General features: G+C 49.2%; 33 protein-coding genes and 1 tRNA gene. 20 read left to right on the plus strand and 14 right to left on the minus strand.

Annotated features, from left to right (window positions below):
* Positions 1 to 682: 682 nt before the first annotated feature.
* From JW881_13345 to JW881_13360, 4 genes are all read right to left on the minus strand, one after another.
* Entirely contained in the window at positions 683 to 2,005 is a 1,323-nt protein-coding gene (locus JW881_13345; protein ID MBN1698494.1) for a hypothetical protein, read from the minus strand.
* A 145-nt stretch (positions 2,006 to 2,150) separates the two neighbouring features.
* The gene (locus tag JW881_13350) at positions 2,151 to 2,606 is read right to left on the minus strand and encodes a DUF3788 family protein (protein MBN1698495.1); all 456 of its coding nucleotides are present in this window, start codon (positions 2,604 to 2,606) and stop codon (positions 2,151 to 2,153) included.
* A 547-nt stretch (positions 2,607 to 3,153) separates the two neighbouring features.
* Positions 3,154 to 3,870 (minus strand): 1-acyl-sn-glycerol-3-phosphate acyltransferase, encoded by a 717-nt coding sequence (locus JW881_13355; protein ID MBN1698496.1) that lies wholly within the window; start codon positions 3,868 to 3,870, stop codon positions 3,154 to 3,156.
* Between the two features lie 407 nt (positions 3,871 to 4,277).
* Positions 4,278 to 5,492, minus strand: a complete 1,215-nt coding sequence (locus tag JW881_13360) for a hypothetical protein (GenBank protein ID MBN1698497.1) — start codon at positions 5,490 to 5,492, stop codon at positions 4,278 to 4,280.
* A gap of 1,348 nt (positions 5,493 to 6,840) precedes the next feature.
* On the opposite strand from JW881_13360, the gene JW881_13365 reads away from it, so the two are divergent.
* Positions 6,841 to 7,983, plus strand: coding sequence for a CPBP family intramembrane metalloprotease (locus JW881_13365; protein MBN1698498.1), 1,143 nt, complete (start codon positions 6,841 to 6,843; stop codon positions 7,981 to 7,983).
* A 91-nt stretch (positions 7,984 to 8,074) separates the two neighbouring features.
* Here JW881_13365 and JW881_13370 read toward each other — a convergent pair whose 3' ends face one another.
* Both JW881_13370 and JW881_13375 read right to left on the minus strand, forming a co-directional pair.
* Complete coding sequence (locus JW881_13370; GenBank protein MBN1698499.1) at positions 8,075 to 9,574, minus strand: trypsin-like peptidase domain-containing protein; 1,500 nt, start codon at positions 9,572 to 9,574, stop codon at positions 8,075 to 8,077.
* 1 nt (position 9,575) lies between these two features.
* Complete coding sequence (locus JW881_13375; protein MBN1698500.1) at positions 9,576 to 10,931, minus strand: PrsW family intramembrane metalloprotease; 1,356 nt, start codon at positions 10,929 to 10,931, stop codon at positions 9,576 to 9,578.
* Between the two features lie 300 nt (positions 10,932 to 11,231).
* On the opposite strand from JW881_13375, the gene mtnP reads away from it, so the two are divergent.
* Positions 11,232 to 11,978 carry an S-methyl-5'-thioadenosine phosphorylase gene (gene mtnP / locus JW881_13380; GenBank protein ID MBN1698501.1) on the plus strand — a complete coding sequence of 249 codons (747 nt, stop codon included), beginning with the start codon at positions 11,232 to 11,234 and terminating at the stop codon, positions 11,976 to 11,978.
* Between the two features lie 8 nt (positions 11,979 to 11,986).
* Here the strand turns inward: mtnP and JW881_13385 are convergent, their stop codons facing one another.
* Both JW881_13385 and JW881_13390 read right to left on the minus strand, forming a co-directional pair.
* Positions 11,987 to 12,955: a hypothetical protein gene (locus JW881_13385; GenBank protein MBN1698502.1), complete on the minus strand. Its 969-nt coding sequence runs from the start codon at positions 12,953 to 12,955 to the stop codon at positions 11,987 to 11,989.
* A gap of 52 nt (positions 12,956 to 13,007) precedes the next feature.
* Positions 13,008 to 13,895 (minus strand): hypothetical protein, encoded by an 888-nt coding sequence (locus JW881_13390; GenBank protein MBN1698503.1) that lies wholly within the window; start codon positions 13,893 to 13,895, stop codon positions 13,008 to 13,010.
* A gap of 193 nt (positions 13,896 to 14,088) precedes the next feature.
* On the opposite strand from JW881_13390, the gene JW881_13395 reads away from it, so the two are divergent.
* The 3 genes from JW881_13395 (at position 14,089) to JW881_13405 (ending at position 16,302) form a co-directional block, all read left to right on the plus strand.
* Positions 14,089 to 14,910, plus strand: a complete 822-nt coding sequence (locus tag JW881_13395; protein ID MBN1698504.1) for an SDR family NAD(P)-dependent oxidoreductase — start codon at positions 14,089 to 14,091, stop codon at positions 14,908 to 14,910.
* 231 nt (positions 14,911 to 15,141) lie between these two features.
* A complete protein-coding gene (locus JW881_13400; GenBank protein MBN1698505.1) occupies positions 15,142 to 15,528 on the plus strand; it encodes an STAS/SEC14 domain-containing protein in 387 nt (128 codons plus the stop codon).
* 174 nt (positions 15,529 to 15,702) lie between these two features.
* Entirely contained in the window at positions 15,703 to 16,302 is a 600-nt protein-coding gene (locus JW881_13405) for a hypothetical protein (GenBank protein ID MBN1698506.1), read from the plus strand.
* 118 nt (positions 16,303 to 16,420) lie between these two features.
* Here JW881_13405 and JW881_13410 read toward each other — a convergent pair whose 3' ends face one another.
* Positions 16,421 to 16,954 (minus strand): hotdog fold thioesterase, encoded by a 534-nt coding sequence (locus JW881_13410; protein MBN1698507.1) that lies wholly within the window; start codon positions 16,952 to 16,954, stop codon positions 16,421 to 16,423.
* Positions 16,955 to 17,139: 185 nt separating this feature from the next.
* On the opposite strand from JW881_13410, the gene JW881_13415 reads away from it, so the two are divergent.
* From JW881_13415 to JW881_13480, 14 genes are all read left to right on the plus strand, one after another.
* On the plus strand, positions 17,140 to 17,436 hold the full coding sequence (locus tag JW881_13415) for a hypothetical protein (GenBank protein ID MBN1698508.1): 297 nt from the start codon (positions 17,140 to 17,142) through the stop codon (positions 17,434 to 17,436).
* A 228-nt stretch (positions 17,437 to 17,664) separates the two neighbouring features.
* Complete coding sequence (yajC, locus tag JW881_13420; GenBank protein MBN1698509.1) at positions 17,665 to 18,015, plus strand: preprotein translocase subunit YajC; 351 nt, start codon at positions 17,665 to 17,667, stop codon at positions 18,013 to 18,015.
* A gap of 118 nt (positions 18,016 to 18,133) precedes the next feature.
* Positions 18,134 to 20,227, plus strand: a complete 2,094-nt coding sequence (gene secD / locus JW881_13425; GenBank protein MBN1698510.1) for a protein translocase subunit SecD — start codon at positions 18,134 to 18,136, stop codon at positions 20,225 to 20,227.
* Positions 20,224 to 21,780, plus strand: coding sequence for a protein translocase subunit SecF (gene secF / locus JW881_13430; GenBank protein ID MBN1698511.1), 1,557 nt, complete (start codon positions 20,224 to 20,226; stop codon positions 21,778 to 21,780). The genes secD and secF overlap by 4 nt, the downstream gene beginning before the upstream one ends.
* 50 nt (positions 21,781 to 21,830) lie before the next feature.
* Positions 21,831 to 22,460 (plus strand): metallophosphoesterase, encoded by a 630-nt coding sequence (locus JW881_13435; GenBank protein ID MBN1698512.1) that lies wholly within the window; start codon positions 21,831 to 21,833, stop codon positions 22,458 to 22,460.
* A 26-nt stretch (positions 22,461 to 22,486) separates the two neighbouring features.
* Positions 22,487 to 24,469, plus strand: a complete 1,983-nt coding sequence (gene tkt / locus JW881_13440) for a transketolase (GenBank protein MBN1698513.1) — start codon at positions 22,487 to 22,489, stop codon at positions 24,467 to 24,469.
* 54 nt (positions 24,470 to 24,523) lie between these two features.
* The gene (locus JW881_13445) at positions 24,524 to 25,411 is read left to right on the plus strand and encodes a radical SAM protein (protein ID MBN1698514.1); all 888 of its coding nucleotides are present in this window, start codon (positions 24,524 to 24,526) and stop codon (positions 25,409 to 25,411) included.
* A gap of 51 nt (positions 25,412 to 25,462) precedes the next feature.
* Complete coding sequence (locus tag JW881_13450; GenBank protein MBN1698515.1) at positions 25,463 to 26,818, plus strand: 3-deoxy-7-phosphoheptulonate synthase; 1,356 nt, start codon at positions 25,463 to 25,465, stop codon at positions 26,816 to 26,818.
* A 19-nt stretch (positions 26,819 to 26,837) separates the two neighbouring features.
* Positions 26,838 to 27,368, plus strand: a complete 531-nt coding sequence (locus JW881_13455; protein ID MBN1698516.1) for a nitroreductase family protein — start codon at positions 26,838 to 26,840, stop codon at positions 27,366 to 27,368.
* An 18-nt stretch (positions 27,369 to 27,386) separates the two neighbouring features.
* Positions 27,387 to 28,505: a peptidylprolyl isomerase gene (locus tag JW881_13460; GenBank protein MBN1698517.1), complete on the plus strand. Its 1,119-nt coding sequence runs from the start codon at positions 27,387 to 27,389 to the stop codon at positions 28,503 to 28,505.
* A gap of 15 nt (positions 28,506 to 28,520) precedes the next feature.
* Positions 28,521 to 29,201 (plus strand): hypothetical protein, encoded by a 681-nt coding sequence (locus JW881_13465; protein MBN1698518.1) that lies wholly within the window; start codon positions 28,521 to 28,523, stop codon positions 29,199 to 29,201.
* 218 nt (positions 29,202 to 29,419) lie between these two features.
* Positions 29,420 to 30,769 carry an alpha/beta fold hydrolase gene (locus tag JW881_13470; GenBank protein MBN1698519.1) on the plus strand — a complete coding sequence of 450 codons (1,350 nt, stop codon included), beginning with the start codon at positions 29,420 to 29,422 and terminating at the stop codon, positions 30,767 to 30,769.
* Between the two features lie 52 nt (positions 30,770 to 30,821).
* A complete protein-coding gene (locus JW881_13475) occupies positions 30,822 to 31,160 on the plus strand; it encodes a PilZ domain-containing protein (GenBank protein ID MBN1698520.1) in 339 nt (112 codons plus the stop codon).
* Positions 31,161 to 31,501: 341 nt separating this feature from the next.
* Positions 31,502 to 32,623: an Ldh family oxidoreductase gene (locus JW881_13480; protein MBN1698521.1), complete on the plus strand. Its 1,122-nt coding sequence runs from the start codon at positions 31,502 to 31,504 to the stop codon at positions 32,621 to 32,623.
* Here the strand turns inward: JW881_13480 and JW881_13485 are convergent.
* From JW881_13485 to polX, 3 genes are all read right to left on the minus strand, one after another.
* A complete protein-coding gene (locus JW881_13485) occupies positions 32,615 to 33,658 on the minus strand; it encodes a histone deacetylase (protein MBN1698522.1) in 1,044 nt (347 codons plus the stop codon). The genes JW881_13480 and JW881_13485 overlap by 9 nt on opposite strands.
* A 79-nt stretch (positions 33,659 to 33,737) precedes the next feature.
* On the minus strand, positions 33,738 to 34,388 hold the full coding sequence (nth, locus tag JW881_13490) for an endonuclease III (GenBank protein MBN1698523.1): 651 nt from the start codon (positions 34,386 to 34,388) through the stop codon (positions 33,738 to 33,740).
* Positions 34,348 to 36,084: a DNA polymerase/3'-5' exonuclease PolX gene (gene polX, locus JW881_13495; GenBank protein ID MBN1698524.1), complete on the minus strand. Its 1,737-nt coding sequence runs from the start codon at positions 36,082 to 36,084 to the stop codon at positions 34,348 to 34,350. Before polX ends, nth begins: the two co-directional genes overlap by 41 nt.
* Before the next feature lie 102 nt (positions 36,085 to 36,186).
* Here polX and JW881_13500 point away from each other — a divergent pair.
* Positions 36,187 to 36,259, plus strand: a tRNA-Asn gene (locus tag JW881_13500).
* On the opposite strand, the gene JW881_13505 is transcribed toward JW881_13500, so the two are convergent.
* Positions 36,221 to 37,555: a recombinase family protein gene (locus JW881_13505; protein MBN1698525.1), complete on the minus strand. Its 1,335-nt coding sequence runs from the start codon at positions 37,553 to 37,555 to the stop codon at positions 36,221 to 36,223. The genes JW881_13500 and JW881_13505 overlap by 39 nt on opposite strands.
* Before the next feature lie 983 nt (positions 37,556 to 38,538).
* Positions 38,539 to 40,785, minus strand: coding sequence for an Ig-like domain-containing protein (locus JW881_13510; protein MBN1698526.1), 2,247 nt, complete (start codon positions 40,783 to 40,785; stop codon positions 38,539 to 38,541).
* Positions 40,786 to 41,338: the final 553 nt, after the last annotated feature.

The raw sequence follows: 41,338 nt of genomic DNA on the forward strand, positions 1-41,338 counted from the left end.
CCGGCTTAAATATGTAAGTCACTTTATAATAAACAGATAACAAACATTTCAATATGAACTCTTGTAATTGTGAGATATCCGGGTTAATCTATCGGGGCTGGTCATCTGAATCAATGTGCGTAAGCGCACCGGGTTCGAATGTTGATTCTGGAGTGGTAAACGAAGCAGGATAAGGTTCCCTGTCGCTCTAAACGTATAGTTGTCGCAGGAAGGGTGCGAAAGGCTTTTATATTTGTATACGACAATCCTTTTTTGCTTCCAACGAAGCAAGAATACTATTAATCCTCCTAATTTATTCTCGATTTCTATGCCGTATTTTTTTTCCATATTCGGTAAAAGTAATCTGTCACCATCTATCTCAATATAATCGTCACCCCACCAGAGCATTACAGTATTAAAACCGGCTTCCTAAATTAATTTTAATCTTAATTCATTTTTAATTTGATACCCGAACCAATAATATATTCCAGTATTCAAAGAATTATCCCTTTTTGCTTTGTTATTTATGGAATCACCTAATTAAGAATAATTATTTACTGAACAGTTATATGCAGTTGTGTGTGTAACCAAACAATAAATTTACTATGTTTCTCTTGATTCCATTCATTACAACGAGTCTAACGATTGTTATTACCGGTTTCTAGAGCCTTTAAATATGGTTCTATATGATCGACATTAATTATTACCGCTGCATGCCGGAAATATTCACCAATTCCCGGGGACAGGATACTTCATTGTATACTATTGAGGGATTGTCGGCGGCTTCAAACCAGTCGATAAACCAATCAAGACCTTCGGCCATACGGGTCAATCCTCTGCTGCGGAACAGTTCATCATTTTTGGACCTCAAACAATTCTTCAGTGCCGCATGGTCCTGATGTCCGTATATATCCTGACACGCGGTCAATAATCCTCCGTATTGGGCCCCCAACTGATCGTTCGGTATGCCCCATTGAGCTGAACAGCCGTTATAGGCGCCGACTCCGCCGCCGGGAACCATGATATCGACCTGGCCGCCTTCGACATCATGACCGATATTGATTGCCTGAATAATCATTCTCTTTCCGGCTATGGCCGCGGCACCGGGATTGGCCCCATAATACCCTTCACCGGTAAACTGCAATTCATAGCATCTGCCGCACACATCACCATGGCTGGTTGCGCCGAAACCATAGGAAAGTGTGGAATTCACGGCCCAGGGGATATATTTATAACACATATACGAACTGCCGTCGGTGCATCCGCTTTGATCATAGGGATCCGAACTCAAGGTGACACCGTCAATGTTGCAGGTGATTAATGGAGACATACCCGCCGGAACATTCGAGTCCCAGGCGCAATGGGGCTTGCAGCAATCCCAAAACCTGGTGGTATAACCCTTCGTTCCCTGTATGTACGCGGTGGGTCTTGGCGTTAAGTTGGGATCGCATGATCCTATCAGTGTCCAGACTTCACCCTCGTCTGAATTCTGCTCCGGATTTGCGCCCTGTGAGTACCAGTTGTTTTCATATGCGTTGCCGTTATAGGACACTCTCATTCCTTCGGTTTCGTAAACCGTATTGGCATTCCATTCAGCCAGACTGGAACAATCGATGCTCCCCGCCGGAGGATTTGTCACGGACGGAGGATCCGTAATAGACGGAGTATCCGTAATAGACGGAGGATCCGTAATAGACGGAGGATTTGTAACAGACGGGGGATCGGTAGGAACCGCTGTCTGGGTGCCGCAGTTGAGTGAAGAAGTAAGACCGACGTAATATTGTGCGATCAAGAGCGCGTCCACAATGTCGATGCCGCCGCTCGCATTCACGTCCGCTACCGAGGAATCATAATTCGCGGGATTTAATCCCACATAAGCCTGGGCGACAATGAGCGCATCGACGATATCGATACCTCCGCTTGCATTGACATCTCCGCATTGCTGCGGGAAAACCTGTCCCGCGAAAAAGACAAGCGAAATGAACATAATAGATGCTGTCTTTACCTTAAAATTTAACCTTTTCATGCTTTCTATCCTTTCTTTTTTATATTTATATTAATTTATATATATACGATTACATACAAGTATATCATAAAAATAGATTGTGTTGCAAATCCCGGAACACTGTATAATTTTAATAATTATTTTTTAATTCTCATTTCCAGTTTATTTAAGTTAATAATTTCTCTTGTATTTGATTAATTGGTTTCTTTTTAGTCGTAATAAGTTTAATTACATCATCTAATTCTTCTTTTTTAAGAATTCTATAGTACATCCATCCACCGTCACCACATGGATATCTATTCTTCCAGACTTCCTTGGTTCTTGGTAAAAATGTTTCGAAAATATCATTAATTTTATTTAATTCATTTTTACCAATTTGAATACATATTGTAAATGCCTTTCCTTCAAAAAACAAGTAACACGAATGCTTATTTTTATGAGAGTATTTATAACTCCATCCATATTTATTTCCAAAAGGGAACTTCAATTCAGTAATTAAATCATAATTATCATTTAAAAAAGATTCAAATAAATCCATATATTCAGCATGAATTTTTCCTATTTCTTTCTTGATTTCTTCTTTTGAAGGTCGTTGAGATTTATCAAGCATTCGTTCGTACATTGTATTAATCCCATGTTAAAATCGGGAAATATAGTATGAAATCAATAAATCCTGAATGGCCGAATAGGGGAAGGGGTATAAAAAGTTTTTTCGAATTTTTCCATGGACGTCCACGTTTGTCGTCTAATCCATATACATCAGCTGAAGCTTGTTTATAAAATCTTCTATGATAAATCTTGAATTAATTGACTGATAAACCCGTATCAATGGTCTTCCACTTTCAAACCGATATGATGTATCTTCATTAAAAATCGGCGCTTCACGATATACATAACGACCACAATTTTCCTCTAATACGACACCGACAGCCGGTGAATCCCCCAAAGACCAACTTTCTCCTGCCGTCCACCCGGCATATTCCGATTGATTACAGCTCACTAAATTTTCAAATAAATGTCGTCCTATTTTACCTATAAATGATGAATACTTTTAATATGCTACTGTCAGTATACGTTCCAGTGGCATCCATCTTGACATATAAGGAACGTCGCTGCGTAAACTTTTAATTTTGCGTCGTATTTTAAAGCTTTTCTGTACCGATTCCAATTTATTTCAACATATCTTTTATCTGTTGCCTGGCTTCCTGGGACATTTTATATTTCTCCGATTTTGTATATTTTTTTGATGAAATCGGAGTCCCGAAATGAATATCGACACTTCCGGATTGAAAAAAATATGAACCTTTCGGCATAATTTCCCTTGTTCCTGCAATAGCAATTGGTACGACATCAATATCAGCCTGTATGGCCATACTAAATATTCCGAGTTTGAATTCTCCAATCTCCCCGGTTCTGCTTCTTGTTCCTTCAGGAAAGGCAAAAACGGATTTGTTTTCCCGCTTGATGGATTCGATTGCCCTGTCGATAGATTTTTTGGCTTTTTTGGGTTCGGATCGATTGATTGAAATATGTCCCATGGCGGCAATACCCCAGCCAAAAAAAGGAATATAAAAAAGACTTTGTTTTGCAATAAATACGGAATAAAACGGAAGAAAACCAAATAAAACAGGGATGTCCGCAAAACTCTGATGATTTGACGTGAAAATGTAATTCTTTTTCCTATCAATCTTTTCGATACCCTTTAGGTGTATTTTACATCCTCCGACGAAAGCCATATGTTTGCACCAGTAAACACCAATAATATGAGATATCCTCCGGGCAAACAGTCCAAAAATAATACAAAAAACCGAATAGACAATGCAACTGGAAATAACCCACATCCAGAATACAACAGCATGAATTATTTTTATTAGTTTTTTGAACATCAAATCGAATACCTTTCTTTCGGTGATATTGAAAATATTATTACATATAACGCTTTGCGTCAACGACGTCCGGTGTCAAAACGTCTGCGTGTCGATGCATACGCTTGATTCTCAATTTATCATTTTTCCTAAATAGATACAAGTTGCTTTATCAGGGCTTTGAAGCTTCTTCAATAAACCACACATTAAATAGTATCTTCAAATAACCGTCTACACAATACGGATCATAATGTATTGCCAATAATTGATTAACATAAACAAACCACCTCCTTTGAAGGTGGTCTATGAGACTGTTAACTATATTATGATAAAGGCTATGCTTTTAAAATTTCCGGCATGTTTTAGTAAAATGCCACCAACGTTCGGCGAACGTCCTTTGCCGGCGGCATTTTCACTATTTCCATAATTTAATTTCGGGCACATAGAAAGTAAAAAAGAGGCTCGACCATAATCTCTACGGTTTTGTTCGTTCCCTCTATTTCAGTGTGTTCGACGCCGTATTGCCTGACATTTTTTACGCAATTGTTCAGCTTGTTGTTAAAATAGTATTGTCCGGTAAAACTGTAACCTTCAAACCCGTCAAAAAGACCGGAACCCCGTTGATACGTATTCCATATTCTCAGTTGTGTAAATTTCTGCCTGTCGTCTCCATTGGGATATATTATGTTATCGGCCCATTTCTGCCATAATGTCAAATTGTAGTAATCCCCGTCTGCTTTCAACTCTTTGTTGAAATGGACGTAATCATACCATTGCCCGCTGTTTCCCTCGTCACCAGGGGCGAAGGGCTCGTGAGCATCGACAAGAACGACGCCGACTTTGTAAAATTGCGTTCCCCCGAAATATTTCGATTTGCCGTAATAAATTCTGTATAACGATCTATATATCGCCGCCGCTCCGACACTCTTGCCGATTAACAACAAACAGTACTGGTTTGTATTTTTCAATCCCGAATACTCTTTAACGATCTCGAGTCGATTGTATATGCCTTCTTCCAGATCTATCGGTTCAGGACTTGTTTCCCCGTGCAGGAATACCAGGTGATAATAATGATCCCTTTTGAACATCCAGAACATCGGTTTACTCGGTTCGTAATCCAGATGCGCTTCCTTGGCCTTATTCCATGATTTGAGAATCAACTCCGAGCATCCTGCTCCGTCCCTCATCCCGATTATGATGTTTTTCGGCCCTGCGGCGTAGAATTGTTTGACGGAGTTCTCTTTAACGTCGTTAATTATTGCCTGCATCATAGCCTGGAGCATTGCGGCTATCTGCTCCGGGGTAAGATTCAGCCATCTGGTGTTTGATCTGTTTTTTACGGAATTGTAATATTCCTTCAATTCTTTATTTGGGCATATAATCCGGTCGTAAATAAAATTTGCAGAAACGCTGTTGCGTATGCCGTTCTCGATGTCCTCATCCGTCAACGCTCCTATCTTTACTTTCTCACCATGCATGTCGAGTACGATACCGTCGAGCAAACGGTAATCATCGATTTGAGCATATTTGTCTTCACTAACGTTTTCATTCTCATCGTCAATCAGATTGATATTCGAGCACCCGAACATTAAGAAAAGACCCGCCGTCACAAAGAGAACCTTTAGGAAAATGCTTTGTTTCATGTTTCTCCTCCGTAAAAAAAATGATATGTAACAATACAATAATCGATGAGAAGTGTATTTCCTTCGCGGCGTGCATTCAATTATCAATTCGGGTAGTTTCAAGTAATGATTTCGGGTACCTGGAATTAATTTTAAGTGCTTTTTGCCTGCTCGCGGGGAAAGGACTTCACTTTCTTTTTTGTAAGTTATTCTAAGCGTCTAGTGTTCCCTCTTTTTCAAGTGTTTTAATGTAACATTCAAGATTACTGGAAATCTTTTCAAATACCTGCGGTATATACATTGAAATCTCTTCTATTCCAGGATTATCCTGGCAAGGTCCGCCATGATAGTAGCGCATATGCGAAAGAATATCACCTCAAAGTGTACTTCGTTTACCCCCTGTCTACGCCCTCCGTGTCCCCCGTGTGCTCTGTGTGAAACAATATTCATTTCTTTAATGTTTCACACAAAGCCCACGGAGAACACAGAGGAAGAATTATTCTTCTCTTCCTCCGTGTCCCCTGTGTCTCCAAAAAGCGCAAACCTCCCCTTGCCCCAATTGCATTATTTTTTAAAAGGGATTACATCGTGCGTCCCCGTCCCCTGCATCCCTCCCGGAAATGCCCACGGCGCCGCCGAAACAGGCTGCCGGAAGCCCTGTCAGCAAAAAAAGTTTAAAAAAAACCTTTTTACCATTATAACATGTTTTAGAAAAAGTGCAATACCCGGGCCGTCGAAATGATGATATCATCCGTATACGGACATGATAACGGCAACGCGGCGTCATAAACCATTCTTTGAAATGGTGAAAACGGCATGGACACTATCTCATTTATAAAGGAAAAAAAAGAAAAACAACGGATGAACGCTGGATAGCGAATGATGGGAGTGGTGGATAAAAACGGAGAAGTGCAGGCTGGAAAATATACGGCGGTGAGAATATTTTTTTTCTGAAATGAGAAAGCAAACGGTTATCTGACAATAAAAAACCATAAAAATAAAGTGAACTTTTTAAATAATTAATAACTTAGTATTAAACTTTATTACTATATATTCATTAAAATTTATTTCTCCGTGCGCTCCGTGATCTCCGTGAGAAATTTTCTTTATGAATTAATGGAACGCTGCCCCGGACTTCTCACAATGACAGGAGTCAAAATGAAATGAGAACGTCATGAAGCGTCACTTTTAAACGTTTCAAAGTGACCGGTAAAATATGGCACTATCTGCGGAGATCCGTCGTTCATCCGTCGTTTTATATACATCCAAACATAAACAGTCCCGCGTGAAATATACTTTTTATTGCAGACAAAATCACGGAAACGTTCTATTATGTGGTTATCCCGATTCCGGAAGAAAAGGAGTTCACATGAAAAAGCCCGTATTGGTTCTTGTCGTCATTTGGGCCGTCCTGTCCCCGTTGTTTTCGGAGAACGGTGAGGTGACTGACGAACCGTCTCAGGCGGAGACATCCGGGCAATTGAGACGGACTGAAGTGGTGATCGCCCCGGCGGTGTCGGCCGCCCTTGTTTTTCTCACCTTTGTCGAGGACGTCCTTTTTTATTACAATGATTTCGGGTACGCCGAATACCTGATTAATGAGGCGACATTGTATAGCGTTCATCTGCCCGTCTATTCCGTTAACGCGCTGAAAGGACTCGCCTTCAGCGCGGCAACCGCCGTCCTGTCCGTCTCATACGAACTTCTCCGGGATCATGACGCGGAGCTTTTCCGCAGTTTCATGTATACGGGAATATATCAGGCGGGTCTTTATTCCACCTATGCCGCGTACAGGGACAACAGGAAGCGGGCGAAGGCGGACGCCTATGACGATGAGTGGAGAAGTCACACCTTTGTCGCCTCCCTCTCTGAAGTACTCGGTGATTTCGGCGAATACGAGACCGAATGGCGGCCGTATGATTTTTTCGATCTCGTTCTTTCACCATTCCGCCCTGAAAATTTCCTGGATCCCGCCGTGTATATCCTTCCGATTTCGGGAATCGTCAATCCCCTTATAACACGGTCCCATGAGCATGCCCCGTGGAATACGGGCAGGATGTATCTCGGCACATGGGAGATGTCGCCGTTCGCGGCAATACCCCTTATGATCGGTTTTTTTCTGCTTGAATCGAGTATTATCGGTATCGCCGAAGAATCGCACTTCCGCGGATTTATTTACGAAGAGGTGGGGAGTACCTTCGGACACGTTCCGGCGAAAATCGTCGACTGTCTCTATTTTCCGGCCATTCATGTCCCCCAGGAGATAATCATCGGCGGTTTCGATACGCAGACGCTGCTTCTCAATTTCGCGGTCCGGTCGCTTCTCACCTTTTACCTCGACAATATATACGACAGGGGCGGGCTTCCCCGTTCGATCGCCGCGCATATGTGGATGGATTTCTCCCTCCTGTTCATGTACTGGCTTATGGAAAGCGGCGTACCGCAGTCGGATATCGATAGTATTCTGGCGATAAAGCCGCAGTTCACCATCCGCATACCGCTTTCCTATTGAGACTGATAAAAAGCCGGCTTCCCCTTGTAAAGGAGAAGCCGGCTGCTCGAACGATCAACGGTATCCGTTATTGATGCGCGTGTATGGTTCATTACTGCATCGGCATTTTCAGGTCGAAGGGACCCTGGATAAGGGCGGCCGTCGAATTGTAATCGAAGACCTGGTCCTTGTAGCCGTTCGAGGTGACATATACCTTGAGTTTTGTCTGCGGCGAAACGGCCGCGAGTACCTGGCCGAATTGATCGATATTCCAGTAACTCGCGTAGAATTTGCCGCTTTTCATCACATCGAGAAATCCCCTGCTCGCCTGGTCGAGTGAATTGAGGAGTTCCTGTTCGTTCATATTGATCATGGCGCGGACCTCCTTGAGATCCATCTGGAGGTAGGGGGCGATCACTTCCGCCGTATACCCCTGGTTGGCGAGATACCGGACCAGATAGTAGTACTGCATGTAATCCTTGAAGTTGATATAGTTGAAGGCCGTGTCCACGGAAATATCCGCCTTGTAGGCGATAAGGTAACCGCTTTTGACCGCGACATTCTGGTTTGCCTGCGAACGGACATTGAATCCGATATACACCTCGTTTTTGTAGGGATCGTTCGACGGGTCGGCATCGATCCATTCTTTCGGGATGTCGGGGAGGTCTTTTACGTTGTACCAGAGGTAGACGTATGCGGCCGCCTCGGCGTAATAGGTGACCGGCTGTGCGATCGAAAGATGGCGGCCGTGCGGGTCGGAGCGGTCCCAGGTGTTGATCCCGATCAGGTTGTTCTTGTAGTAAAGCCCGCCGCCCGAGTTTCCGCCCGAAATGAAGGCGTGGTGAAGGATGTACGAACGTTCATCGCTGTCGTAATTGGCGAAATTACCTTCGGTAATCGAATGGAATGTCTGCGAACCGCTTCCCGGAAACCCGATCGCCCAGACCTTCGGCGTGAGTTCGGGGAGGTAGAAGGGATTACCGAGTGAGGAGACGGGGACGGTGTCGGTCGCCGTCCATTCGGCGGTCACTTCGGGGAGTTCGGTCGACGGGTTCATCTGCGCGTGGGCGATGATCTTGCAGATCGCCCTGTCCCTGTCGTAGTTGTTGTAGTCCGAATCATAGTACATGGTCTGGCAGAGATATTTGAGCGTGACGCGCCGTCTGAAATTTTTGACGTCGTCTTCCGTGGCGACCGTCACCCACATGTATCCGGGTTCCGCGGGTATCAGGACCTGGTCGTAGGTCGCGCCGGTATTGTCCTTGAAAGGCTGGACGATGACGCTGTTCGCGGTCCAGTCGTCCGCCACGTGCGCGTTGGTAAAAAGCCAGCCGTTTTTCGTCACGATGACCCCGGAGCCGAGGTCCCAGAAATAACGTTTCGGCGGTTGTACGGTCTTTCCCCCGCCGAAATTGGGAATTCCGTATTCGACCGTGGGCTGAAAATTCGCCGGCATTCCCTTAACGACATAGAGGTCCATCAGTTTGCCCAGCCGCACCACGGATGCGACCGTTCGGGGAGAAACCTCATTCGCATCCTGAGCGGCCGCCTGCAGCGTTGCCGTGATCAATAGCGCGATAATTAGTGCTAAAGTTTTTCCCGTTTTCTTCATCTTACGACTCCTTCCTGAAACTCCGGAGTATTTTCCCGGCTAATTCAAGATGTCCGGGGTAGGTGGCGCCCGGAACCTCGATGCTGACAATCAATTTTTCACCCTCCTTCTGTGCCGTGTATTCATACACCCTCGCGAGGAAGGAGGTCTTCCCCGTGACCTGTTCGAGGGTCACCGTTTTTTCATACGCCCTCATGTCGATTGCGTAATCGCCGATGGTCATGGGTGCTTCATCGGTCTGAATTTTGATGAGGCTCAGGACGCTCGTCGGCTGATAGTCGTCGAACACGACGACGCGGAGGGTCGCCGGGTAAGTATAGTTTTCGAGATGTTTGGTAAAGGTGTAGATATTGTCCTTCTGCCCGCCGAAAGAAAAAGCCGCGGGGACGGTAAAGGAGATGTCGTTTTCACGGGAAGTAAAGGTTTTATCGCCTTCGATGACGAACCGGACGATCAGTCCTGCGGCAAGAAGGATGACGATCGCCGCGATCGAGACGATATCGAAAAAGAACTTCGTCCCTTCGAGTTCCTTCGCTTCGCCCTTTTTGATGCTTTTCTGGATGAGGAAGAATACGATACCGAGGAGGACGACGGTAAATCCAAGGACCAGGACGATCGAAACGAAATCCGAACTGGTCGTGATATTCATCTGAAGCTTCGTGCTCAGCCAGGCGTAGAGGGAAAACACACAGACGGCGATCACGAGTGCGATGAGGAAATCTCTCTGTTTATGCCGCTCGTCGAAACGGGCCGCGCCGAATGAATACCCGACGAGGGCGCCGAGTGAGGAGAAAAGCGCCAGGTTCACGAGAAGTGAAAAGACGAGAAAGTAAAGTGAGACGGCGCCGGCCGAAAAAACCCCCTTCATGGCAAGGGAGAGCGCGTACCCGATCCCGATAAACGCGCCGTACATCATGCCGTCGACGGGTTCGTTGAAATGTTTCGAGGGATAGAACATATACCGGAGAACGATATAGATCGTGATCGCGGGTATAAAGCCCCGGCTGAAGAGGAGGTGGGCGAGGGGCATGGCGTTCGCGTTGAGCGTCCACGCGGGCAGATCGAAGACGATATTGCCGAAAAACGCCGACAACGAGGCCTCGCCGATAATTCCCGCGAAAAACGCCGATGCGACCATGATGACGGGTTCCGGATCCTTTCTGTCGAGAAAATAATAGAAGGAGATCCAGAGAAATGCGGGAATCAGACCGATAACGATCGTGAGCAATGTGCCCGAGAGGGTCGCCGTGTTCAATTCGATTCCTTTCAGAAGGAAAAAGGCGATGAGGAAGAGGAGGACCATGCCGATGAGATTCATGATTCCCGTATTCAATATATTACGCTTGACATCTTCCATAATATTGTACCCTTTCTTGATAGTTTTTTGACATCATCGTTTGCGTAACGATAAACGTAAACCCGGCGTATTTCCGGCGTCACGGCGTCGTGCCGGGCATATGGTATAAGCATAGTTGCTGGGGAAAAATAAATCAAGATTTTTTTCAGGGACGGAGGCGCGCTTATGCCTTCGCGGGCGTACCGGATATAAAGCTGATATCGGCCGCGGCGCGAACGGTGTCGGCTCCCGTGTCCTTTTTTTCATCCGCTTCTTGACATGATTCTTTTATATGGTTTATACCGGGAAAAAGGAGTAACTATGGCAAAGATTGGTATTATCGGCGGGTCCGGACTCGATAATCCGGCTATCCTGGAAAATGAAAAAAATAAAAAGGTATCGACGCCGTACGGAAAACCGACGTCGGATCTGAAATGCGGGACGATCAAGGGGGTCGATATCGTTTTACTGGCGCGTCACGGCCGCGAGCATACGGTGCCGCCGACGCAGGTCAACTTTCGGGCGAATATCGCCGCGCTCAAAGAAGAAGGATGCACCCATATCATCGCGACGACCGCCGTGGGGAGTCTGCGGGAAGAAATCGGCCGCGGACATCTCGTGATCCTCGATCAGTTTATCGATTTTACGCGCCTCAGAAATTTGAGCTTTTTCGACGAGTTCGAACCCCACAAGCCGAAGCATACGCCCATGGCCGAACCTTTTTCAAAAGAACTCCGGAAGCTTCTTGTCGCCGGATGCAGGGAACTCGCGGTCCCCTTTCATGAAAAGGGAACGGTCGTGACGATCGAGGGGCCGCGGTTTTCGACAAAGGCGGAGAGTCATATGTTCAGATCGTGGGGCGCGGATGTCATCAACATGAGTATCGCCCCCGAAGCCGCGCTCGCGAACGAGGCCGGAATCCCGTATGCCGCGGTCGCGATGAGTACGGATTATGACTGCTGGAAAGAGGATGAAGAACCGGTGACCTGGGAGCAGATTCTCGAGATTTTCGGCCGGAACGTGGATAAAGTGACCCGGCTGCTCGTCGAGGTCATACCCAGGATTTGAGGGAACCGTTACTTATTGTCGATAATAGCCGCGATAATTTTTTTCGTTTTCTCGTCTTTTTCGCTTTTCAATAGTCCGGAAAGCCATTCCCCATCGCCGGGTCCGCCGAATTCCTTGTAAAGCTCGAGGAGGCGTATGCGGTGTCCGGTCTTTCTTTTTTCTATTGCGTCTTTAATAGAAGCCGCTGCGCGCTCCGGGTCGTGTTTGAGGATGCGGATCGCTGTGGTTCTGGTTTTTTTCGGTGAGGAGAGCGCGCATGCGAGGATGTCCTCCATGAATATGTCTGCGGGAAGCTTTAGGGCCGCGATGTTCCTCAATGCGTGGCAGCGGATTGTCCGGCTTTGATGATGAAGCGCCTCGATCACGAGATCTTTGTGCCCGGGAATCGTCTGGGAAAAGCCGGTGAGTGAAAAAAAGGTTTTTACTATGTCGAGGTGCGTATAGTCTTTCGGGTCGGTGATGAAAATATGCCGTACCATATTGTCGATTCCCTTTTCCGCCGCGACGAGGATCTGCTCGATAATTTTCAGCTGGAGATAGGTTCTGAGGTCGCCGGAATACTCAGACGACGAAAAGAGGAGAAGCGCTTCCAGCCATGACGGTGACTTGAAGCGCCGGGGCATGAGGAAATTGGGATTCAGGGGATTCATGAGCGCGTGGTATACCTTTCCGAGGCGTTTTAAAAACTTCTCGCCTTCTTCGTTCCTTTTCTCGAAAAGTTCAGCCCTGTTCTCTGCGGAGCAGAGGCGGGGGGCGAAATGGTCCGCCTTGAAAAAAATCTCGAGCATTTCGAGGTCGGAAAGAATGCGCCTCCTTTTCCCGTCGAGTAAATAGAAAAGAATGCGTTTTGTGTAATTTTTTTTGAGCAGGTCGAGATCCTTGAAATCCTCGATAAGCAGTTCGATTCCTTTTTTTGAAATCCCCGCCTTGTTTTGTATCTCTTTTCCACTGCCAATATCGTTCAACAAATCGTGCATGTGCGGTTCCTTATCGGATGAACTAACAATCTTTAGGGTTCACCTTCATTCGTTACAACCAGAGTTTCAACGAGGCAAAAGGCCCCTGGAAGATGAGACCGTCCCCGCTCGAATAATCATACCCGTACAGATTCAGGTTATATCCCGCCCCGACGGACACAAAGCCGATGCAATAATTGAGGGTGAATGAAAATATATGAAATCCCAGGTCCCTGTAATGGGCATTGAGGTTGAAGATATCGCAATATATATTATGGAAGAAAAAGATATGCAGGCTGCCGCCGTAAGAGAATAGAGGTTCGGGAAGACTCGCGCCCGCTTCGGAAGCGGTAAATGACAACCCCCCGATATAACCGGTAACCATGACATTGAACACGGGGATCGAGATGCCGCCGTTTACCGAAAAAAAGGTGAACCAGTACGGGGATTCGTATGTGTATTGGAAAAAGAGGTTCGCGTGGATGAGGGTAAGGTTGGTCTCGATGAGGCCCGTAAACGAGACCCGTTCGTCCATGAGGTATGCCGCCGAAGCCGAAAGCTTCAAAAACCCGATTTGACCGTCGCTTTTCGCGGTTTCATCCCGCACAAAGCTGAACTCATGGCCGGATTCGGGAGAATACGGATAATCGCTGTATCTGACGGAAAACATATAGGTAAAAAAAATTTCAAAAAAAACAGGCCCCATTTCATCGAGACAGCCAGAAATGCACCCCCCGAGCGCCTTCCCGAGGCATCCTCCCGTGCCCCCATCGTCATCCTTATACGTTTTTCCGCCTTCCGAATCATCCTCTTCTTCGTCTTTCTCTTTCTCTTTCTCGATTTTATCGAATAGCTCCCCGGTTTTGTTGTCGTCCTCCTCCTCATTCTCCTCGTCGGCAAAGGAATGAAGGCAGATTGCGGTTGTCATGATGATGAGGAGAAGACATAGCGTCTTTCTCATTTCGTTCCTCCCTCTCTTCTTCTAATATAGTAAGGCTATTATCCGGCGATTTCCATAAAAAAAACCGGTGGTAGAAGGTTTTTTTGAAGCGTATGGAAATTTGGGGATTGATCGGACATGCGGGTTATGGCATACTGATCATCATCGCGTGACGTATCGCCCGTCAAGCGGGCGGCGATAAAGGGGGCCGGCCATGGATACCAGCAGGGACCTAGTCATCATTACCGGAACCGATTCCGGCATCGGGATGCATCTTGCCGGCGTGTTCCGGGAGCACGGGTACCCGGTATGTGCGACGTATCTCGAAAAACCGGGAACGACCGCATCCGTCAATATAAATCTCGACCTCACGGATGAGGCCTCCTGTTCCGGTTTCATCCAAAAAGTGGCATCCCTTCTCGGCGAGGGCTACCGTTGCGCGTGCCTTGTCAATAACGCCGGTATTGCCCTTGGCGGCCCCATCGAAAATCTTCCCATTTCGGTTTACAGAGCGAATCTCGAAGTCAATCTCCTGGGCCTGATACGTATTACCCGCGATCTCATTCCGTTCCTCGCCGAAAGCAGGGGAGTGATCCTCCTCAACGGTTCCGCCGCCGGCCGTGTCGCCGCGCCGTTTCTCTCACCGTATGTCATCACCAAATTCGCCCTGGAGGGATTTGCCGACTGCCTCCGCAGGGAACTCCTTCCCTACGGCATAAGAACCGTGCTTCTTCAAACAGGGGGTGTCGATACACCGATCTGGAAAAAGGCCGAAACACAGGATATGTCGTTTGTTGCCGATAAATACCGGCACACCATGGATCGTTTCAGGGATACCTTTATACGGGGAAGCAAGGGGCTTTCCGCCGGGGAGGCCGCAGAAAAGATATTCCGTGTATTCAGAAGAAAAAAATACAGGCCCCGCTATATTATCGCGCGCAGTGTCGCGAGGGAAATAGCGATACGGTTGATTTCCGGGCGTCCGCTCGATTTTATTTTCAAACGGATGTTCGGAATGGATTACGGCGGGCGGTGACGCGTCCCGGCAGGCGGCCGCGACCAGCGGGCAATCAATACGCCGCATGCCGGCCGCCCTTTCCCGAATCTGTATCGATTAATAACACGAATATAAAAGACAGGGCCGTAAAATCGGGGACCGAATTGGGTAGGGCTAGGGGAAACCCTTAAGCAAAAAACTGTCTATTTCCTATGGCAATATCCGGTCCCATGCATATACTTATTATGTGCAGGAGGGCTGTGTATTAATATGGAGTCCAAAACATTTATGTGTAACGGGAATATGATATGGCTCGGCGATGACGGTATTTTGCGGTCGGTTGTCGTCGATGAAAAGAAAGAAGGCGTTCTTCCCCCGGGAAACGGGCATAGCGGCGGTATCAGGGAGTTGACAAACGGAAAGCGGCTGCCGATACTGGCCGATCTGAGAACAATCAAAGGATTCGACAGAAAAACACACAATTGTTCGCGGTTTTCATTCGATAACCGGGCGGTCAGCGCGATGGCGGTGATCGTCACCTCGCCGCAGAGCAGGAAGATGAATGTTTTCTTTCTGGGTCCCAAACGGCCTGGTTATCCGGTGCGTCCGTTCACGGATGAAGCGGAAGCCACGGTGTGGCTCAAAAAGTTCCTCTAAAAACGCAGGCTTTTATGTCAAAATGCGGTTTTTCCCATATGTTAAGGCAAGTGACAACCGGGAACGGAAATATTTCTTCATTCTGCGGTAAATATATTTGAAAATTCCTGAAATAGTGATATTATTTGATATGAGTACACAAGGTGTATCATTTTTCCAAAGAGGAGGTATGAAATGATAAAACGAATAGGATGTATTGTCCTGATCATGCTGACATGCGGCTTTTATCTCGCTGCAGAGGAAAATGCCGGATTGGATCCCTATAATGTAAGCATTGCTATTAATCCGTTTTCGCTGATATGGGGTATGTACGGGATCGAAGTGGGTATTCCCGTCTTGAATATACTCGAACCGACCGCGTATATCACCTTCGTCGATATGTTCGGTATGGTGAGAATAATCAGTCCGGACGTTGAAATACCGGAAGGCAGTTCCGCCTGGTTCGTCAACGCGGGTGTCAGTATCCGGTTTTTCCCCAGCCAGCAGTACGATTCGTTTTTCGCCGGATTCCGCTTGACGTATATCTATTTGAATCTCGAGCTGGAAGGCTCGGATGTCATCGATACGCAGCTCGAAGGATCGAACAGCGATATCGCCGTCGGTTTCGATCTCGGCTGGCGCTGGCGGTGGTCGTTCGGAGGAAGTATGGGAATGTTCGTTCAAACCTGGATCGGGATGGAGCGGTATATTCTCCAGGAAGGGCTGACCGAATCGTTATTTGTAGGTCTGCCTATTGTTCCCATTTCAGCATTGCAGATCGGTTTTACTTTCTGAGGACATATATTTCCTAAGACGATAACGGGCCGCCCTGTCCCGACGGACAGCGGGCGGCCCGTTTTTTTTGTACCGTACCGATTATTGCCCTTTTTATATAATGACGTGCGGCGGAACATCACCCGATCGCGTCTTTTTTCCTGTACGCCATACCCTGGAAGAGGGCGACGAGTCCGCCGCCGGAATCCTTTACCTCGATCGTATACGAGGAGAGTTTTCTCGAGAGAGAAACCTCCCGCGCGGTTGCCGAGAGTGTTCCTTCCGTGACGGCTTTAAAGTATGAAATGGAGGCGTGCACGGCGACGGCGACGGTTCCGTAGGAATTACAGGCAACGGCAAAGACGAAATCGGCAAGGGTAAAGAGTACTCCGCCGTGTACGGTTCCGGCGCTGTTCAAGTGATCTTTCGTGATGTCCATCGATGCCTTTGCATAGCCCTCATCCGCTTCGATGAGGCGTATACCCGTGCGGGCCGCGAAGTTGTCGGCGGACGCGAACCGGTTTATATCCATGAAGGCACCCCCTTTCCCGGAAACCGGGTGGTTGTGCGGTTGGGGGAGGAAGACGGCGCTTTGTATGAAATCATTACGGTCCCTTTCGGTTTGGCGATAGTCGATAATCGAGGTCGTGAGACGACCTCGATTATCCTCCATATCGATTGTACATGAATCGGCGGTCGCGTGCAATCCCACATTGTTCGCGCTGCCGGTGCGGCGAGGTTTTTTTCACGGAATATGTACCTTCTTTCGTGTTCTTTTACCGGAGACTCTTTACAGGCCGTAAAAAATCTGTACAATTGTATGCATCTCATACGCTGCTGAACGAGGAGGTGCCGGTAATGATAAGCAGAGAGAATTTTATGTTTACCGTCGGTTATCAGGGGAACAGCGCGATCGTCGACGGATCCTCGAAAAGACGGTATGGGAACCTGGATACGGAGGAACTCATGGAAAAGGGGCTTTTCAAGCCCGCACTCTGCGCCGCCATTTACAGCGGGGATGACGAAGAAATACGACTCGTTTTGAAATCATATAATAAGCATGTCGACGGGCATGAAGTTTCCCTTGAGGATCTTAAGCGAATTCTCGGTGTCAACATGGTCCCCGGTGATATCGACAAAGTCATAGTGGTGTAGATCCGGACGGCCCGCCGCCGGTTATGCTTTTATACCTCTGCCGCCTCGCGATGATACCTTTTAACGTCTGCGTTTTCGGGGTGATAAAAGAAAAATTCCGGCAACACGGCGGAAGATCGAACAAAATAACCATTTATTCCTTGACTCTCATTTATTATTCGTGTTACTCTTGCTCACATCTGTTATTTCAATAACTGACAATATTAAAACGAAAAAGGAAGAGATATCATGAGTCAAATGTTTTCAACACTTCCATTATTACAGGCAGGCCAGGGCCAGGACGGACTGATGGGTATGGTCCCCACGATTGTGATGATGGTCGCCATTTTTGCCGTATTTTACTTTCTTCTTATCAGACCGCAGAGGAAAAAACAGAAAGAACTCAAGGAAATGCTCGACGCATTGAAAAAGGGTGATAAGGTTCAAACCATCGGCGGGATTCGCGGAACAATCGTCGGCGTCAAGGAAAAAACCGTTGTCATAAAAGTCGATGATAATACAAAACTGGAGTTTGCGCGGGATGCCGTACAAACGGTCGTGAAAAAAAGCGATGAAGGGGAAGAAGAAACGGATTCTTGAGGCTTCTCGAGCGTTTCTTGAACGTACCGGGTCCTCCGGTAATTTCCCGACCGGATACTATTGATACAACGGAAACGAAATAGTACAATAATCAAATATTATTCATGGAGCGAAACAGATGAGTAAGCGTTTCAGATTTGTCATTATTCTTGTTCTCCTCGGGGTGGCCGCTTTCTTTCTTTACCCGACCTTCAAGTGGTATGTCCAGCTTGACGAGACCAAAAGAGAATTGTCGTCGAGCTCGAATGCACAGGTAAAAGTGTATGCCCAGAACAGAGCCCGTGAAGCAATCGACGAATTGAGAGAACTTCTCCTTAAGCCCTATACGGTTTCCAATCTGAAAAATCCCGAAATGCTCCTTACGAAGCTGAAAAAGGGGGAAGAGCCGCTTTATGCCTTCCTGAAAGAAAAGCTATCGGATCAGGGGCGGGCACTTGTCTCCGGCTATGAGGCGGAAAAGAAAGTGACCGAAGGGATGAAAGAGGACTTTGTGTCGGAACTGAACCGGATTATACGGGACGGGCTTTTCTACGATGAGGAGGCGTTCGAGGATTTCGAGTTGACCAAACGGGTGAGGGACAAGGCGGAAGAATATGCCTCTTCGGAAAAAGAATACCCCGACGGGTATTTCATAATCATCAACCGGTCGATTTTTGAAGAGGTTTTCCAGCGTGAAATCGTGGATATTCCATTACCCAAAGAGTATGGATTTCTCAAAAAAAATATCGATCTCTACTACAAAAGCATAAAAAAATCCGGCCCCCCGGTTGCAACCGTCACCTCCGCTTTCAAATGCTTTTTACGCAGGGCGGATATGATGACGGCGATCGAGGATCATTATCATAACGAAATTACCGCCCTCAAGGAAACGAGAAGGGGAACGGTTCAACTTGGCCTCGATCTGATGGGCGGGATGAAAATAACGATCCGCGCTAATTTCGAGGAAATGGCGAAAGACAGGGGTGAACCGATCAGCACCGAACAGCGGGAAGACGCGATGAAACGCGTACTCGAAATCCTCAACAACAGGATCGACCAGTTCGGGGTAACGGAACCCCAGATCAGGAGACAGGGGGAGGAACGGATCATTATCGAACTTCCCGGCGTCGCCGACCCCGAACGAATCAGGGGCGTCATCCGGGGAAAGGGGCGGCTCAACTTTCATATCGTCGACAAGGAAGCGACGGACAAACTCCGGGAATACATCGAAAAATCGGGCGGGAACTTCAGACTGGACACGGAAAGCCTCCGCGCCCAGGGAATTATCCCCGCCGGCACCGTCGCCCGAGAGGTGGTGAAAAAGGACAAGTACGGGAACGACGAGACGGAAGGATACGCCGTTATCCAGGAGGCGATCGGACTTTCGGGTAATTATATCGAGGACGCCCAGGTTCAGCGCGATCCGACGATGTTGAGACCGATCGTCACCTTCAACCTGAGTTCGGAAGGCGGTGAACGCTTTTACAAGCTGACCTCGGATAACGAAAAGGAAACCCTCGCCATTCTTCTCGACGACAAGATCAAGTTCCAGGCCACGATCGAGGAACCGATTCGGGACAGGGTCCAGGTAAGGGGCCAGGGAATCACGGTCGAGGAAGCACAGGACCTCGCCCTCGTCCTTCGTACCGGGGCGCTTCCCGTTCCCCTCGAAATCATCGCGCAGGAGGCGGTCGGGGCGTCACTCGGGGAAGATTCGATCAATCAGGGACTCAATGCCATTTTACTCGGGGTAATACTCGTGATCGGTTTTATGCTGGTCTATTACAAGGGCGGCGGGATCGTCGCGGATGTCGCGCTTTGCCTCAATTTCTTTCTGATGGCCGCGGCCCTCTCCGTGCTGAATTTTACCCTTACCCTTCCGAGTATCGCCGGGTTTATCCTCACCATCGGTATGTCGGTGGATGCGAATGTCATTATTTTCGAACGTATCAAGGAAGAGTATAAAATAGGGAAGTCGAGGAAGGCGGCTGTTTCCACCGGATTTTCAAAGGCCTTTCTCACTATTGTCGACGCGAACATAACGACCTTTATTGCCGCGGTCGTTCTGGCGTATTTCGGGAAAGGACCGATACAGGGTTTCGCATGGGTGCTTGCCATCGGCATCGTCTGCTCGATGATAACGGCACTCTTTGTTGCACGACTGATGTTTGATTTTATTACCGATGTGTTCAAGGCCAAGCGCTTAAGCCTCGGCTGGAGGGTCTCGAAATGAAAAAAGTGATTAAATTTACCAGAATACGGGTTGTCATGTTCATCATCTCGCTGCTTCTCATCATCGGATTGGGCGTCGGAACACTTTTTTGGGGACAGTTCAATCTGGGAATCGATTTTACCGGCGGGCTCAATATGCAGGTTCAGATCGCACCGGTGGCCTTTTCAATCGATTACGAAGGCGAGGGATTTGTCGAGGTACGGCTTATGGGCGGTGTCCTTACGATGAAACTCGACATGGGAGAAGAAGAAAACCGCTACGAATTCAGACTTCAAAATTATGAAACCGTCGGTCAGCTTGCAGCCGACCTGAAGCGTATCGAAGGAATGGATGTCTCGATCAGGGCATACGAAAACGCTTCACCGGAAAAGATCATCTCGCAGGACGAGCCCAAACTCCTTTCCAAAGGATCGGGGCTCCTCTTTCATATACCGGTACAGAGCCGGGACGAAATATTCGCCTCGCTTGATACAGTCCGTTCGGCGCTTCAACCGCTCGGTGATATTTCCGTACAGCAGATCGGTGACGAATTGAGTCAGGAGTTTATGCTCAAAATAAGCATCGGCAATTATGTCGAAACGGAAGGTGCGAACGGCGAAGATGAAACAGCGCCGGATAAAGGAAGTATGGCGGCGCCGGATAAAGGATCGGATGCGGGAGAACAGGGAGATGAAGGGACCGCCGCTGAGGCCCCGGAAGATGCCGGAACACCGGAAGATGCCGGAATACCGGAAGATGCCGGAACTCCCGAAGATACGGAACTTCTCGATATCACGGAAGCCCGTGTCAAGGAACTCCTTGCGAGCCAATTCCCGCGGGAATCGATATTGCTTCCGAAAAGCGACTTTGTCGGACCGAGTTTGTCCCAGGAGCTTCTGTCGGGCGCATTGTGGAGTGTTCTGCTCGCCATGATCCTGATCCTCATTTATGTCGCGGTCAGGTTCAAGATTGGATATGCAATCGGCGCGATCGTCGCCCTTATTCATGATGTTCTGATCATGCTCGGATTTATCGGAGTGTTCCAGATCGAGGTAACGGCGTCGACCATCGCGGCGGTCCTGACGATTATCGGTTATTCATTGAACGATACGATCGTCGTCTTCGACCGGATTCGTGAAAACGTCCAGCTGCTTCGCGATATGGACAGGGAATCGATCATCGATACGAGTATCACCCAGTCGTTGAGCAGAACGATCATCACCTCGCTCACCACATTGATAGCGGTCACCGCCATTTTTATCTTCGGAACGGGTGTAATAAAGGATTTCGCCTTGAGTCTCATCATCGGTATTATTTCCGGTACCTATTCCTCTATCTTTATCGCGTCTCCGATTCTGTTGACCTGGCAGAATGTCAAGGAGAAAAAGAAAAAGGAAAAGCAGGAAGTGATGTACGGGAAAAAGTCCGCCGCGCCTCCTCCTGAACCCGAGCAGAAAAAGGTGAAGGAAAAAGCAAATCCGGAGGAGCAGCAGTCCGCCGAAGCGGAAACTCTTCAGGCTGAAGAAGGACAGAAGAAGAAGAAAAAGAAGAAAAAGAAAAAGAAAAAGAGATAAAGGCAAAAGATGCCATGCGAATATTGTGTGTTTCGGATATTCATGGAGACATGAAGCATATTTCGACGGTATTAAAGATTGAAAAGGATTGTGATATCGTCGTCCTGAACGGCGATATCACTCAGCTCGGCGGATACAGGGAGGCGACAAAGGTGCTGGAACACTTCCTCCTTTCCGGTAAAAGGATCCTGGCGATACCGGGAAATATGGACAGGGAAGGGGTGCTCGAGTTCCTCGAGGAGCAGAGTATCAATATTCACGGTAAATGTTTTGTCGAAGAAGGATATGGTTTTATCGGTCTGGGCGGAAGCAACCCGACTCCCTTTCACACACCCATGGAATATGAGGACCGGAATCTCGGCGGGATTATCAAGGATGCGCTCGATGAACTGGCATCTTCCGAAGGGATAATAATGAAAATTCTCGTTTCTCATGCACCGCCGCGGGATACGTCACTCGATGTGGCGGGGAAAAGCGTCCATGTCGGGTCGCAGGCAGTGCGTGATATAATTGAAACAAATGGTATCGATCTGTGCCTGTGCGGGCATATCCATGAATCCGCCGGGACGGATACGATCGGAACGTGTCTCTGTGTCAACCCGGGCGCGTTCAAGGATGGCAATTATTGTTCGATCGATATAAACGATAACGGTATTGATGTACAGAGGAGGAAATTGTGATGAATGACGGTAATAACAATGACACGATGACGCCTGTAACCATGAAGGCGATCGCTTCTGTCGCCCTTTCCGTACGATCACTCGCCATGGATGGCGTCCAGAAGGCGAACTCGGGCCATCCCGGATTGCCGATGGGGTGCGCGGAACTCGGTTCGGTAATATACGGTGAAATTTTACGCCACTGTCCGCCGGAGCCGCGCTGGATTAATCGCGACCGGTTCGTCCTTTCAGCCGGGCACGGGTCCATGTTTCTCTATTCCCTCCTGCATCTTTCAGGTTATGATGTGAGTCTCGACGATCTCAAGAGTTTCCGGCAGCTCGGCTCAAGAACACCGGGCCATCCCGAATACGGCATGACGCCGGGGGTCGAAACGACGACGGGTCCCCTCGGTCAGGGGGTCGCGAACGCCGTCGGATTCGCGATCGCGGAAAAAATGCTCGCAGCCCGTTTCAATACGGACAAACACACGGTCATCGATCACTATACCTACGTCCTGGCGAGTGACGGGGATTTAATGGAAGGGGTCGCTTTCGAGGCGATGTCCCTCGCCGGCCATCTCGGCCTCGGCAAACTCGTGCTGTTCTACGACTCGAACAGGATAACGATCGAAGGATCGACGGATCTCGCTTTTTCCGATGATGTCGCCGGGCGCTTTAAAAGTTCGGGCTGGCATGTCCAGTCGGGCAGCGCGTACGACATCGGGGGGATCGTACGAATGGCCGCGGAGGCCCGCCGCGTAACGGATAAACCGTCCTTCATCCTCCTCGAATCCGTGATCGGAAAGGGTTCGGCGAATCTCGAAGGCTCGCACAAAACGCACGGCGCGCCGCTGGGTGAAGAAGAGGTTTCGGCGACAAAAAAGGCACTGGGAATCCCTGCGGACGAACGGTTTTATATTCATCCGGAGGCGATTGCTTATTTCAGGGAGAAGGGGAAAGTATGGAAAGCGGCGTACGAAGAATGGCGGGAAGTCTTTGATGCGTGGAAATCGGAGAATCCGGCGCTGTTTGAGGAGTGGAAGAATTATTTCGAACAACGAATTCCCGGACATCTGCCGTATCCGGAGTTTTCCGTGGGTGAAAAACTCGCGACCAGGAGCGCAGGGGGGAAGGTCCTCAACGCGATCGCCCCTTCGATCCCCAATCTGATCGGGGGAAGCGCGGACCTCGCTCCGTCGAATAATACCGAACTGAAGGGAATGGGCGATTTCCTGCGGGATCAGCCCCTTGGGAGAAACATGCACTTCGGGATACGCGAGCACGGCATGGGGGGGATCGTCAACGGTATGGCCCTTCACGGAGGGATACGCCCTTTTTGCGCCACTTTCCTCATTTTCTCCGATTATATGCGGCCGTCGATTCGTCTCGCGGCGCTCATGAAGCTACCCGTCATCTATGTGTTCACGCACGATTCGATTTTCGTGGGTGAAGACGGGCCGACACATCAGCCGATCGAACAGATTACCGCGCTGCGAAGCATCCCCAACCTCCTCGTCCTCCGGCCGGCGGACGCGCAGGAGACCGCAGCTGCATGGCGGATGGCGCTCGAAAGGAAAAACGGGCCGGTCGCCGTTCTTCTGACGCGTCAGAATCTCACCGTTTTCGAAAAACACGATGCCGAATGGAAGGACCATATACGGCGTGGCGCCTATATCGCCATGGATTCGGACGGTGAACCGGAAATCGTGATTGCCGCCTCGGGGTCGGAAGTGGGGCTGGCGATCACCGCAGCAAAAAAACGAAGCGCGAGAAAAATACGCGTGGTCTCCATGATCGCGCCGTCGCTTTTTCTGGAACAGGATGACGCCATACGGCGTTCACTCCTGCCGGATAACGCCCGCCGCCTGCTCATCGAGGCGGGAATCGGCATGGGCTGGCACGGTCTTTCGCGCGAAGGCGACCGGATCGTCTCGATCGAACGCTTCGGGGAGTCGGGACCGGGGAATGAAGTCGCGGATCACCTTGGATTGACCGAGGAAACGGTGTGCGGTCACATCGACCGTCTGTAATCTCCGGCGTTCAATCGAATGGAACGTATGTATTGATGTTCCGGAGGCGAAGGCATGGAAGTCCAGACATTATCAATCGTGGTTCCCGCGGGTTGTTATAACCGTTGCCGGTTTTGTGTTTCACGGCTTCACGACGACAGCCACTATATCAATCAGATCGAGAAAAACAAACGGTTAAAGCATCTGTACCGGAGGGATTATATGGCCCGGCTCGCGTTTGCCCGCGATAACGGGTGTAATACCATCATTCTGACGGGGCGCGGAGAACCGATTCTCAATCCCGGTTTTCTCGAAAACCTCTCGACATGGAACCAGTCGCTCGAACATCCTTTCCGCTGGATGGAGCTGCAAACCGCCGGAGCGGGTCTCGACCGGGAGAAGCTCAAATGGCTCAGAAACGAAATCAAGATCGCAACCATATCGGTCAGCCTTTCGAGTATCTTTTCCGACGACGAAAACGCCGATTACAATCGTACCCCGGACAACCTGAAGGTCGATATCGCTTCGTTGTGCCGTGAGATAAAGGAGCTCGATTTCAATCTCCGTCTGTCGCTGAACATGACGGATTTCTATAACGGGAAACGCCCTGAAGCGGTTTTCGAACGGGCGCTGCGGCTCGGGGCAGACCAGCTGACATTCCGTGTGTTGTATAAAACGCCCGAACCGGACGGCATAGAGGTGGGGAAGATCAACGAATGGATCGACGAACATCGCTCGTGTGAGGCGACGCTCCTCGCGATCAAGGAGCATATCGTCGCAAAGGGAAAAAAACTCGAACGCCTCCCCTTCGGCGCGCTTCGCTATTCGGTTTCGGGTATTTCAACGGTGCTCGACGACGACTGCATGAATGTGGAGGCGAAGGAAGTACTCAAATACCTCATTCTGAGACCGAACTGCAAACTTTATACGAAATGGGACGATCCCGGTTCCCTGCTGTTTTAGACGATATGTTCGAACCGAAAAATACTATTTCCGATACGGGAGTTGCGGATAATGGATGAAAAAGCCGAACGAAAAAACGAATGGACCCCCTCGAGCTGGCAAAATAAAAAGGCGCTTCAACAGCCGGTCTACCGGGATGATGAGGGGTACCGGAGGGTGATCGGGCGGCTTACGAGTTATCCGCCCTTGATTTCACCGGGTGAAATCGACCGTCTCAAACGGAAAATCGGTGAGGCGGGGGAAGGAGAAGGATTCATTTTACAGGGGGGGGACTGCGTCGAGCGTTTCATCGATTGCAACGAAAGGACGATCACCAACAAGTTCAAGATCATTCTGCAGATGAGTGTGATCCTCACCTATGCGGCGAGAAAACCGGTCATCAGGATCGGACGAATCGCCGGGCAGTATTCGAAACCCCGCTCCAATGAAACGGAAGTGATAAAGGGCGTCGAGATTCCCGTATACCGCGGGGACGGCATCAATGGTTACGATCCGGAGAAAGCGAAGCGGGAGCCCGATAGTCTGAGGCTTTTGGAAAGTTTTTATCATTCGGCTGTCACCATCAATTATATCCGGGCCCTGATCGCGGGCGGGTTCGCCGACCTGCACCGGCCCTTTACATGGAATCTCTATGAAATCGAACAAACTGAAAAATGGCCCGAATACCGCGACATTCTGGAACAGATCCTCGATGCGATACGTTTTATGGAAACATTCGGCGGGGTCAATACCGATACACTCGGCAGTATCGAGTTCTATACCTCGCACGAGGGGCTGCACCTGGGTTATGAGGAGGCGATGACGAGACGGGATGAACGGCTCGGCCGTTACCTCAACTGCGGAGCGCATATGCTCTGGATCGGTGAAAGGACCAGGCATCCGGACGGCGCGCATGTCGAATATTTCAGGGGGGTCGATAATCCGATCGCCATAAAAATCGGTCCGTCAATCGACAAGGATGAGATGACCGGTCTGATCGGCATACTCAATCCGAAAAACGAAAAGGGAAGAATCACGATCATCACGAGACTCGGCAGGGACAGGGCGGGCGACGTTCTTCCCGGCCTGATTGCGGCAGTACGGAAATCCCGCCAGTCGGTCACCTGGAGCTGCGATCCCATGCACGGCAATACCGATATCACCGAAACCGGAGTGAAAACACGGAATTTCGACAATATACTCGGGGAATTGAAGGAAAGTTATGTCATCCACCGGGACCGGAAGAGCATCCTGTCCGGCGTCCATTTCGAACTTACCGGCGATGATGTCACCGAATGTATCGGGGGGGCGGTCGACCTGACGGCCAACGATCTTTCACGGAATTATCAATCATATTGCGATCCCCGTCTCAATTACGCGCAGAGTATGGAGATGGCCTTTCTCATCGCGAAATTGATTAAAACATAGAAACGGAGGATATATATCGATGGATCTTTTTACGGCGATTGAAAAAAGGCATAGTTACCGGGGGGATTTCAGGGACATTCCGATCCCGAGGAAGGATCTCGAAAGGATCGTTGATGCCGGAATCCGGGCCCCTTCGGGGAGAAATGAACAGACAACGGCGTTTGTCATTGTCGACGATGAATCCAGGCTCCGGGACTTAGCCGGTATCGTGAAAAAACCGGTCGTCTCGTCGGCGAAGGCGGTCATTGCCTGTATCGTCGAACACCGCCCGGTTTACAAGGGGATTTCGTTCGCGGTCGAGGATTGCGCCGCGGCAACGGAGAACATGCTGCTGGCGATTACCGCGCTCGGGTACGCATCGGTGTGGATCGACGGGAATATCCGTGTTGACGGAAAGGCGGAAAAGCTGAAACGCCTGCTGCGTCTGCCGGATAACCGGGAGGTCCGGGTCATCCTGCCCCTGGGTGTCCCCGTGGAATCATGCGCGCAAAAGGAAAAAAAGCCGTTTGAGGAGCGGGCATGGTACAATGAATACGGCGGAGAAGAATAGGCGGGCGGCGCGATGACAATGATTCGTTTTGTTTTCATTACCCTTGTCTGCCTCTTGTTTTTTTTCTGCTGCGAGAATGACGGAAGGAACCTTCCTCCCGGACTCTATGCGGATATCGAAACAAACAGGGGGACGTTTACTCTCAGACTCGACTTTGACAAACTGCCGATGACCGTTTCCAATTTCGTCGGTCTTGCTTCCGGTTTGTTCAAAGACGGCGGAAGCATCGGGCGCCGTTTTTACGAAAATACCGTATTTTACGATGTCATAGACAATCTCATGGTCGCAGGCGGAGATCCTTACGGTGACGGCCGGGGCGGTCCCGGTTATACGATACCATATGAATCCAATCCGGGAGTAACGCATAATGTCCCTTATACCATTTCGATGGTCAGGTGCGGGAACGAGGTCCATGGAAGCGGGTTCGCCGTTTACCGTGTCCCCGCCCCCTGGCTCGACGGCCTGCAGCCCGCTTTCGGCAGGGTGATACGCGGCACGGAAACCGTCGATGCCCTTCAGCGGGGAGATTATATAAAGAAAGCGACCGTTATACGGATTGGAAGCGCGGCAAACGCATTCAGGGTCGATGACGATATGTTCGAGAAACTTCGGGGCAATGTGACGAACAGGATACGGGACCGGAAGCGGAGTGTGATGGAAAATCAGCGCCTGGAGCTCGAGCGGCGCCTGCCGGGGGTTGCCGAAAATCCCCAGGGGTTGGCCGATCTGATCGAACGGGAAGGGGAGGGTGAACCCCCGGAAGAAGGAGACAGACTCGTCATTGTCTATACGGTCGAACTCCCCGACGGGTCGGTTATCATGAGTTCACAAAGCTCAACCGATTATTCGATATTTATCACCGGCGATATCATCAAGGGATTGAAAGAGACGATCATGCAGATGAAAAAGGGCGAATCGAGGGTGATCGTCGTTCCTCCGGACTATGGTTTCGGCGGATCGGGAGTACCCGGACTCGTCCCACCAGATACTTTTCTCATTTTCAGGATCGAGCTTGTCGATTATGATACGCAAACGGCCTCCGATGGCGTATCCTCTTCCGGCGGCTGGGTTTTTACCTCTCCGTTAGGGAAAGCGGGTGAAGAAGCGGCGCCGCGCGCGGGATCGGAACAACAATAAATGAGAGGGTGAGGTATGGAATCGAGAAAGGACTACCGGTTCGTCTTGATCTGGATCGTTCTGTATGCCGTTGCCATGGGATTACTTGAAGCGGCCCTGGTCGTGTATCTGCGCGAACTCTACTACCCCGGCAATATCCGACTGATATTTCCCGTTACGATGTTTTCACGCGGGGATCTTCTTTTGGAACTTTGCAGGGAGGCGGCGACGGTCGTCATGATCCTGGCAGTCGCGGTTCTGGTCGAAAAGAAAAAGCCGGTCCGGGTTTTTGCCTGTTTCGTGCTTATCTTCGGCATATGGGATCTCACCTATTATCTGTGGCTGAAGGTGTTCATCAACTGGCCGCTCGATTTCCTCGAGTGGGATGTCCTCTTTCTCATTCCCTGGGTCTGGTTGGGGCCGTGGCTCTGTCCCGCCCTTATCTCCGTTCTCTTTATTGTCTGGGGCGGCATTGTGCTTCTTTCTTCAAGAGATATATCGTTCACACTTCCCGGTTTTCTTGTTTTTCTTTTGGGGTGCATCCTCTGCCTTGCCGCTTTTCTCGAACCGGGGCTGCGGATATTGCTGGAACAGGGGCCCGAAGGTTTTTCGACGTATATGCCCCGTGATTTCCTGTGGTGGCTTTTTCTGCCGGGTTTTCTGCTTGTGGCGGCGGGACTCGGCTCGGCCGTCGTCCGCATGCGGGACCTTCCGTGACATGCCTTCCCCGTTCGGATATTGAGTTTCGCGTTTGGGTCGTTATCGCTTCCCGATGCCCTGTCTTTTTTCCCGAATCGGATTTGACAAACGGCTGCTTCTCACCCTACAATTGATAGAGGCGGACCGATGTGAAATGCCGCGGGATCCCTTTTTTAAGGATCGATCGCGTGGAACGGTCGCGTCACGGTATTTCAGGCAAAAGGGCGGATTGAACCATGAAAAACTTCGCGTTGTTCGTCTCCCTTCCCTGTGTCCTCATGCTGGGGGAAGGATGCGGCGCGGGCCCTCCCGGTCAAAAGGAGTGCGGTATGCTCGCACGGGAAATGGTCGATCACCTTGTCCGAGAGCATTATGATGAAGTATACCGGCAATGTAATCTGCTTCTCAAAAACAAGGTCTCGAAAGAGGCGTTTATCGCCGGGTGGGAAGGATTCGTCCGGCCGTACGGAACGTTCAGGAACGTACTCAATGAAGAGAGCGAGGTAACGGGCGAGTTCAGGTCGGTGTATATCACCTGTCAATTCGAAGCCGGCGCGATCGACGTAAAAATCACGTTCACCCCGCGAAAAACAATCACCTCACTCACGGTCGTCCCCGCCTATTCGGCCCTTGCCTACGTCCCGCCGGACTACGTAAAGACCGGTTTTTTCGAGGAAAAGGAAGTGATCGTGGAAACGGCCGGGTGGAAATTGCCGGGAACGCTTACCGTACCCCGCGGCAAAGGACCGTTTCCCGGCCTCGTTCTGGTTCATGGTTCGGGACCGAACGACAGGGACGAGACGGTCGGTCCCAACAAACCTTTTCGCGACATCGCGTGGGGGTGCGCTTCGAACGGCATAGCCGTGTTGAGGTACGAGAAACGGACAAAGCATTACGGGGCGATTCTTGTAAAGGAAGAACACACCATCACCGTCATGGAAGAAACGATCGCGGACGCGATCCGGGCGGCCGCTTTGCTTCGCGGGGAGGAAAAAATAGTCAGCGATCGTGTTTTTCTTCTCGGTCACAGTCTCGGCGGAATGCTCGCCCCGCGGATCGGCTCTCTGGATAAGGAGATCGCCGGCTTCATCATCATGGCGGGCCCGACAAGGAAACTCGAAGATATCATTCTCGAACAGACCGCTTATCTGGCTCGGCTCGACGGGATGATCTCTGAAGACGATAAAAAGAAGATCGGCGAACTGGAGACGGCGGCAGAGCTTATAAAGAGTGAAGGGCTCGCCCCCGATACCCCGAAAGAAAAGCTTATGGGATTGCAGGCGGCCTATTGGCTCGATTTGCGTGATTATCGTCCGATCGATACGGCAAAGAGAATAAGCCGGCCATTGCTGATCCTGCAGGGGGCGCGCGATTACCAGGTAACGGTCGAAGATTTCAATGCGTGGAAAGCCTCGCTCGGCGGAAAGGAAAATGTCGGGTTCAGGTTGTACGAGCGGCTCAATCATCTTTTCATGAGCGGGGAAGGTAAAAGCACGCCGCAGGAATATCAGACGCCCGGCCACGTCGACCGCGCGGTCATCGACGATATATGCGAATGGATTTCACGGCACAAAACCGGCAGGTAAACGATAAACGGAAGGCCGTCGGCCCGGATGAGTTTATAGGGAGGAAAAGCGTATGCAAGAACGAAGAAGACACAAACGTATTAATATCTCATTGGATGTGGAGTACAATATGAGTCGGGAACAAGCCTCCTACGGAGCTGATTCCAAAAATCTCAGCCAAAGCGGTATCTGCCTGATAACGCGTTCGTCGCTGATCCCGGGCCAGATTCTGGATCTCAAATTCACGCTTCCTGCGGGTTCCGGAAAAATCAAGGTGACCGGGAAAGTCATCTGGGAAGATTATATCAGCGAAAAAGAATATTATATCAATGGTATCGAGTTTATCGAAATCGAACGATCGGATGTCGAACTGCTGAGCAAGTTCGTCGATAAAGCCACTTTTATTATGTAGAAAAACTCACGTCTTCATCCCCGCCGCTCACGATCCGGGTTTTGCTTCCGAAAGAACGTATATAGCCGGAATTTTATCCGTTTCCAGAGTGACGGTTTTTGCGGCGTTTTTTTCCTCGGCGGATTCCATTTCATGTAATCCCTGTCTTCAAGGCCCATAACGACAACCTACTCGTCCAGCCTCATCCTGTCAAGGCCGGAATGTGGGGCTTCTTGACAGATGTGACGAATCTCTTTACACTTGGGCAGCCGGTAACGGGAACGGCGGGATGCGGCTTTACGGATATCTTTGGCATTGATGAAAGCGGCCGTTTTTTGAAAAAGACAGATGAGGAGAAAATGATGGATATAAACGATGTAAAACACGTCAATATCGATGTCGAGGTGCTGCGGCGGTTCACATTTGATGTCTTTTGCGGTCTTGGTGTTCCAGAGGCGGAAGCGCGGGTTTGTACCGATGTGCTTATAACCGCAGACCTTCGGGGTATCGATTCGCACGGTATCGGGAGGCTCTCCCTTTATTATGACCGTATAAAAGCAGGGATCCAGAAACCGGTCACGGACATCACGATCGTAAAGGAAACGGAAACAACGGCGACCATCGACGGCGGGCACGGCATGGGCCATTTCGTCGCATACAAGGCCATGAGGCTGGCGATCGACAAGGCCAGGATGTACGGTATGGGAAGCTCCGCGGTCCGTAACTCGACGCATTTCGGGATCGCGGGTTACTACGCGCTTATGGCGGTCGAGGCGGGGATGGTCGGGGTGAGTATCACCAACGCGCGTCCCTCGATTCCGCCCACATTCGGGGTCGAACCGATGTACGGCACCAATCCGCTGACATTCGGCGCTCCCACGGACGAACCCTTTCCCTTTCTCATCGATTGCGCGACCTCGATTTCACAACGCGGTAAAATCGAACTCCTCGACCGGGCGGGGAAACCCACCCCCGAAGGGTGGGCGATCGACGCGGAGGGAAAGCCCCATACGGAAACGAAAAAACTTCTCAAAGACCTTGTGGACGGGACCGCCGCCCTTCTGCCCATGGGGGGCGCGGGCGAGGAACTCGGCGGCCACAAGGGATACGGGTGGGCGATCATGATCGAGATCCTTTCCGCCGCGCTTCAGGACGGCGCCTTTCTGAAAGGTTTGAGCGGGTACGACGACGACGGGAACCGAACGCCGTACCGGCTGGGCCATTTTTTCGCCGCGATCAATATCGAGAATTTCCTGCCGCTTCCGCGCTTTAAAAAGACGGCGGGGGAGATCCTTCGCCGGCTCAGGAACTCGAAAAAGGAACCGGGACAACAAAGGATTTACACCGCGGGTGAAAAGGAATACGAGACGGAGGTCTTAAGGAAGCGCGGCGGCATCCCGGTGAACGAAAACCTGATGAAACAGCTTGTCAGGATGAAAGAAGGACTCGGCCTTTCGGGGTACGACGGGGTGTTGTCAGCATAGATTGTGAAGGTGTTCGACGCTCTTGAGCACCGCGGTCACGTCGCATTCCGGTTCCGCCTCGCCGAACGAAGTGTCGTCGAAGGACAGGTCGTCGAACGACGATTCACCGATGAGGCTCCGCACGATGTTGCCGGTTCCGGCGGCGAGGACGCCGGGGTTGTACCCGCCTTCAAGACAAAAGACGATACGGCCGGAGCACAGTTTTTTCGCGGCGGCTGCAAGCGACCCGCACATCCAGTGATAGGTGCGCAGCCCGAGTCCCGTCTCCGAGAGCCGGTCGGCGCGGTGGGCGTCGAAGCCGACGGAGATAAAAATAAAATCGGGCCGGAAACGGTCGAGTACCGGCAGAACGATTTTCGTAAAGGCGCCGGTATAGGCGTGGTCGCCCGCGAATGGGGGAAAGGGAATGTTGACGGTCGTGCCTTCCGCCTCTCCCTCGCCCCGTTCGAGCAGCGCCCCGGTTCCCGGATAATGGGGGTACTGGTGTATCGAGACGTACAGCGCGGCGGGATTCTTATAGAAAATCTCCTGCGTTCCGTTTCCGTGATGGACGTCGATATCGACGACGGCCGCTTTTTTGCATGATGGATCTTTCAGGGCGGCTTTCATGCCGATGGCGACCGTGTTGAAGAGGCAGAAGCCCATGGACCGGTAGGTCGTCGCGTGATGGCCGGGCGGCCTGGCCAGGACGATGCCGTTCGAAAGGTCGCCCGCGAGAATCGAACGGGTCAGGTCGATCATTCCGCCCGCCGCCATGGACGCTGCTTCATACGAATATTGGTTAACGTAGGTATCCTCGTCGATCTGGCCGTATCCTTCGCTGCACAGTTCGCGGACGAGCCGGACGAGCGATGGGTGGTGGCAGGTGCAGAGTTCGTCTTCGGAAGCAGGCCTTGCCGCTGCCTTCACCATGCGGGAAAGAAGCCCGCGTTCTTCGAGGTACTCCATGATCGCCCGAAGCCGCCCGGGGTTTTCCGGATGGCCGGGAAGATCGTGTTTCAGGAAAATGTCGTCGTAAACGTATCCCGTCCGCATCGGTCTCAATACTATGACAAAAAATAAAATGTTGCAAGAGAAAGGCGGTCGTCAATAAAAAACTTTCGTTTTTACGAAATCAGGCCGTTTTATTCGGGTAGGGGCAGAAGCGGGTAATTTCACATTCGGGACAAAGGGGTTTTTTCGCCTTGCACCGGTACCTGCCGTGATAGTTTACGTGCAGGGAGAAACCGGTCTGTTTTTCTTCGGGAATAATCTCACGCAATTCACGTTCGATCCGGTCGGGGTTCGCCGATGTACTCAGGGAAAGGCGGTCCGCGACGCGTTTCAGGTGGGTGTCGACCATGATCGCCGGGATGCCGAAACAATGTCCCGCGACGACATTGGCCGTTTTGCGGCCGCAGCCGGGAAGCGACGCCATTTCATCGATACTTTGCGGGACCTCGCCGCCGAAGCGTTCGACAATGGCCGCCGAGGCGTTCTTGATCGCCTTTGCCTTGTTGCGGTAGAATCCGGTCGAGCGGATGATGGTTTCGAGGCCGGGGAGGGGGGCGGCGGCGAGGTTCCGCGCGTCCGGGTATGTTTTGAAGAGCGCAGGGGTGACCTTGTTGACCTGCCCGTCCGTGCATTGCGCGGCCAGGATCGTGGCAATGAGGAGTTCGAACGCGTTTGTGTAATCGAGCAGGGGTTTGGGATCGGGATAGACCGATTCGAGTATCGAAAGTATTTCAAGCGCCCTTTTGCTTTTTTCTTCTTTTGAAGTATCCATCGATTTCATCTCCCGTCAGAGTATTCAGCACGTCCGCCTTTTCACACCACGCCTTCCTCGCCATGGTGAGGCCGAATGCGATATCGTCGAAGCCGTCGATATCATGGGTGTCCGGACTCAGGCAGATGAGGATGCCCCGCTCTTTCGCCCTTTTGAGAAACTCCCAGTCCGGATCGAGGCGGTGCGGGTTGCAGTTGTGTTCGAGAACGGCACCGGAGGAGGCGAGTGCGTCGAGGATCCGTTCCTCGTCGTAGGGGTAGCCATCGCGAGAAAGGAGCAGCCTCCCGCTGATATGGCCCAATATTGTCAGCCAGGGATTGGCGATCGCCCGGACGAGGCGTTCGGTCGCCTCTTCCTTTTTCATGGTGAGCTTCGAATGGATAGAGCCGATCGTGAAATCGAGTGAGGCGAGTACTTCGTCGGGGTAGTCGAGGCTTCCGTCGGAAAGAATATCGGACTCGATCCCTGAAAAGACGCGGAAGGGGGCGGTCTCTTCGTTTATCCGCTTTATTTCCGCATTCTGTTCCCGAAGGCGTTCGATCGAAAGCCCGCCCGCGTAATAGGCGCTTCGGGAATGATCCGTAAGGCAGAGATACGAAAACCCGCGGTGTTTGCATGCTTCGGCGAGTTCCCTGATGGTGTACCTGCCGTCGGAATAGTTCGAATGGACATGGATCATCCCCCTGATATCGGTCTTTTCGATAAGGCGGGGAAGTGCGCCCTTTTCAGCCGCCCCGATTTCACCCGCTGCCTCCCTCAATTCGGGGGCGATCCACGGAAGACCGAGCAGCCGGTAGACGTCTTCTTCCTTTTCCGCGGCAAGGCGTTCATCGCCCCGGTAAACCCCGTACTCGTTCAGTTTCAGGCCGGCATCCTTTGCCCTGCCCCTCAGCATCGTGTTGTGTTCTTTCGAACCGGTGAAGTACTGGAGCGCGGCGGCTGAGGATTCCTCCGGGACGATTCTGAAATCCACCTGGAGGCCGTGACGCCGGATCGATACTTTTGTCGGCCCCGAAGCGATAATCCCGTCTGAGTCCGCAAGTCCGATAAGCGACGGGGCGATCTTTTCCGGCGGCGTACCGGTTTTGGGGACGACGAGAATATCGGCGTCCTTCACGTATTTTTTCCCGCGCCTGAGGCTGCCCGCGACCGTGACCGATTTAAAAAAACCCGAGGCTTCGAGTATCTTTTTTATCTCTTCCGCGACCGCCGCCGCTTCGTGGAGGAGAAAACTTCCACGGTTCGTCTTTCTGAACTCGATCGCCTTGAGGATCTTTTCCTGGCTTTTTTCACCGAACCCATCGAGTGAGAGAAGGCGGTTTTCCCTGCACGCGTACTCGAGTTCGCCCAGGCCGGTGATCCCGAGTGTCTTCCAGACCGCCCGCACCTTTTTGGGCCCCATTCCCTGGAGGGTAAGAAGTTCCGTGACGCCTTCCGGGATCGACGCCTTGAGAGCTTCGAGGTCGGACGACATGCCGTCAGCGAGAATCTCCATGATGATTTTCCGGATCGAGGCCCCGGCACCCTTGATCGCGGGGAGATTGCCGCCCCGGGCGCAGCGTTCGAGCGGTTCCGGGTAGGTTTCGACCGACCGGGCCGCGGCCAGAAAGGCCCGTGTCTTGAAGGGGTTTTCGCCCATGAGTTCCATGTAGGTACCGATGTCGCGGAGGATATCCGCGATGTCCCGATTGTCCATACCAGCCCGTAGTATCGCATATTTATATAAAAATGAAAATATTAAAGCGCGGCACTTGACATTTTTTTTCATTTCTGGTTATATTTACCCGTTCAATAACAATCCCCTGTAGCTCAGCTGGTAGAGCGGGTGGCTGTTAACCACTAGGTCGGCAGTTCGAGTCTGTCCGGGGGAGCGAGAAAAATCCCGGCAAAAAGCCGGGATTTTTTTTGCTCTTCCGGTCAGGTGAGAAGTGGCGAAGAAATATTTCGAGTGAAGCGATGAAATATTTCAGGCACAAGACTGCGAAGCAGTCTTGTGCGGGCAGTCTCGAGTCTGTCCGGGGGAGTAAGTTGGCATTCTGCGAACCCTCGTAGAGTGCCTTTTTTTTTGCCTTTTCATATTTAGATTTGAACTCTAATATCTCGTTCTTCAATAGGAACTTATACGGCTCTTTCCAAAGAATCTGGGCGACATCATTATCTATAATCACCCCATCAGCCATTATCCCCAGAAGTTTTGTCTTTTTATTATAGGATTCTGCGAGGAACTTTATCGGATTGTCCCGAAGTTCATCTACCAAATCCATTACTTCAAGAATAATTTTACTATAATCTGAATTGAGCAATTTCTGTCGTTCTAATAAGAGTCCTGCTTCTCTGTCATACTCATCCATTTTCCGTTTTACAGAGTCCCTATCTATTTCTCCTCCCATAAACAGGTCAATGAGTTTATCCTTTTTCTCGTCTATATGAAGTATGCTTTTGGCTATGTCTTTTTTGCCTTTTTTATTATTTTCTGCTCTCTGTTCCAGGATTTCTTTTGCTACAGTTTTGACCCTATCAGCAAAATCGGGCGAATACCTCATTTCTCGGACAGCAGAATCCAGCATCTCAAAAATCTTCTTTTCAGGTATATAAACCTGTCGTGGGGAATTAGGACAAGTGTGTTTGTAATAAATATAGGTTCCTTTTTTCAGGTCTCCTGTCATCATCAAACCGCAGGAACATTTTAAGTATTTCGCAAGCAGAAATGTAGGTTCGTTTTCAGTGCGACCAACATAACTGCTTTCCAACCTTTTCATCCTCTCTTCAAATCTATGCTTTGAAAAATATGGTTGATGATTTCCTTTATAGGCTTCGCCCTGATAAAGAAATTCCACTGCATAAAAACATTTAGTAAGTAGAGAATACATATTACCCTTTGTCCATTTCTTTCCCGTTCGGTTGGTAATCCCTGCTTTATTGATAAACCTTACAAACTGTTTCAGGGAATAATCGCCGGTATCAAAGCTATCAAAAATATATCGTAAATCTTTTTCTACAGCAGGGTCAATCTCGTGTTGCTTTTTTTCTTTGTTGTAACAGTATCCAAATAATGCCCTACCAGGGGCAACACCTTTAAGGGCTTTGTATTTGTTTGCCATTCTAACATCGTAGGAAATTTTATCCGACCAGTGTTTGTTGATTGTCGTTTCAATACCCAAATACATTCTGTCAGTGTGTGTTGAGTCTTTTGAAAATATCCTTCGGTCCTGAAAAAAATGTATGCAAAAATCCTGATTATCTACCAACTTTTCTATTCTATTCAAATCTGGAAAATTGCGGGACATTCTATCACTGGATTTGAAGATAATGTTTTTAATACCAAAGTAAAGAGCCAAATCCAACATCTGGTTAAATACCTTGCGACCTTCATTTTTAGCACTTTCAACCACATTAAATATCTGGGTAAGGTGCAGATGATTACGGGTGGCATAACTACGAGCATTTTCTTCCTGGTTTTCACGAGAGTTACCATCGTCCTGAACATCACTTGAAATTCGGGCATAAGCAAATGCAGGGATTTTATTTAGTTCTTGTGCTTCTCTTATAGCTTCAACTATTTTCTTGTATAATTTCCGATTTTCTTCCATAACTTTACAACTTTGGGACATATTGTAACATAGAAGGGCTGAAATTTAAAATAATTTTGGAAAATAGTTGGAGAAATAGTTTGGCTATTTATTAGCATCTATAAATCTTATTTTAATAAAATTATAGGCGATACAATTTTTGGAATAAGCTTTCCGCTTTTCAATCGTATATATCCCGCATATATTGGTCGTATTAAAGATGTTAGTTGGTTTTTCACAAAGAGATTACCAGACATATTGCGATAGTCATTTTCGTCTGTTACTTTCTTCACCGATTGCGGTGAAAATCCTTTTGAAAATAGATTAAAAACCATTCTAATTATTCGTGCCTCTAACGGTTCAATGGTTACTGTCCCATCACTATTCACTTTATAACCATACAGCTGTTCATGAGCATCATGTATGGCTTGCCCGGCATCATCCCATGCTTTCCTGCCCCGCCGCAATATCGCGTTGATGATTTATTCCCAGTTATCGTGCTTCCGGTAAAAATCATATTCCATCAGTCTTATCCGGTTTTCGCGGACTTCGGCATTATGATTGCGGGGTAATTATTTTTATTACTGAATATGAACTATGTATACTGCCCCGTCGTAATTATCGAAGAATACATCTTCAACAAAAGTTCCGGGAGCGCCTATTACAATATAATTTCCGTCAATATCAACAGAACGTCCGAAAAGATCAGCATCTGTATCAGGCGGATATATTTTTTCCAGTTCTTCCCAGCTGTTGTCTCCTGTCCTCTGAAACAGGCGTACTATATTTCCGTAATCGTATCCTGCAACGGCGTAATCACCGTCAATTGCTACCGAAGAAGCGATGAACGGTAATCCTGTATCTCCGTCTACAAGCAGTACGCCTGAATCCCATATATTGGCGGAAGTTCGGTGGTATATGTATACACCCGTACCGTTATTGTTATCGACAATAATATAATCCCCGCTGATATCTACTTCAGATCCAAACTGATCATTTTCTTTAGCTGATGTTCCGGTAAGCTTGACTTCATTTCCCCAGGCATTCAGGCCGGTCCTCTGGAAGACATATACAGCTCCTGCATTCGTATCAATTTCATCATCCCTGTACGCGCCGATTACCGCATAATCTCCATCAATAGCCGCGTCGAACCCGAAGTAATCGCTCTGCTCGGGATCAGGATTAGGCAGCTCAGCGTATTCTCCCCAGGTATCAACGTCTGTTTTATGGAATATATATGCTGCGCCGATATTTCCATCGGACACGGAATCGATCATAGGAGCTCCGCCGATAATATAATCTCCGCTGATATCAATTGATGCAGAAAATTCATCTGTAGCTCCATCGCCGGAGGGAGAAATGAGGATGTCCGCATTTGTCCAGGACCCGGCGCCATCACCGACGGCAAGGAAAATACCACCACCTCCATGGTCGAGACTTACCTGTACGCCGCCCAGAAGATAGTTTTCATCCAAAGCAACAGACCAAAAATTGGTTGCATAAGAAGATGCATAATTTGATATTACATCGGCATATTGCCATTCATTTGTATCTGTTCTTTCATATGCTCGTAATAAAGAGTATCCTGCACCGTAATAATCTCTGGTCGCCGCAAAATAATCCCCGCAGACAACTACCTGTTCTCCAAACATCGTTGTGGTTTCTTCGTCCAGCCAATGACCCAGCTGGCGGTAAATGTTAAAGTCCACTTCTACTTCAGCCGAGGCTGTAAAACTGCCATCCGAAGTTGTTGCAGTAATTGTCGCATCTCCTCTTGACAGTGCTTTTACCTCTCCGCCCAAAACTGTGGCTACCGAAGTGTCGCTGCTTTCCCATATTACTGATCTATCACTGGCGTTCCCGGGTATTACAGTGGGTGTAATCGTTACTGAATCTCCCGCATTTATAGTGGTTTCTGTAATATCAAGTTCTATACCTGTAACGGAAATCCATTCACAGCTAACCGTACATATATCAGTTACAGCGCTGTCATCGCTTGTAAGAGTAATTGTCGCTGTACCGACCCCGACTGCTTCGACAAGACCGTTTTCATCTACCGTGGCTGCTGATTCGTTATCACTTGACCATGAAACAGAAGGATCGGAAGCATTCGCGGGAAGCACATTATATACGAGAGACTGTGATGAACCTACTCCGATTGTCACTGAATCTTCAATGATATTGACACCCAAAACCGGCAGCCATTCCACATGTACTGTACATGAATCACTGTATCCGCCGTCTACGCTGGTTACTGTTACTACTGTATCTCCCGCTGCAACAGGAGTGATTGTTATACTGTGGTCACTGGAATCTTCTGATATTGTTGCAACAAGATCATTGGAATTCGTCCAGTCCATATTATCTTCGGATACTTCCTCCGGCAATACATCAGGTACAAGCTTTTCTTCGGTTCCTATGTAGACCGTTATTTCATCCGGCAAATCAACATCCGAAACATGCACAAATATAGATGTAACTATACAAGTATCTGTAAATCCGCCATCCTCCGTAGTTACAGTAATAACAGCTGTTTCTTCCGTATCTGACAGGGAATAGACTGTTACTTCGTTTCCATCATCAATAATATATGCTGTGGAACTGTCACTTGTCGTCCAGGTTACTTTCTTGTTTTCGGCAGTATCAGGTGTTACTGTTGCTGTCAGCACTTCCGTATAGCCTGTTACTATTGTTGTTTCATGAGTATTAAGGCTGACACCACTCACCACAGCCGAATCAGCGCCGGACTTTTCTACACTCGGACATGCTGTCAATAATATAAATACAGAAGTCATTATCAATGACATCGCATATAATTGTTTTTTCATATTTTTCTCCTGGTAATTTTGTTAAAAGGTATTTTATTTACCATTTAATTTTATTAAAATCGTCAAACGCAATATTCAGAAAAACCGGCCTTTTCTTTATACTCCTCTGTTTTGAGTTTGTCAGTTTCCTGCACTTGGCTGTTCCATCTAATTCGTTATAATAATAGAAACTGACAAACTCATTACAATCGGAAATACTGACAATTTAATTAATTGTCAGTATACATCACTGGAAATTCATCAAATCAGGATGTCTGTGTAATTGAAAGTCTCAAATGATTCAATAAATCAAGGTTTTGTAACAGCTTTATGTAGCTGTATTTATCTATGTTTAGAGACAATATACCATAAATATTTAATAAATTCAATATTATTGTTACCTAACCTGAGTGATTTTTGCCTATTGAAAAAAATACATCCTTGTGGTGAAATAAGTTAGCAAAAAACAAAAATCACCCAGGAGGCGGATTCAGTATGAAGGAAAAAGTCGTTGATGTCAAGAATAGAATCGATAAAATAGAGACAACAGATGACTGTCTGTCCAGCCGAGCCG

It is taken from the genome of Spirochaetales bacterium (genome assembly GCA_016930085.1).
Taxonomy (GTDB): Bacteria; Spirochaetota; Spirochaetia; order SZUA-6; family JAFGRV01; genus JAFGHO01.

Excerpts from the sequence above, each read along its gene's own strand:
- JW881_13345 (MBN1698494.1), bottom strand. The coding sequence starts at position 2,005 with ATGAAAAGGTTAAATTTTAAGGTAAAGACAGCATCTATTATGTTCATT.
- JW881_13350 (MBN1698495.1), bottom strand. The coding sequence starts at position 2,606 with ATGTACGAACGAATGCTTGATAAATCTCAACGACCTTCAAAAGAAGAA.
- JW881_13355 (MBN1698496.1), bottom strand. The coding sequence starts at position 3,870 with ATGTTCAAAAAACTAATAAAAATAATTCATGCTGTTGTATTCTGGATG.
- JW881_13360 (MBN1698497.1), bottom strand. The coding sequence starts at position 5,492 with ATGAAACAAAGCATTTTCCTAAAGGTTCTCTTTGTGACGGCGGGTCTT.
- JW881_13365 (MBN1698498.1), top strand. The coding sequence starts at position 6,841 with ATGAAAAAGCCCGTATTGGTTCTTGTCGTCATTTGGGCCGTCCTGTCC.
- JW881_13370 (MBN1698499.1), bottom strand. The coding sequence starts at position 9,574 with ATGAAGAAAACGGGAAAAACTTTAGCACTAATTATCGCGCTATTGATC.
- JW881_13375 (MBN1698500.1), bottom strand. The coding sequence starts at position 10,931 with ATGGAAGATGTCAAGCGTAATATATTGAATACGGGAATCATGAATCTC.
- mtnP (MBN1698501.1), top strand. The coding sequence starts at position 11,232 with ATGGCAAAGATTGGTATTATCGGCGGGTCCGGACTCGATAATCCGGCT.
- JW881_13385 (MBN1698502.1), bottom strand. The coding sequence starts at position 12,955 with ATGCACGATTTGTTGAACGATATTGGCAGTGGAAAAGAGATACAAAAC.
- JW881_13390 (MBN1698503.1), bottom strand. The coding sequence starts at position 13,895 with ATGAGAAAGACGCTATGTCTTCTCCTCATCATCATGACAACCGCAATC.
- JW881_13395 (MBN1698504.1), top strand. The coding sequence starts at position 14,089 with ATGGATACCAGCAGGGACCTAGTCATCATTACCGGAACCGATTCCGGC.
- JW881_13400 (MBN1698505.1), top strand. The coding sequence starts at position 15,142 with ATGGAGTCCAAAACATTTATGTGTAACGGGAATATGATATGGCTCGGC.
- JW881_13405 (MBN1698506.1), top strand. The coding sequence starts at position 15,703 with ATGATAAAACGAATAGGATGTATTGTCCTGATCATGCTGACATGCGGC.
- JW881_13410 (MBN1698507.1), bottom strand. The coding sequence starts at position 16,954 with ATGGAGGATAATCGAGGTCGTCTCACGACCTCGATTATCGACTATCGC.
- JW881_13415 (MBN1698508.1), top strand. The coding sequence starts at position 17,140 with ATGATAAGCAGAGAGAATTTTATGTTTACCGTCGGTTATCAGGGGAAC.
- yajC (MBN1698509.1), top strand. The coding sequence starts at position 17,665 with ATGAGTCAAATGTTTTCAACACTTCCATTATTACAGGCAGGCCAGGGC.
- secD (MBN1698510.1), top strand. The coding sequence starts at position 18,134 with ATGAGTAAGCGTTTCAGATTTGTCATTATTCTTGTTCTCCTCGGGGTG.
- secF (MBN1698511.1), top strand. The coding sequence starts at position 20,224 with ATGAAAAAAGTGATTAAATTTACCAGAATACGGGTTGTCATGTTCATC.
- JW881_13435 (MBN1698512.1), top strand. The coding sequence starts at position 21,831 with ATGAAGCATATTTCGACGGTATTAAAGATTGAAAAGGATTGTGATATC.
- tkt (MBN1698513.1), top strand. The coding sequence starts at position 22,487 with ATGACGCCTGTAACCATGAAGGCGATCGCTTCTGTCGCCCTTTCCGTA.
- JW881_13445 (MBN1698514.1), top strand. The coding sequence starts at position 24,524 with ATGGAAGTCCAGACATTATCAATCGTGGTTCCCGCGGGTTGTTATAAC.
- JW881_13450 (MBN1698515.1), top strand. The coding sequence starts at position 25,463 with ATGGATGAAAAAGCCGAACGAAAAAACGAATGGACCCCCTCGAGCTGG.
- JW881_13455 (MBN1698516.1), top strand. The coding sequence starts at position 26,838 with ATGGATCTTTTTACGGCGATTGAAAAAAGGCATAGTTACCGGGGGGAT.
- JW881_13460 (MBN1698517.1), top strand. The coding sequence starts at position 27,387 with ATGATTCGTTTTGTTTTCATTACCCTTGTCTGCCTCTTGTTTTTTTTC.
- JW881_13465 (MBN1698518.1), top strand. The coding sequence starts at position 28,521 with ATGGAATCGAGAAAGGACTACCGGTTCGTCTTGATCTGGATCGTTCTG.
- JW881_13470 (MBN1698519.1), top strand. The coding sequence starts at position 29,420 with ATGAAAAACTTCGCGTTGTTCGTCTCCCTTCCCTGTGTCCTCATGCTG.
- JW881_13475 (MBN1698520.1), top strand. The coding sequence starts at position 30,822 with ATGCAAGAACGAAGAAGACACAAACGTATTAATATCTCATTGGATGTG.
- JW881_13480 (MBN1698521.1), top strand. The coding sequence starts at position 31,502 with ATGGATATAAACGATGTAAAACACGTCAATATCGATGTCGAGGTGCTG.
- JW881_13485 (MBN1698522.1), bottom strand. The coding sequence starts at position 33,658 with ATGCGGACGGGATACGTTTACGACGACATTTTCCTGAAACACGATCTT.
- nth (MBN1698523.1), bottom strand. The coding sequence starts at position 34,388 with ATGGATACTTCAAAAGAAGAAAAAAGCAAAAGGGCGCTTGAAATACTT.
- polX (MBN1698524.1), bottom strand. The coding sequence starts at position 36,084 with ATGGACAATCGGGACATCGCGGATATCCTCCGCGACATCGGTACCTAC.
- JW881_13505 (MBN1698525.1), bottom strand. The coding sequence starts at position 37,555 with ATGTATTTGGGTATTGAAACGACAATCAACAAACACTGGTCGGATAAA.
- JW881_13510 (MBN1698526.1), bottom strand. The coding sequence starts at position 40,785 with ATGAAAAAACAATTATATGCGATGTCATTGATAATGACTTCTGTATTT.